Genomic DNA, 56,080 nt, shown 5'->3' on the forward strand with positions numbered 1-56,080 from the left:
CGACGGCCGTTGTACGGGCCGTCGCGCCGCGAGGGGAGAACACCGTGACACCGCCGGCCGCAGCCGCCGCCGCCATCCGTACCGACGAGCCGACCACCGACCCCGCCGCGGCCACCGCCGCGGCCGCCGATAGCCAGGCACCCGCCCCCACGGGGCTGCCGGGCAACGGCGACGACGACCCCGACGAACGCACCGCGGCGGACGACCCCGCCGCTCCTGGCCGCAGCCACGCGGCCGCATCCCCGACCGGTGCCACCTTCACGCGGCCCCGGGGGATGTTCTCCTCACTGCGCGTTCGCAACTACCGCTACTACTTCGCCGGCCAGGTGGTGTCCAACACCGGTACCTGGATGCAGCGGATCGCCCAGGACTGGCTGGTGCTCAGCCTCACCGGCAGCCCGCTCGCCGTCGGCATCACCACCGCGATGCAGTTCCTGCCGATGCTGCTGCTGGGCCTGTTCGGCGGCGTCCTCGCCGACCGGATGCCCAAGCGCCGGCTGCTGATCTACACCCAGGGCGCGATGGGCCTGCTCGCCGCGGGCCTCGCCGTGATGACCGTCGGCGGCATCGTGACGCCGTACTACGTGTACGCGTTCGCCCTGCTCCTCGGCCTGGTCACCGTGGTGGACAACCCCACCCGGCAGGCCTTCGTGTCCGAGATGGTCGGCCCGAAGGACCTCGCCAACGCGGTCAGCCTCAACGCCGCCAACTTCCAGACCGCGCGCCTGGTCGGCCCCGCCGTCGCGGGCCTGCTGATCGCCGCGGTCGGCAGCGGCTGGGCGTTCGCCGTCAACGCGCTGTCCTTCGCCGCCGTGATCGGCGGACTGCTCGCGATGCGGGAGAGCGAGCTGCGCCCGACCGAGCCGATCGCCCGCGAGAAGGGGCAGCTGCGCGAGGGACTGCGGTACGTGAAGGAGCGGCCCGAGCTGCTCTGGCCGATGGTGCTCGCCGGGTTCATCGGCACCTTCGGCTTCAACTTCCCGACGCTGCTGGCCGGTTTCGCGCACGACACCTTCAAGGTGGGCGCCGGGCAGTACGGCCTGCTGAACACCGCGATGGCGGTCGGCTCGCTGGCCGGAGCGCTGCTCGCGGCCCGCCGGGGCGCGCCGCGCCTGCGCCGGCTGGTGGCGGCGGCGCTGGGCTTCGGCGCGCTGGAGGTCGTGGCCGCGTTCGCGCCCGACTACTGGACCTTCGCGGCGCTGCTGACGCTGATCGGGGTGTTCGGGCTGAGCTTCAACACCTCGGTCAACTCGATGCTGCAGCTGGCCACCGACCCCGAGATGCGGGGCCGGGTGATGGGCCTGCTGGTGCTGGTCTTCACCGGCGGCACGCCGATCGGCGCGCCGATCGTGGGCTGGGTCACCGCCTCGTACGGGCCCCGGCTCGGGTTGCTGGCCTGCGGGCTGGTGTCCGCGCTGGCGGCCGGTGCGGTGGGCCTGGTGCTCGCCCGCAGCGCGGACCTGAAGGTGCGCTTCGACCTGCACCCGGGCCGCGGCGGCCGGGTGGTGGCCGTCGTGCCGCGGACCCGTGCCACGTCCAAGTCCCAGCTGGCTCCGGCCTGCTGACGAATCGTCAGGCCTCGGGTGCGGCGACGCCCCCGAGGCCTGAGGTGTACCCGGACGCTGTCCCTAGAGCCGGATCTCCAGGACCTGGCCGACCCACACGCCGTTCGGCTGCTCGACCTCGAAGGACTCGGTCTCGGTGAAGCCGAGGGCCCGGTACTGGCCGACGAGCTTGCGGTCGTTGCCGCCGTAGCAGTCCACCCGGAGCAGGCCGATGCCGCGCCGGCGGGCCTCGTCGAGCGCGTCGGCGATCAGCGCGGCGCCGATGCCCGAGCCCTTGCGCGTGCGGTCGGTCACCAGGTTGCGGACGTACAGCTCGCGCTCGTCCACCGCGGGGATGTACTGCCCCCGCTCCTCGGACAGGACGCACGCGCCGACGGTGCGGCCCTCGTCGTCCACGGCCAGGCGCATCAGGAACGGCTCGCGGCCGTACTTCTCGACGTGCTCCACCCGGGCCGGGAGGGTGGAGAAGGGCTGGTCGCCCCACTGGCCGGTGCGGCCCTGGCCGGCCAGCCAGGCCACGGCGCCGTCGAGCAGGGCGAGCAGGTCGGGCACGTCTTCGGGGCCCCCGTTGCGGATCTTCATGGAGAAAGTTCTAGTGCAGACGACGGCTCGGCGGAAGGGCGGAAGATAAGACCATGAGATTGTTTGTGGCGGTGCTCCCGCCGGTCGAGGCGTTGCAGGGGCTCTCCGACGCGGTGGCGCCGGTGCGCGGGCTGCCCGGGGCGGACCGGCTGCGCTGGACCACGGTCGACGGCTGGCACCTGACGCTGGCCTTCCTCGGGCAGGTGCCGGAGGACCGGTTGCCGGAGCTGGAGACGGCCCTGGCCGCCGTCGCCGAGGCCCACCCGGCGCACCGGCTGCGGCTCGCGGGTGCGGGCCGGTTCGGCGACCGGGTGCTCTGGGCGGGGGTCGAGGGGCAGGCCTGGGCGCTGCGCAGGCTCGCCGAGGCCGTGAACGAGGCCACCGCGGACGTCACCGGCGAGGTGGACGCGTTCGCCTTCCATCCGCACCTCACGCTCGCCCGGGCCGGTTCGTCGCGCGGGCACCGGAGGGCCGTCCAGCGGGTCGCGGCGGCCGAGCTGGAGGGACTGGCCGCCGCGCTGGCCGACTACCGGGGGCCGGAGTGGGAGGCCGCCGACCTGCGCCTGATGAAGAGCGACCTGGACGGCGGCTTCGCGCACTACGAGACCGTCCGCGCGTGGCCGTTGGCGCGCTGGGCGGTCGACTGATCACGGCCAGGCGCGCATCGCGACGGCCGCGACCTGCTCCAGCTCCGCCCGGCTCGCGCCGTCGCGGGCGCGCAGCGTCATGCCGTGGACGACGGTCGCGATGAACTGCGCCAGCGCGGCCGGGTCGGTGCCGGCCGGCTCCAGGCCGGCGGCGACGTCGGCGCGGATCCGGGACTCCAGGTCGCGCACGTTGGCCTCGCGCTGCTCGCGGACGGCCTGCACGACGTCGGGCGAGGTGCAGTTGACCGTCGAGCCGACCAGCAGGCAGCCCCAGGGGTGGGCCGGGTCGGTGAGCACGGCCGCGGCTTCGCGCAGCATCCGGTCGACGCCGGCCCTGGTGGTCGGCTCCTCCGCGAAGGCGCGCGTCGTGTGGATGCCGTACGTCTCCTGGTAGCGGGCCACGACCTCGGCGAAGAGCGTCCGCTTGTCGCCGAAGGCCGCGTACAGGCTCGGCGGGCGGATGCCCATGGCGGCGGTGAGGTCGGCGACCGAGGTGGCCTCGTAGCCGCGCTCCCAGAAGAGCCGCAGGGCCTGTTCGAGGGCGGCCTCGCGGTCGAAGGAGCGGGGGCGCCCGCGCGTCGTGCTGGTCATGGCCAGATTTTATATCGAGCGCTACAGAAGCCGTGCTACGGTTCCATTCATTAGCGATCACTACAGAAACAGATCGCTGCAGGAGTCGACCGGAGTGAGGGGGCGTGGCCATGGGCGCGCTGGCAGGGAAGACGGCACTGGTGACGGGTGGCAGCCGGGGCATCGGGCGGGGCATCGCCGAGCGGCTCGGCCGGGACGGCGCGCTGGTCGCCGTGCACTACGGCCGCAACGGGAAGGCCGCCGAGGAGGTCGTGCGGACGATCGAGGCGGCGGGCGGACGGGCCTTCGCGATCGGCGCCGAGCTGGGCGTGCCCGGCGACGCCGACGCGCTGTGGGCGGCCTTCGACCAGGGGCTGGCGGCGTACGGCGCCGAGCACGGGGCCGGCCACGGCGGGGGAGCCGAGGGGCTGGACGTCCTGGTCAACAATGCGGGCATGGGCCTGTTCGGGAGGGTCCACGAGCTGGCCGAGGCGGGCTACGACGAGGTGTTCGCGGTGAACGCCAAGGCGCCGTTCTTCGTCGTCCAGCGAGGCCTGGAGCGCCTGCGGGACGGCGGGCGGATCGTCAACGTCTCGTCCGCCGTGACCCGGGTGGCCTTCCCGTCGGCCATCGCCTACGCGATGACCAAGGGCGCGCTGGAGACCTTCACCCTGGCCCTGGCCGAGGAGCTCGGGCCGCGCGGGATCACCGTGAACGCGGTGCGGCCCGGCGTCGTCCCGACCGACGTCAACCCGTGGCTGGAGGACCCGGCGGCGCGGGAGCGGACGGCCGGGCAGTCGGTGCTCAAGCGGGTCGCCGAGGTGTCGGACATCGCCGACATCGTGGCCTTCCTGGCCTCCGCCGACTCCCGGTGGGTCACCGGCCAGAACATCGACGCCACCGGCGGGGCCGGACTCGGCGTCTAGCCGGGGGTGAGCCGGAGGTACGCTCGTTGACCGTGGATCCCAAGACTCGCATGCGCATCGTGACCGGCACCCTGGTGCTCCTGCTGGTCGTCGTCCTGGTCGGCTCGCTGGTCAACCGGTAGCGGTGGCACCCCGGCGGGCCTCCCGCCGGGGGCAGTCCGGCGGCACTCCGGCGGCACCCTTGCAACACTCCGGCAGCAGCCACGCGGCAATGACGAGAGGGGGGGCCCCCCCCGGGGGGGGGGCGCGGGCGGGGGGGGGGGGGGGGGGGGGTGGGCCGCGTCGACCGGGTGGAGTTGCTGGGGGGGGGGGGGCGGGCGGGGGGCCGGGCGGCGCCACCTTCGAAACCCCGCGCCCCCCCCGCGGGCCTATGGCCCCGCGGCCCCCCCCCGGGGGGGGGGCCCCCACTCGTCGTCGGTGTGCCGGGTGCTAGAGCGCCTCGACCACGTAGTCGATGCACTGCGTGAGCGCCTCGACGTCCGCCGGGTCGATCGCCGGGAACATCGCGATGCGCAGCTGGTTGCGGCCGAGCTTGCGGTACGGCTCGGTGTCCACGATGCCGTTGGCACGCAGTGCCTTGGCGACCGCGGCGGCGTCCACCGACTCGTCGAAGTCGATCGTGCCGACCACCTGCGAGCGCTCGGCCGGGTTGGCGACGAACGGGGTCGCGTAGGACGACTTCTCGGCCCAGCCGTACAGCCGGGACGAGGAATCAGCCGTACGGGCGACGGCCCAGTCGAGCCCGCCGTTGCCGTTCAGCCACTCCAGCTGGTCGGCCAGCAGGAACAGGGTGGAGAGCGACGGGGTGTTGTACGTCTGGTCCTTCGACGAGTTGTCGATGGCCGTCGGCAGCGAGAAGAACGGCGGGATGTAGCGGCCGGAGGCGGCGATCTCGGCGGCGCGCTCCAGGGCGGCCGGGGAGAAGGTGGCCAGCCACAGGCCGCCCTCGGAGGCGAAGGACTTCTGCGGGGCGAAGTAGTAGACGTCGGTCTCGGTGATGTCCACCGGCAGGCCGCCGGCGCCCGAGGTGGCGTCCACCAGTACCAGCGAGCCCTCGTCCGCGCCCGCCGGGCGCGCGATCGGCATCGCGACACCGGTCGAGGTCTCGTTGTGGGTGAGGCCGTAGACGTCCACGCCGGCCTCGGCGACCGGCAGCGGGTGGGTGCCCGGGGCGGTCTTGATCACGCTCGGCTCGCCCAGCCACGGCGCGGCCTTGACCGAGGAGGCGAACTTCGAGGAGAACTCGCCGAAGTCCAGGTGCTGGGACTTCTCCCGCACCAGGCCGAAGGCGGCGATGTCCCAGAAGGCGGTGGAGCCGCCGTTGCCGAGCACCACCTCGTAGCCCTCGGGCAGCGAGAACAGGCTGCTCACGCCCTCGCGCACGCGCTTGACCAGGTTCTTCACCGGGGCCTGGCGGTGGGAGGTGCCGAGCAGGGAGGTCTGGGTGGCGGCGAGGGCACTCAGGGCCTCGGGGCGCACCTTGGACGGTCCGCAGCCGAAACGGCCGTCTGCGGGCTTGATGTCAGCGGGGATCTGGATCTGAGCCACGCGCCGCAGCCTACCGGCCGGGGCACGGGCGGGGATACGGTCGTCCGCGTCCTGAGACTGTGATCTCGACTGCTCCCGGACAAGCCGAAGCGGGTCCGGCCGGGGCCGGACCCGCTGGTCAGGGACGGTGCGTCAGGGGGACGCCGGGGGCGTCCGCCTGACGTCAGTGGACGATGGCGTCCCAGCCCTCGATCTCCTCGGGGCGACGCGCGCCGGGGCCGATGTAGCGCGCGGAGGGGCGCACGAGCCGGCCCGTGCGCTTCTGCTCCAGGATGTGCGCCGACCAGCCGGCCGTGCGCGCGCACGTGAACATCGAGGTGAACATGTGCGCCGGGACCTCGGCGAAGTCCAGCATGATGGCGGCCCAGAACTCGACGTTGGTGGCGAGGACGCGGTCCGGGCGGCGGTTGTGCAGCTCCTCCAGCGCGGCCTTCTCCAGCGCCTCGGCGACCTCGAAGCGCGGCGCGCCGAGCTCCTTGGCGGTGCGGCGCAGCACGCGGGCGCGCGGGTCCTCGGCGCGGTAGACGCGGTGGCCGAAGCCCATCAGGCGCTCGCCCTTGTCCAGCGCGTTCTTGACCCACGTGACCGCGTCGCCGGTGCGCTCGATCTCCTCGATCATGCCGAGCACGCGGGAGGGCGCACCGCCGTGCAGCGGGCCGGACATCGCGCCGACCGCGCCGGACAGCGCGGCGGCGACGTCGGCGCCGGTGGAGGCGATGACGCGGGCGGTGAAGGTGGAGGCGTTCATGCCGTGCTCGGCGGCCGAGGTCCAGTACGCGTCGACGGCCTTGACGTGCTTCGGGTCCGGCTCGCCGCGCCAGCGGATCATGAACCGCTCGACGACCGTCTCGGCCTTGTCGATCTCGCTCTGCGGGACCATCGGCAGGCCCTGGCCGCGGGCCGACTGGGCGACGTAGGACAGGGCCATGACGGCGGCGCGGGCGAGGTCGTCGCGGGCCTGCTCGGCGGAGATGTCGAGCAGCGGCTTGAGGCCCCAGACCGGGGCGAGCATGGCGAGCGCGGACTGGACGTCGACCCGGATGTCGCCGGAGTGCACCGGGATCGGGAAGGGCTCGGCGGCCGGCAGGCCGGGGTTGAACTTGCCGTCCACCAGCAGGCCCCACACGTGGCCGAAGGAGACCTTGCCGACCAGGTCGTCGATGTCCACACCGCGGTATCGGAGGGCGCCGCCCTCGCGGTCGGGCTCCGCGATCTCGCTCTCGAACGCGACGACTCCCTCAAGCCCGGGTACGAAGTCGGACATGCGACGGCTCCTTCAGTTCTGCGATCGGCGCTCCGCCGTGGTGGGGCGGGCACGCCAGTGACCGAATGGTGGTTGGCACTCGGTGCCAGAGTGGCAGGCACGGGGTGCATTGCGCCATACACCACCGTGGTGATGTTTCCCGCGGGCCCGCTTGACTTTTCCGCCGAGGGTCGGTCGTGCCCGGGAAATCTCCGGAACCGAAAGCCGTGTTCCGGACAATTCACCGTACGACGGGCGGCCAAGCGGTGGCGAGTCACCTTATCTCCCACCGGGGTTTGTCTCGAGGTAGCGGTGCCGGTTGCTTGTCGTACGGGATGATGTTGGCGTGCAGACCCCGGAACGCGCCCAGTCGACGCCCCTGAGCCCCGCCACCCGGAACCTGGCCGACGAGGCCCGGCCCGGTCCGGACCTCACGGTGATGCGCAAGCACTACACCCACGAGGGCCTGGTCGAGGAGCAGCTCGCGCCCGACCCGCTCGGCCAGTTCACCCGCTGGTTCCACGAGGCGGACGACGCCGGCGTGATCGAGCCCAACGCCATGGTGCTCTCCACCGCCGACGCCCAGGGGCGGCCCAACTCGCGCACCGTCCTGCTCAAGGGCTACGACGCGCGCGGCTTCGTTTTCTATACCAACTACGGCTCCACCAAGGGCTCGGAGCTCTCGGCGAACCCGCACGCGGCCCTGCTCTTCCCGTGGATCGCGCTGGCCCGCCAGGTCATCGTCCAGGGCCGGGTCGAGAAGGTCGGCCGGGACGAGACCGCCGCCTACTTCCGCACCCGCCCGCACGGCTCCCAGCTCGGCGCCTGGGCCAGCGAGCAGTCCAGTCCGGTCGCCGGCCGCGAGGTCCTCGAACGGCGCTACGCCGAACTGGAACGCCGCTACCCCGAGGGCGAGGGCGTGCCCGTCCCGCCGTTCTGGGGCGGCTACCGGGTGGTCCCGGAGAGCGTCGAGTTCTGGCAGGGCCGCGAGAACCGCCTCCACGACCGCCTCCGCTACCTCGCCGACCCCGCTGCCCCCACCGGCTGGCGCGTCGAACGCCTCTGCCCCTGACGGCGGGGCGGGGGCGCGGCGGGCGCGGCGGCACAGTTGACCTGACGGTCCGTCATGATCAAGGTGCGGCGTAGTAGCATTCTGCCCGCGCGGACCTGGGTCGGATCCCACCGGGGCACCAGCCCGCCGTGCCGACACGATCGAGTGAGGGACTGATGGGCGTCACCGGTGCGGAAACCGCCGCTGGACTCGGCTCTGACCTGGTCGACGTCGCCGCCCTGCCGCTCGACGAACTCGACGCGCTGCCCGACACCGTCCTCGGCGACCTGCTGCGCCGGGTGGTCGCGGACGCGCTGACCCCCGGCGCGGAACCGCTCGCGGCGTTCCAGTCGGCGCTCGGCCGGTAGCGAGGGCGGTAGCGGGGCCGGCCGGGGCGTGCGCCCCACCACCGGTTAAACCCCCCGGAGCCTCCGAGTTCGCCAACTTCCCCGCGCGGCCGGTGGAGTTCACGACATGCTGGGTATGAAACCAGCGCCGTCGCGACACCGTCGGGCCTCGGGGGACAGAGTGCTGCAGCCTTACTTCTTCTTCAGCTACGCCCGTGTGGACTTCGAGGCGGAGGACGCCTTCGTCGACCAGTTCTTCAACGACCTGAGAGACGAGCTCGGGCGCATCGAACCCGCCGCGCGGGCCGAGGAGCTGGCGTACCGCGACACCGAGCAGCTGCGCGTCGGCGACGACTGGGCCGAGCAGCTCGCCACCATGCTGGGCCGCAGCCGCACGATGGTCGCGCTCTACTCGCCCGCCTACTTCGCCAGCCTCTACTGCGGCAAGGAGTGGACCGCCTTCCGCGGCCGCGTCCGGCGCCACCACGAGGACACCGGCGAGCTCATCCCGGCGCTGGTCCCGGTGCTCTGGGAACCGGTCGTCCCGGGCGAGTTGGCCGCCGAGGTCACCAAGATCCAGTGGGCCCAGCCGGACATGGGCGAGGCCTACGCGCGGTACGGCCTGCGCGCGCTGCTGCGCACCGGGCCGCAGGGCGACGCCTACCGGCAGGTCGTCAAGGTCGTCGCCGAGCGCGTCCGCGACGCGGCCGCGCGCCGCCTCACCGAGCTCGCCGACTTCGACCTCAACGCGGTGCGCGGCTACTTCCCCGGCCCGCAGCCGGTGGAGCCCACGGCCGCCGCGGGCATGGTCCGGCTGTTCATCGCGGCCGGCCGGGCCTCGGAGGCCGCCGCCGAGGGCGGTTCCCACGCCGGCGGCTGGTACGGGGCCAAGCCCTGGCACTGGGCGCCGTACCACCCGCCCACGACGCCGTCCCTCGCGGTGCGCGCCCAGCGGGTGATCACCGCCGCCGGACACACCACCACCCTGGAGGAGGTCGGCACGGGCCTCGGCGAGAAGCTCGACCAGGCCCGCGAGGACAGCCAGGTCAGCGTCCTGCTGGTGGACCCCTGGGTGGCCGGGCACGACCGCTACCGCACCGCACTGCGCGAGTACGACGACCAGAACCACCCCGTCACCGGCGTGATGGTCCCGATGGGCAGCGCCGACCCGGAGGGGGAGCGCGACGCGCTCTGGGCCGGCGTGCGCGGCGTGTTCCGCCGCAACTGGCTGCGCCGGAGCGACCCGGAGCACCTCTTCCGCGTCAAGGTGAACCGGGAGAACTTCGACTCCGACCTCACCATCATGGTGACGGTCGCTCAGAACAAGCTCATGGACGACAACCTGGACTGGGGGGACGATGACGGTGGCGCATTCGGCTTCGGACCCGGCGGCACCGGCGAACGGGCGATCCCCGGGCTGGCCATCCCGTTCGGTCCGCAGCCGGCCCCGGAGACCCCGCCACGGGAACCGGGGCGGTGGCCCAACCCGCCCGACGTGCCGAACCCGCGCGACCACCACGACGACGCAGCGCCCCTGAGGGGAGACCAGGACGATGATCACTGAGCCCGGAACAGAGCCGGCCCGCGGCGGACCGGGATCGGTCGTCACGTTCTACTCCTTCAAGGGCGGCACCGGCCGCACCATGGCCCTCGCCAACGTCGGCTGGATCCTCGCCAGCCGCGGCCTGCGCGTCCTCGTCGTCGACTGGGACCTGGAGGCGCCCGGCCTCCACCGCTACTACCACCCGCTGCTGGTCGACCCCGAACTCCACTCCACCGAGGGCCTGATCGACCTGCTGCGCTCCTACGTCAAACAGGCGCTGCCCTCCGCCGTCGGACCGACCGGCCTGCCCCCGGCCGCCTGGCTCGACGAACCGGGCCGGCTGGACGCCTACGTCTGCGGCCTCGCCCTCGACCTGCCGGCCGGCGGACGGCTCGACTTCCTCCCGGCCGGCCGGCAGAACGCCGCCTACGCCGCCGCCGTCACCAGCTTCAACTGGCGCAGCTTCTACCACGGGCGGGACATCCGCGGCGGCGAGTTCCTGCGCGAGCTGCGCGAACGCTGGTCCCGTACGTACGACTACGTGCTCATCGACAGCCGCACCGGCGTCAGCGACACCTCCGGCATCTGCACCGTCCTGATGCCCGACTCCGTCGTCGACTGCTTCACCTTCAGCGCCCAGAACATCCGCGGCGGCGTCGACGCCGCCCGGGCCATCGCCGAGGCCGAGGAACGGGCCATCCGCGTCCTGCCGGTGCCGATGCGGGTCGAGGACGCCGAGCAGGAGCGCCTCGAAGCCGGCCGCGACTTCGCCCGCGAGGCCTTCGCGCCCTACCTGGGCCGCTGGCTGCCCGCCGAACGCCGGGCCGGCTACTGGGCCGACGTCGAGGTCCCGTACAAGCCGTTCTACGCCTACGAGGAGGTGCCCGCCACCGTCGCCGACCGGCCGCAGGAGGCCCGCAGCCTGCTCAACGCCTTCGAACGGCTGGCCGGCTGGATCACCGACGGCAGGGTCCGCACCCTGCGCCCGCTCGGCTCCGAGACCCGCCGCCGCCTCTACGGCGCCTACCTGCGCTCCGCCCGCGCCGTGCCCCGGCAGGTCTTCGTCAGCTACGCGCCCGAGGACCGGATGTGGGCCGAGTGGGCGGCCGGCACCCTCACCCGCTTCGGCTACCAGTCCTCCCTGCACAACGCCGCCGAGCCGTACACCGGCGGCCGCCCGCCCGAGGTCGCCGGGCCGCTCGACGGCCAGGGCCGGCTGCTCGCGCTGCTCTCGCCCGAGTACACCGCGCTGCCCCGCGCCGCCGAGGTCTGGCAACTGCTCCAGGGCCGCGAACTCGCCTCCGGCTCCCCGGCCCTCGTCGCCCTGCGGCTGCAGGACTCCGACGAGCCGGTGCCCCGCCCGTTCATCGGCCAGGCCGCGCCCGACCTCGTCCGCTCCTCCGCCGTCGCCGCCGAGTCCCAGCTCTACGGCGAGCTCGGCCCGCCGCCCGGCAGCGCCCGCCAGTCCGACTCCGACAGCGGCGAGTTCCTCGCCCCCGCGCGCTTCCCAGGCACCGCCCCGCAGGTCCAGGAGGCGCCCTCGCGCAACGCCTCCTTCATCGGCCGCGGCAAGCTCCTCGAACTGCTCCGCAACCGCTTCACCGGCGGCCCCGGCGCCGTGCTCAGCCAGGTCCTGTACGGCTTCGGCGGCGCCGGGAAGTCACAGATCGCCGCCGAGTACGCCCACCGCTTCAAGGCCGCCTACGACGTCGTCTGGTGGGTGCCCGCGGAGGAACCCGCCAACATCCCGCAGAAGCTCGCCGAACTCGCCCCGCGGCTCGGCGTGCCCACCAGCGACGACGTCGCGCACACCGCCGCCGCCGTCCTCGACGCGCTGCGCCGCGGCCAGCCCTACCGCCGCTGGCTGCTCGTCTTCGACAACGCCGGCACCCCCGAGGAACTCGCCCCCTGGCAGCCGGTCGGCTCCTCCGGCGGGCACGTCCTGATCACCTCCCGCAACCAGGGCTGGGCCCGGCACGCCGGCCTCGTCGAGGTCGACGTCTTCCTCCGCGAGGAGAGCATCCGGCTGCTGCGCCGCTTCAACAGCGGCCTCTCCCTGGAGGACGCCGACCAGGTCGCCCACCGCCTCGGCGACCTGCCGCTCGCCGTCGGCCAGGCCGCCGTCTGGCTGCAGGAGACGTCCATGCCGATCGCCACCTACCTCGAACTGCTCGACGAAGAGCTCACCGAGATGCTGGAGCGCACCGCCCTGCGCACCGCCGACTACCCGCACTCCGCCGCGGCCACCTGGCGCATCTCGGTCGAGGAACTGCGCCGGATGAACGCCCCGGCCGCCCAGATCCTGGAGATCTGCGCCTTCTTCGGCCCCGACGCCATCCCGATGCGGCTGCTCTACAGCCGCGCGGTCACCCGCGCCCTGCGGCTGCCCCCGCGCGCGCCCCGCGACAAGCTCGCGATCGGCGAATTCCTGCGCGCCATCAACCGGTTCGGGCTCGCCCGCACCGACCAGGGCAGCGAGACCATCACCGTGCACCGGCTCGTCCAGGCCGTGCTCCGGGACCAGGTCGAGGAGGAACGGCGGGCCGAACTGCGCGGCGTCGTCCACGCGGCGCTCGCCACCGCCAACCCCGGCGACCCCGACGTCCCCGCCAACTGGGCCGAGTACGCCGAACTCCTGCCGCACCTGTGGCCCTCCGGCGCCGTCGACAGCGCCGACGAGGACGTCCGGCAGTGGATCATCGACTCCGTCCGCTACCAGTGGAAGCGCAGCCTGCACGAGTCCGGCCGGGAACTCGCCGAGCGGACGCTCGAACACTGGAGCCGGGACGGCTACGGCGGGCCCGGCTTCGACGTCGACAACGACGCCCAGACGCTCATGCTGCGCACCCAGCTCAGCAACATCCGGCGGTCCCAGGGCGCCCTCCAGGAGGCGTACGAGATGGACCGCGACATCCTGGACCGGTTCACCGCGACCCTCGGCCCCGAGCACTCGCACACCCTCGCCGTCGCCAACAGCCTCGGCGCCGACCTGCGCTTCCTCGGCCGCTACGACGAGGCCCGCACCCTCGACCGCCGCACCCTGGACGCGGCCCGGCGCACCCTCGGGCCCGACCACCCGCGCACGCTCATGATCACCAACAACCTCGCCGTCTCCGACTACCTGGCCGGCGACCGGCGGGCGGCGTTGGAGCGCCACCGCAGCAACTACCTCCAGCAGCGCGACGCCCTCGGCGCGCACAGCCTCTACGCGCTCTCGTCCGCCTCCAACTACGCGCGCGACCTGCGCGAGACCGGACGCCTGCGGGAGGCCCTCGACCTGCTGGAGGAGACCGTCCGGATCTACCAGCAGACCATCGGCGACGGCCACACCGACACCCTCCGCGCCCGCAAGAACCTCGCCGTGGCCCTGCGGCGGGCCGGCCGCTACAACGAGGCCCTGGAGATAGACGAGGACATCTACCAGCGCTACCTGGACATCAACGGCCCCGAGCACCCCGACACCCTCGCCGCCGCCACCAACCTGGCCAGCGACCTCAACGCCCTCGGCCTCACCGAGCGGGCCATCCCGCTCGCCGAACGGGCCCTCGCGCGGTACCGCGACTACCTGGGCGAGAACCACCCGGTGACCCTGGCGGGCGCCAACAACCTGTCCGTCTACCTGCGGCTGGCCGGCCGCCTGGAGGAGGCGAAGGCGTTGTCCGGGCGGACCCTGGCGCAGTTCCGGACGGTCCTCGGGGACCACCACCTCTACATCCCGATCGCGATGATGAACCACGCGAACGACCTGGCGCTGGCCGGGGAGACGCAGGAGGCGCTGGCCCTGGAGCTGGAGGCCGCGCCCCTCATGACCGCGACGCTCGGCCAGGACCACTACGACTCGATCGGCATCAACTCCAACCTCTCGCTGTCGCTCGCGACCGCGGGGCAGACCGAGCGGGCGGCCGAGCTGCGGGCGGACTGCATCCGCCGGGCCCGGGCGACGCTGGGGGAGGAGCACCCGACGACCGTGGCGGTGAAGGCGGGGCTGCGGCTCGACTCGGACGTGGAGCCGCCGCACGTGTGACGTGTCGTCAATGAATCGGCGCCCACCGCTGTCAAGGGGCTCGGCCGGGCGGGGTTAGGCTCGCCGTATGGTGGCGTTCCGGCAGTTCCTGCTGAAGATCCACAGTCGGTGCAACCTGGCCTGCGACTACTGCTACGTCTACGAGGCCGCGGACCAGAGCTGGCGGGACCGGCCCCGGCGGATGGAGCTGCCGGTGGTCCGGCGCACCGCGCGCCGGATCGCCGAGCACGCGGCCGAGCACGGGCTCGACGAGGTCGTCGTGGTGCTGCACGGCGGGGAGCCGCTGCTCGTCGGCGCCGGTCATCTCGACGACCTGTTGGGGGAGTTGGCGGGAGCCGGGCCGCGGGTCCGGTTCAGCCTGCAGACCAACGGGCTCCGGCTGCTCGACGAGCCCGCGCTCCTGGACGTCCTGCACCGGTACGGCGTCGGCGTCGGGGTGTCACTGGACGGCACGCGCGCCGACCACGACCGGCACCGGCTGCTGCCCTCCGGCGCGGGCAGCTGGGAGCGGACCGCCGAAGCGGTGCGGCTGCTCGGCTCGCCCGAACACCGCTCGCTGTTCGCCGGATTGCTGTGCGTCGTCGACCTGGCGGCGGACCCGGTGGCCACCTACGAGGCCCTGCTGGAGTTCGCCCCGCCCCGGCTCGACCTGCTCCTGCCGCACGCGACCTGGCAGTCCCAGCCGGCGGGCGTGCGGCGCGTCCTGCCGTCCGCGCCCCCGGCCGGCGGGGAGGCGGCGCCGTACGGGGAGTGGCTGATCGCCGCCTTCGACCGGTGGTTCGACGCCCCCCGGCGGGAGACCGGCGTGCGGCTGTTCGAGGAGCTGGCCGTGCTGCTGCTCGGAGGGCGCGCGGCCAGCGAGGCCGTCGGGCTCGCGCCGGTGGACCTCGTGGTGATCGAGGCGGACGGCACGATCGAGCAGGCGGACAGCCTCAAGGCCGCGTACGACGGCGCCGCGGCGACGGGACTGGACGTGTGGCGGCACGGCTTCGCCGACGCTGCGGCGCATCCGGCCTTCTTGGCTCGCCAGCGTGGGGTGGACGGGCTCGGGCCGGTGTGTGCGGGGTGCCCGTTGGTCCGGGTGTGTGGGGGTGGGCTCTATGCGCATCGGTATGCGGGGGACGGGTTCGGGCATCCGTCTGTGTATTGCGCGGATTTGGATCGGTTGATTCGGCATGTGGTGGGGCGGTTGCGGGTGGAGGTGGGGGCCGCTGCGCGGGGCTTGGGGCGCGGGGTGGGCTTTCGGGTGGGTGGGTGACGCCGGGGGTGGCTCCGGGGGTGGCCGCTCCGGGGGCTGGATGATTTTCCGACTGCCGACTCTGTGGGGTGGGTGGTTAAGACCGTTGGCAGTCTGAAAATCACCCGTCACGCCCCTCTCCGCGGCCACCCCCTCCGCCACCCCCTCCCGCAGCCCGACCCTCTCGCCTTGGGTGGGGTCGGGGGGAAAGGGGGGTTAGGTGGGTGCGGTGGTGCTGGGTGGGGTGTCGCTCGGACGGCGCAGTGGGTGTCCGGGCGGGCACGTATGCTCGACGGCGGAGCGCAGCCGTACGGAGCTTGGGAGCAGCAGTGGCCGTCTGGGACGACCTGGTGGGCCAGGAGCGGGTGGTCGAGCAGCTGACCGCCGCCGCCAAGGCGGCCGGGGCGATGGTGACGGCCGGCCGTGGCGCCGGGCCGGCGGAGGGGGCCAACGCCTCCCTGATGACGCACGCCTGGCTGTTCACCGGGCCGCCCGGGGCCGGGCAGGTCACGGCCGCGCGGTCGTTCGCCGCGGCGCTCCAGTGCACCAGTCCGGACCTCGCGCTCGGCGGCACGCCCGGGTGCGGGTTCTGCGATGGCTGCCACACCGTGCTGGCCGGCAGCCACGCGGACGTGAAGTACGTCCGGACCGACGGGCTGTCGATCGGTGTCGGCGACATGCGCGACCTCGTGCTGCGCGCCTGCAGCTACCCGACCGGCGGGCGCTGGTCGGTGATCCTCGTGGACGCCGCGCACCGGCTCACCGAGGCCGCCGCGAACGCGCTGCTCAAGGGCGTCGAGGAGCCCTCCCCCCGTACGGTCTGGCTGCTCTGCGCGCCCTCCGTCCAGGACGTGCTGCCGACCATCCGCTCGCGCTGCCGCCTGCTCGTCCTGCGCACCCCGGCCGCCGAGGCGGTCGCCGACATGCTGGTCCGCCGCGACGGCGTCGACCCGGACACGGCGCGCCTGGCCGCGCTCGCCGGGCAGGGCGACGTCGAGCGCTCGCGCCGCCTGGCCGTCGACGACCAGGCCAGGACCCGGCGCACCGAGGTACTGCGGATCCCCCTGGAGGTCTCCGACATCGGCGGCTGCCTCGCCGCGGCCCAGCGCCTGGTGGACACGGCCAAGGCCGACGCCGAGGCGCTCGCCGAGACGCAGGACGCCAAGGAGACCGACGACCTGAAGGCCGTCTACGGCGCCGCCGAGGGCGGCAAGGCGCCGCGCGGCATGGCCGGTGCGGTCAAGGAACTGGAGAAGCGGCAGAAGAGCCGGGCCACCCGCACCCGCCGCGAGACTCTCGGCGTCGCGCTGCTCGACCTGCTCGGCTTCTACCGCGACGTGCTCGCGCTGCAGCTCGGCTCCACCGGCGCGCTGGCCAACGAGGACCAGCGGCAGGCGCTGAACCGGGTCGCCCAGGCGGGCCCCGCGGAGGGCACGCTGCGCCGCATCGAGGCGGTGCTCGCCTGCCGGCGGGCGCTGGACCGCAACGTCGACCCGCTGCTCGCGGTCGAGGCGATGACGGTGGCGCTGCGCGCGGGCTGAGGCGCGCGGGGCGGTCCAGGGGCGGGCGCGTTCCGCTTCCCGCCCTACCCCGGTGTCCCACCTTCGAGTGAACGGTCGGTACGCGCCGGGCACACCCGCGTGTGACCGCCGGGTCGTCCCGCACGCTGGGGGCCGACTGCGCCCCGGTGCCGGGGCCGTCGCGTCCCGTACGGCGCCGGGTCCGTCCCGGTCGTCCGGTCCTCCGCCCTAGGTGGTGCGTTCCGTGGTCCGTTCGCTCCTCGTCATCCCCCTGTTGGCGGCCGCTCTCGGCGGCCTCTGGCTGGCCCGCGGGGCCCACCTGCGCTGGCGCGACCTGCGGGCCGCCCAGGCGTACGAGCTGGCCGGCGACCGGTGGCCGATGCTGCTGCGGGCGGCCGGGGCGATGGTCTGCGGGGTGTGCGTCACGGCGCTGACGCTGCTCACCGCCTTCGGCGCGTTCGGCGGCATGACCCGGACCGCTGAGGAGCCGGCGGAGCGCGCGGAGCCCGCCGTGGACGCGGCCGCCGCGGGCGATGCGCAGAGCGCTGGCCCCCGGCAGCAGGCGGTGCCGCCCACGGCCGAGGCCGCCGTGGCCCAGGCCGCGGCGGCGACGTCGCCGGCCGCCGTGCCGAGCCGGTTCGACAGCGTCGGCCACCCGGGCGGCGGGGAACTGCTGCAGTCCGCCGTGCTCGGTCCCGACGGCAAGCCGCGCAACGTCCGGGTCTGGCTGCCGCCGCAGTACGCCAAGGAGCCGAACGCCCGCTTCCCGGTCGTCGTGATGCAGGCCGCGACCCCGCGCAAGACCGCCGACGCCGAGGTCCCGGACGTCTTCGAGGGCATCGGCTCGGCCCTGCAGACCGGCAAGGCGCGGCCGTTCATCCTGGTCGCCCCCGAGGCGCCGAACGGCACCGCGCACCCTTGCGACCTCGTCGCCGCCGCCCCGCAGGCCGTCGCCGACGACGCGGCGCTGCGCACCACCATCGCCGTCACCTTCCGCGCCCTGCCGCCCGGCCCGGCCTCCTGGGGCACCCTCGGCGTCGAGGGCGGCGCGCCGTGCGCCGCGGCGGCGGGGCTGGCCCGCCCGGACCTCTACGGCGCCGCGGCGGCCGTCTCCGGGCGGTACGACGCCGCCGCGCTCACCCAGGCCGGCGCGGAGGCGCCCACGGGGACGGCGGCGAAGCTGATGCTCGCCGCCGCGAAGGCGGACGCCGCCGGGCTGGACGCGGCGCGCAAGCTCCAGGCCGCGCTGCACGGCGGGGCCGGTCCCGCGGCCAAGGCGGACGTGCGGATCTCGGACAACGTGCAGGACTTCACGCCCGACCGGGAGCGGCTGCGGCTCGTGCGGCAGGCGGCGCAGTACCTGGCCGACACGCTGGGGAAGGCCTCCTGAGCTGCGCCTTCGGCGGGCAGTCGCCGGTGGTCGGACGGTCCCAGCGAAGTCGAGCGGATCGAATCGAATCGAAGGGATCCGGATGAAGGCCACCGGGCGGGTACTGGCCGCAGCGCTCGCCGCGGCCGGGCTCCTGGCGGGCGGGTGCAGTGCGGGCGTGCCCGCTTCGGGCGGTGGGGCGGAGGCCGCGTCTTCGCCGGGTTCGCCGCCCGCCGAGGTCACGGCGCTGGAGCCGCTGCCCGCCGAGGTGCCCGCCGAGCTCGGTGCGTACTACGCGCAGCGGCTAGCGTGGCAGCCGTGCGACGACGGGTTCGAGTGCACCACCTTCAAGGTGCCGGTCGACTACGGTCGGCCCGCTGACGGCGACCTTTCCCTGACGGCCGTCCGCGCCCCTGCGCTCCCCGGCGCGGCGGCCTCGCAGGCCGGGGGCCGGATCGGCTCGTTGCTGCTCAACCCGGGCGGTCCCGGCGGGTCGGCGGTCGAGTACGTGGAGGCCGCCGCCCGGACGTACGACGGCGGGGTCCGCGCCCGGTACGACCTCGTCGGGCTCGACCCGCGCGGCGTCGGCCGCAGCAGCCCCGTCACCTGTCTGAGCGGTGACCGGATGGACGCCTTCACGTCCGTCGGCTTCACCCCCGCCGACCAGCGCGAGGTCGACGCCCTGGTGGCCGCCGACAAGGAGTTCGCCGAGGGCTGCCGGGAGCGCGCCGGCGCGGCGCTCGGCCACGTGAGCACCGTCGAGGCCGCCCGCGACATGGACGTGCTGCGCGCGCTCCTCGGCGACGAGCGGCTCAGCTACGTCGGCAAGTCCTACGGCACGTTCCTGGGTGCCACGTACGCCGGGCTCTTCCCCGGGCGGGTCGGGCGGCTCGTCCTGGACGGCGCGATGGACCCGTCCCTCGACTCCGTGGCCGGCAACCGGACCCAGGCCGGCGGTTTCGAGACCGCCTGGGCGGCCTTCGCCAAGGACTGCGCCCGGCGCGACGACTGCCCGCTCGGCCGCACCGAGCAGGAGGCCGGCGACCGGCTCGCCGCCCTGCTGGCGGCCGTCCGCGCCCAGCCGCTGGCCACCACCGACGGCGGCCGCCGCCTCAGCCACGCCCAGGCCACCACGGGCGTCCTCGAAGCGATGTACGCCGACTTCCTGTGGCCCAAGCTGCGCGGCGCGCTCACCGACGCCGCGGCCGGGGACGGCACCGGCCTGCTGAAGCTCTCGGACTCGTACTACGGGCGCGAGCCGGACGGCTCCTACCCCAACCTGATGTTCGCCAACACGGCCGTGAACTGCCTCGACCTGCCCGCGCCCTTCGCCGGCCCGGAGGACGTCCGGCGGGCGGTGCCGGACTTCGAGCACGCCTCGCCGCACTTCGGTCGCGACATGGCGTGGATGGCGCTGACCTGCGCCTACTGGCCGGTCAAGGCCACCGGCTCGGCACACACCGTCGGGGCCGCGGGCGCCGCCCCGATCGTCGTCGTGGGCACCACCCGCGACCCCGCCACGCCGTACGCGTGGGCCCAGGCGCTGGCGGGCCAGCTGGAGTCCGGGCGGCTGCTCACCTACGACGGGGACGGCCACACCGCGTACGGGCGGCACAACGCGTGCGTGGACGGCGCGGTCAACCGTTACCTGCTGACCGGTGAACCGCCGGAGCAGGGCAAGCGCTGCGGCCGGTAGACGATCAAGGGCCGTCCCACCAGGTAGTTTCAGCTTCAATCGATCACCGGTACGACGTTACGATGAGCGCCTCCCCGCCCCCTCCTCTCCCCGGAGCGCACCGTGCTCGGTGTCAACAACCTGGCGACGTACGTCATCGGCGCCCTCGTCATCGTCCTGCTGCCCGGCCCCAACTCCCTGTACGTGCTGTCCGTCGCCGCCCGCAAGGGCGTCCGGACCGGCTACCGGGCCGCCGCCGGCGTCTTCGTCGGCGACTTCACCCTCATCAGCCTCACCTCGCTGGGCGCCGCCTCGCTGCTGAAGGCCAACCCGGCCGTCTTCGCGGTGGTCAAGTTCGGTGGCGCGGCCTACCTGCTCTGGATCGGCTTCGGCATGCTCCGCGCGGCCCGCCAGCTGTGGCGCGAACACCGCGCCGCCGCCGACGCCGGCACGACGGCGGACGAGCAGACGACCGGGACCGTCGAGCGGCCGTTCCGGCGCGCGCTCGTGATCAGCCTGCTGAACCCGAAGGCGATCCTGTTCCTCTTGTCATTTTTCACGCAGTTCGTCGACCCGTCCTACGGCCAGCCGGCGTTCTCCTTCGCCCTGCTCGGCGGGATCCTGCAGACCTTCAGCTTCCTCTACCTCACCCTGCTGATCTTCGCCGGCACCACCCTCGCCACCGCCTTCCGCCGCCGCAAGCGGCTCTCCGCCACCCTCACCAGCGGGGTCGCCGTCCTCTTCGCCGGCTTCGCCGCCAAGCTCGCCGTCTCCTCCGCCTGACGCCCGCCGCGATATCCCGTTACGGATCACCCGCGAACCTGTGTAGACTGGCCCGCGTTGCCAGCGCGTAGGGCAGCGACGCCGCCTTAGCTCAGTTGGCCAGAGCAACGCACTCGTAATGCGTAGGTCGCGGGTTCGAATCCCGCAGGCGGCTCCAACGGAAGGCCTGGTCAGAATCACCCTGACCAGGCCTTTTTTGAGTCCGGCCACAGGAGAGGCGGCTGGGTCGCCTGCTGCTGGTCTCAGTCCTGGTCTCACTTGCGACGGAGGCGCGCCCCCTATGGGCAATGTCCTTGGAGCGTGTCACGATGTGGTCATGTCCGACGGTGAGAGCAGTGAGCAGATCGCGGTGCCGCTCGTCTGGGTGGGCGTGGACGACCTCCCGGTCCCGGTAGCGAACCAAGTCATGGCCCAAATGGATCAAGATCAGATCTTCCTCACTTTTGGTGTTGCAACGCCGCCGATCATCCTCGGTCAAGATGCAGACCAGATGCGGGAGAGCGTGCGCCAGATCGACTATGTCCCGGTAAGGCCGCTCAGTCGATTTGCGGTATCGAGGCGACACCTCAGTCAGCTAATCCAAGTATTGGAACAGGCTGCACTGAACTTCGATAAGCAGGGGGAGGGAAAGTGACTGCCACGTATGAGATTCTCCCGCAGTCGACAGTGACCACAACTGATCAGCCTGCACGAGTGTCCACTCAGACGAATCAGGCTGGATCCTTTGGCACTCTGGTTGCGGTTCTGCCGGCTGTGGTTGAAGCGGATCATTCGGCGGGAATGGCGGCGCTTGACCGCGCAGCCCGGCGAAAGCTTGGAATTTCTGCGGAGGAGTTCCTTGCGAAGTGGGATGCCGGTGATTACGTGGGTGCGGACGAGAACGTCCGCGCGCAGGAAGTTGCAATGCTCCTTCCATTGGTAAGGGCGACGCTGGCCAATGCCAGGTAGGACGCCCGCCGCGGCGATCGACGACTTCATGGAGCCGTTGCAGGCCTCTTCGTCGTGCATAACTCGCTCTGTGTGGCTTCGCTCTAACACGGGCAACCCCGTTGGTGGCCTTGGCGTGGCCTCGCTAAATAGGGGCGATCCAGTGAAAGTGAAGCTAAATACTGGCGGATTCCTCTACCTGGAGGCATCCATCCAATTTACAGTAGTCGAGCGGAGCGTAGATAAATTCGGCTCCGCGGTTTCATCTAATGGGCGATATAAGGTTTCTACTCGCGGCTACATGTATAGCATTTTGCGGGCTGACGAGTCTGAGCTCATCGCCTACCATTGGCACCCGGAAGCCAAGGGTGATGTTGATTACCCTCATCAGCACCTGGGGACGGCCCTGCTGTGCAATGAGGGCCCGGTGAGCAGAAAAAACCACATGCGAACAGGCAGAATGTCGTTTGAGGATGTCGTCTATAATTTGATCGAGCTGGGTGCAGTGACAATGCATCTGTTGCATGATCAAATCCTCAAAGCCAATCGCCTCAGATTTGAGCACTGGAAGAGCTGGGGCTGACCCAGGCTGTATTTGTGTGGCCTGCCCGTTAGTCCGGGCAGGCCACACGCGGCTATTGGACCCGTCGGCGACGTAGTGCTCGGCGTGTTGCCCGAGTCACATCGCCCCCGTCGAGAGCCGATGGTTGCGGCCACAGCGCGTTGCCCATGCGTCGGGCTGCCTCGCGGGTCGTCGGGGTGGTCGTCTTGACGTAGCGGCGGGTCATGCTGATCTGGGAATGGCCGAGGATTTCCATGATCGTGAACGGGTCGACCCCCAGCTCGTTCAGGATCGTCCCGGCGGAGTGCCGGCTGCCGTCGTGCTGGCGTCGGTCCTCGATCCCGGCCTCGGCCAACAGCTCCTTGAACTCCTCCCAGTCGGCGTGAGGGTCGATCGGCTGCCCGTCGGGGCGGCAGGTCACGAGGCCATAGTCCTGCCACTCGTCGCCAGCCGCCTCCCTCCACTCCTCCTGCTGCTGGCGCTGCTCGCGAAGGAGCGGGATCAGCGGCGGGAGCAAGGGGGTCGTACGACGGCTGCCCTTGGTCTTCGGCCGGGTGAAGGCGAGGCCGCCGCCGTGCCGCTTCGGGCAGGTGCTGGCGTGCCGGTCGCACTTCGGCGGGCAGGGCTTCGGGCACCCGCGCTTGTAGCGGCGGTGCTTGGCGCACCCCGGCTCGCACGCGTCCCGGTGCAGCCGTTCGCCGCACGCGTGCGGGTCGTCGCACCCGTGACGCCACTTCAGCCGCTGTAGCTGCCACGACGTGTCCATCTGCCCGGCATCCTCGTCCACGTACTTCCAGCGCAGGCCCAACGCCTCGCCCTGGCGCAGACCCTGGCCGACGCCGATCACCCAGCGGACGCGGGTCGGGCGCTTCATCGCGGCGACCAGGAAGCGCCGGGCCTCCTCCTGGGTGAACGGGTTTGCGTCCGTCTCCTCCACCGTGGGCGAGTCCACCAGCGTGGCGACGTTGCGGGCCACCTTGCCCCGACGGTGGGCGATCTTCAGCGCGCGGGAGATGATCCGGTGCACCTTGAGGACGTGCGATCCGGCCCGCCCCTCGGCGCGGAGCTGTCCGTACAGCTCGTCCAGGTGCTCCGGCAGCAACCGGTCCAGTCGGTGCTTGCCGATGCCGGGGATGATGTGGTTCCGGGTCTTCGACCAGTAGTCGTCCAGGCTGCGCGGCTTCAACCGCTGGTTCGCAATCGTGGTCAGGTAGGTGGTCATCCACTGCTCGACCGTCGGTGCCCGGCCGGCCGCCGCCACCTGCCCGGCATCGCGGTCGGCCTCCAACTTCTTGACCTTGCGCCGCACCTCGGGCTCGGTCTTGGCGCTTCGGTGGCGCCGGTCGGGACTGCCGTCCGCCTTCACGCCCATGGTCACGCGGCCGTGCCAACGGCCGTCCGCGCCTTGGTAGATGGTCGATTCCATGTTGGGCAGGCGGGTCTTGCGCTCGCTCACGTGGTGCTCCTGAAGTGGCGAGGGCGCCGGGCGTGGTGCTGCCCGGCGCCCTCGAAGGACTGGTTGGTGGGGATGGTCAGGCGGCGTTGGCGACCTGGCGTTCGATGTATGCCTCGACATCGGCGGGCCGGATGCGGCGAGAGCGTCCGATCTTGATGGACACCAACTCCTTGTTCGCCAGGAGCTGGTAGACCGTCGAGCGGCCGATGCGCAGCATCTCTGCGGCCTCCTCGGCAGTCAGGAGAACCGGGCGAGTCGCGGCGGCGGGCACGGTCACGGTGGTTCCTTCCTGGGGCTCGATCGCCCGGGCAGGTGGGGTGTCTGGTGGCGCCAATGGTGATCAGGGCGGTGGCGGGGGCTTCTCGTGCGTGCGTGTCCTAGGTGCGGATTTCTGCGTCATTGCGTCATCAGCGTCATTCAGGTCTCTGACCTGGTCGTTTGTGTGACGCAGTGGTCGGGGGCTGCGTCATCGCTGCGTCGTGGGCTGCGTCATGGCATGACGCAGATGACGCAGGATGACGCAGGCGCCGCCGTCTGCGTCATGGCTTTCGGTGCAGGCCAGAGGCCGTCTTCCGGGCCGCGTGACGCAGATGACGCAGCGTCTTCCTACTTAGGACAAAAGAGGGGTGTCTGTTGGTGGTTGGTGCGCCTCAGAGCGTGAAGAAGGAGCCGCTGCGCGACACGACCTTTGGGCGGCTCCGCCGAACAGCAAGAAGAGCACCCGCTCGGCACGCCGGTGCTCTTCTTGCTTGTCCGGGCGGCACCCGGGGTCAGTGCATCTGTTGCTGTTCGTGCGGGGGCACGGGGGCGGGGCGGGCCATTTCGAGGTAGCGGCCTTCGCTGGTGCGGCCGGTGTCGATGAGGACGCCCCGGGCGGCGAGGGTCGGTTGGAGGCGCTTGAGGCGGTCGGAGAGGACTTTGCCGGTGGTCGGCCAGCCCTTGGGCAGGGGCCGCAGTTCGTCGCCGCTGTAGAGGCGGCCGAGACACTGCAGCCACTCGGTGGAGGTCATGCGCTGTGCCTGGCCCTTGGCAATGGTCTCGGCGTGCTTGAGGACGGTCTGCGCGAGAAGGTCGCCCTCGATGACGTCGTCGTTCAGGTCGTCCAGGCTGGCCCGGTAGGCGGCCAGCGACCCGAAGCCGGTCGCAGCGTCGAGCTGCGCGCACAGGTGGGCGAAGTCCGCCATGCGCAGATCAGTCGGGGTCTCCGCCTCGGCCGCGCGGACCTTGACCGTGAGGTCGAGCAGGGACCCGAGGACGACGGGCAGGACCTCGGCGTACTCCGCCCACAGCTCCGCCTCGGTGCGCCTCACACGGGGCCGCTCCAGCCGCAGGGGCAGGAGCCGTTCGGCGAGGTCAGGCCGGATGACGCCGACATCGATGCCGGTCAGGAGCAGGGGCCGGCGGTAGGCGGAGCGGTGCACGTCGCCGTCGGTGAACAGGGCGCGCTTGACGCTTTCGGCGCCGGTGACGATGCAGCACATGGCGTCGGACAGGTCCGGGGTCATGTGGGAGAGGTTGTCCAGGGCGGTGATCCATCCGGCCGCGACGGCGGCGATCAGGTTCTCCTCGTCCTTCGGCGCCCGGCGGAGGTCGCCGCTCATGCCCTCGATGATCCTGGTCAGCATCCGGCCGCCGGTGGACTTGCCGGCGCCCTGCGGTCCGGTGAGGAACGGGGCGGGGACGGGCACGGACGGTCCGAGGCAGCCGATGAGCCAGGCGATGGCCAGGCACTCGGCCTGGGCGTTGGCGAAGTTGCACAGCCTGAGCAGCAGATCGATGCCCTTGCCGTCGGTGTCCTTGGCGGGCAGGGGCAGTTCGCCGGTGAGCTGGGTGCGCCGCCAGCAGACCTCACGCGGGTCCGGGGTGAGGATGTCCCAGCTGGTGGGGTGGATGCGCACGGACTTTCCGTCGGCCCGGCCGAGGTCGAGCCAGGTGGCCCCTTCGAACCCGGGGGCCACGCGGATGTGGACGCTCTGCACGTCCTCGGACAGGGCGAGCGCTTCGATCAAGTCCAACGCCTCCTTGAGTGCGGTCCCGTTGAACACGCCGACCCCGTCCCGGTACAGGCCGACCATGAGTTCCTGGCGGTGGCTGCCGGTCGTGCCCTGGGAGCGGATCGGACGGGCCACGGGGTGGCCGGTGCGCTGGGCGTACACGGTCCCGTCGGCGGTGCGGAAGTACCGGAAGTGCCGCTGGGCGTAGTCGGCGATGATCTCGCGCGCGGGGGTCTTCTCGTCCTCGGCCACCGCTACATCCCCAGCCGGGTCAGGGCGTTGGTCCACGCGTCGGCGCAGTGCCTCGGCGATTCGCCCTTGGCCTGTGCGGCGGCGAACAGGCGCGCGGTGTGCGCCTCGGTCAGGCAGCCGCACCGGCCGTGCGTCGAGAGCACCGCGAGGAACGTCGCGAACACGGTGGTGTGCACCGCGCTGGCAGCGTCGGCGATGCGCTGCTCGGCCATGGCGATGCCGCGCTCCAGGAAGGCAGGGGTGCGATGGGGGCACGTTCCGCCCCTGGCCGGCGCGGGCACGGTGACGGCGGCCGGCCGGACCGGGGCGGGCTCCTTCACGACCAGGGCGCGGACGACGTCCGGCAGGGCGGTGAGGGGGCCGGCGCCGGGACCGAGCCAACGTGCGTATTGCATAGCCGACTTGATGTCCACGTCCGGCCGCACCGCGTTGGAGGAGGGCATGACGCCCTGGTAGAGCCAGTGCTCGCCCCTGGTGGTGCGCACGGTCCGGGTGGCGGGCAGGGTCTCGCGGGCCCAGGCGATGGCTTCGGCGTTGTCGAGGTCGACGACGGTCAGGCCCGCGCCGCCGGGGTGGTAGGCCACCGCCGCCGCCTCGCGCCACGCCCACGCCCAGGCGGGCGAGTCGATGACGTCGGGGTCGGTGGTGGCGGCAGCCCAGCCGTGGCACGGCTTCGGGCACTGGCAGGGGCCCGGGGTCTTCATGTTCGGCCGGCCGCCGCACGCGTTGCCGGTGCAGCGTCGGCAGTTGCCGAACGTCTTCTTCCCGGCCCGCAGCGGCAGTACGGGCACGCCGCCGGCCGCCAGGAACAGGGCGGTGGTCAGGTGCTCTCCCCGAACGTCGGTCAGTTGGGTCATGCTGGATGCCTCCAGTTCTCTGCTGGATCGACGGCGGCCCTGCTTCTTGGCGGGAGGGGGCCGCCGTCGTCGTTGATCGCGTTCTCGGCGCAGACCTTGTGCGAGGGTCTGCGCTGCTCGTCCCTCAGCGGGGTGAGACGGCCGCACCAGCGACACGGCCGGTCGCCGGTGCGGTCGAAGTGGCGGGCGTCGCGCCAGTCCAGGTGAGGGGACACGGTCGCCGGCCAGAGCTGTTAGCGGTTGCGGTTGGTGACGTTGACGCTCACGTTCACGGCGCCCTGCCCGCCCCGACCGCCGCCTCCGCCGTTCTTGAGCAGGTAGAGGACGCCGAGCGCGGCGACGAGCAGGCCGAGGCCGGTGGTCGCGGCGGCAAGGGTCTGGAGCAGGAAGCCGAGACCGAAACCCGCGCCGCCGATGCCGAGTCCGCCGGCGAGCAGGCGGGCGGGCCACGGGTCCCGCACCGGAACCGACACCGGCACCGGGAGCGGCGCGGGGCTGTACGGGGCGGGCAGGTATGCGAGGGCCGGGCCGGGGTGCTGGACCGGGAGCGGGGCCTGAGTCGGCGGCCGGTAGAGGGCGACCGGCGCCGGGGCGGGCGGTGCCTGGTGGGCGTAGTAGGGGGTGCCGTCCGGGCTGTAGAGCACCTGGGCGGCGTAGGGCTGGGGGTTGGTGTGGTCCACGGTGCTTCTCCCGTCAGGGGCGCGGCGCGGGGGTGTCAGGGCGGGGTGTCAGACGGTGTCAGGGGCCGTCTGACACCCCGTCTGCCAAGGGGAATGGGTGTCAGCGGGTGTCAGGTGTCAGGGGTGTCAGACGAGGGCCGGGGCGGGCACGATCCGGTACCGCCCCTTCTGCGCGGCGGGCACCAGACGGCCCTCCTCGATGAGGCGGCGGAACTCCCCGGAGACCCACGGGCGGGTGCGGCCGAAGCGCGTGGCGTGCTCCATGACGTCCTTCGGGCCGATCACCATCACGCCGCCCTGTTCGAACTCGGCGACGATGGCGTCCATGGCGGCGCGGGCTTCCTCGGGAGTGAAGGTCGGGGCGGTCGACTCCGGGCCGAAGGTGATGTCGGCCAGGGTGTCGGGGACCGGGGGGAGTTCGGCCTGCGGGTCCAGGCCCTCGTCCTCCGGGTCCACGCGCCGCTCCGCCCCGCTGTCGGCGTCGGTGTCGTCCGCGTACACGCTGTCCCCGTCCTCGTCGTCGGCGGTGCCCTGGTTGTGGCGGTCGGTGTAGGCCCGGCCGGCGGTGGCGGCGGCGGCCTTCGCGGTGACGGGGTCGACCTTGGCGCCGTTGCGCACCGCCCACGCGGCGAGCTGTTCCATGACGCGGGCGGCCCGGCCGGTGAAGCGGAAGGTGCGGCCGGGGGAGCTGTAGCGCTGTTCGCCGACGCCGGGGGTGACGAGGTAGCAGTAGCCGGGGCGGCGGTTGGCCCACGTGCCCGGGTGGGCGCCGGCGTCCAGGACCGGGCCGGGCAGGGCCATGCCCTCGTCCCGGGCGTCCAGGCCGAAGACCAGCACGGACGGCAGCGAGGCCCGGGTGCTGGTGCTGATCTGGTCGTGGCTGGGGCGCTGGAGCGAGATGACGAGGGCGGCGCCGGCCGCGCGGGCGAGCTGGGCGATCTCGGTGAAGCCCTCGTCGCCCATGAACCGGATGGTGGCGGCGGCCTCCTCGAACCAGCCGACCAGGAACGGCATGCCCTCGCAGCCGCAGGCGCGGCCCTTGTGGCACGAGTGCGCCGGGTTGGTCTGCTGCTCGGCGGCGGCGGGGACCCACTGGCGGTAGCCGTGGGCGCCGAGCCAACGGGTTCGGGCGGGGATGACGGCCTGGAAGGCACTGACCATGGTCTCGGTCTCGGCCCCGCCCTCCACAGCCCAGTCCAGACCGGGCCGCAGCGGGCCGAAGTCCTGGAACGACTTGGGGTCGGACAGCCACACGATGACGTCCCGGCGGCCCATGATCTCGGTGAGGACGTTCAGCGCGCCGTCGCCCTTGCCGGAGCCGGTCATGCCGAAGATGCCCAGGTGGGTGCCGTTGCGGCCGGTCTCCGGGTCGCCGGGCAGCCACAGCAGGAGCGGGGAGCCGTCGTCGTAGCGGCCGATGACCAGCGGATCGGCGATCGAGCCGCCGACGTTGGTCGGCATCTCCCACTCGACCACTTCGGCGAGCATGTCCCGGGGCACCACGACCAGGTCGCCCCGGCGGGCGGAGTCGGGGTCGGGCAGGTAGCGCACGGCGGTGGGGGCGACGTCCAGGGCGGAGGCGATGTTGCCCAGCGCCCGCGTGACGTCGTCGTTGGTCATCTCCCCTGCGGGCAGGGTGAGCTCGGCGGTGACGCGGTTCGGCTCGACCTCCGCGCGGCGGATCTTCGCCCCGGCGAGCTTCACCTTCTCCAGCAGTGTGGCGTCCGCGTCGGCGGCGACCTGGACGGCGTCGGGGTTGCGACGCATCACCTGGCGGATGTTCCAGGACAGGGCCGCGACCGGCGCGCCCATCAGGAAGGTGTCCGGCAGCGGTCCGGCCGTCGGGCCGGCGAGGGCGGCGCCGGTGACCCACGCGCAGGCGGCGGCGACCGTGACGGCCGAGTGCAGGCGCCGCTGCGGGCCGGTGGAGCGGCCGGCCCACCAGGTGATCCCGGTCAGGGCGACGGAGCTGAGGGTGAGGCCGACGCCGGCCGCCGCCGATCCCTCCCACTCCAGGGAGGCGGCGGACCCGGCGATCCCGACGGCGCCGGCCAGGATCCACGGCGGGGTGTAGGGCTTGGCGCGGTGCGCGATCCAGGCGACGATCCCGCGCCCGGTGCTGGCGCCTTCCAGGTTCTCCCGGTGCTGCACCTCCGGGTCGGTGTCCTTCTTCGGCACGGCGGTGCTCCCTTTCAGAACTGGAACGGGCGCTGCTGGGGCGCCGGTCGGGGGGTCATGACATCGGCGTACTCGCGCTGGAAGGCCGCCCACGTGGCGGCGGCGTCCTTCGCGGCGTCGGTCAGGGCGTCGGCGGCCTTGGCGAGCTTCTTGGCGACCGCGCGGGCGCGCATCTTCTTCTGGAACGCGTGGTCCCCGGGGATGCTGGGGGCCTGCTCCAGCGCGGCCTTGAGGATCTCGGCCGCCACCTGCACCTCGATCGCGGAGTAGGACGCGAACGCGCGCAGGGCCTCGCAGTAGGACCGGACGTCGGCGGCGGAGTAGAACGCGGGCTCCGGCAGGGCCAGGGCCGAGGTGCGGTCCACGCCGGTGCCGGGGTTCGCCGCGGCGCCCGGCTTCGGCGCGCCGGCCCCGCCGGCGGTGGTGTTCTTGCTGACGTTGATGCTGATCCCGGGGGCGAACGTCGCCCCGGAGCCGAAGCCGTTGCGGGTGTTGCCGTTGTTCGGGCCGCCGTTCGGCGACGTCGTGTTCACGCTCATCGCGGTGTCTCCCCTGCGGGCCGGGACTGTCCCGACTCCCCACCCCCGCCCGACCCACAAGGGCCGGGCGAGGACAGGCAACCGTCAGCCGGTTAGGCGGAGGCGATCAGCGCGGCGCAGGTCTCGAAGGCGTGGTGCCACGCCTGGTCCAGGCAGTACGCCCCGTTCATGCCGTGGTCGGCGAGACGTACGAAGGCGCTCTTGCCGGTGGCGTCTGCGAGACGCCGCAGCGGCTCGCGCCGGTCGGCGACGTAGTGCGTCACCGCGCTGAGCACGAGCGCGGCGGCCACCGGGCCGGGCCGCAGCCGGACGCCGAGCAGGCGGGCGCCGCCGAGCACGAGGGCGGTCTGCGTGGCGGTGTAAGAGGCGACGTGTGCGGCGCAGGCCCGACGGCCGGCCGCCCCGCTCTCGCCCTTGGTCGTGGCCTGGTGGTCACTCTGGATCCAGTGGTCCGCGACGTCCGCCGCCGACCGGAGCAGCGCGTAGACGGCGGTGAAGCGGGCCGCTCGACTGGTGGTCATGCTCGGCTCCTTCAGCGCTCGACGACCGGCTTGGGCAGGTCGCGGTGGGTGAGGTGGACCGGCACGCCGGTCTTGCCGACGCGCTTGGCGAGGACACGGGCCACCGTCGCAGCCCGGTGACGACCGCCGGCGCATCCGACGGCGATCGTGAGCGGACCGTCCTCGGGGCCGGAGTCGTACGCGTCAACGGTGGCGGCGGTGGCGGCGATGAGCTCCTGAATGCCGGGCGTGGCGAGGACGGCGGCGCGGACCGGCAGGTCCTCGGCGGTCATGTAGCGCAGGTCGGGGTTGACGTCGGGGTCGTTGAAGTGCAGGCGCAGGTCCAGCGTCAGGTGGGCGGGCGGCGGGGCGTCGTGCAGGTAGCCGAAGCTGACGATGTTGATGTCGGTCACGGACATGACAGGGATCTCCTTGCTCAGGTGGCGGCAGAGCAGGTCAGGGGGTGGGTGGATTCAGGCCGCGAGGGCGGTGCTGTCGGCGCAGAGCAGGCAGGTGCCGAGGTGCGCGGGGAGCACGTAGCCGGCGTCCCGCCCGCAGGCGGGGCAGGTGCGGCGCGCCTGATTGGCCTTGGCGAGCGCGGCGGCCCGCGCCGGGGTCATCGGCCCCACGGGCTTGGCCAGGGCGAGCCGGTAGAGGTAGGCGGGGCGGGTCCCGCCGAAGCGGGAGCGCCACATGACCTGCGCGGCCACGTCCTGCCCGCCGGGCCGCAGGCCCCGGGCGCGGAGCTGTCGGCGGGTGAGCAGACCGGCCGGGGCCATCCTCCACGGGTAGGTGGGGATGCCCCCGAACCGGCGGCCCTCCGGATCCCAGAACCGGGGCCGACTCATCGCTCGTCGTCCGGGTCGAAGGTGTAGAAGCCGAACAGGCCAACCGGTGCGCCGCTGTGCGTGCCGGTGACCGTCAGCCACGCGCTCGTGGCGTGGTGCTTGTGCTCCACTCGGGCGAGGTCGAGGCCGAGAGCCTGGCGCCACTGCTCGAACCCGCCCAGGTCGTCATGCAGCGCGATGTACAGGCCCCACGCCCACTCGTACGTGCCGGGCACCGGCATGGGCTGCAGATGGACCCTCGCGGCGGGCAGGCGCGGGTGGGCGGTGAGGATGGCCAGCAGGGCGCCGGCGGCCTTGACCTGGTCGGCGTTGGTGTCGGGGGTTTCGGCGGTGGTGGTCACGATGCCTGCTCCTCAGCGGCCGGGGCGGTGGCCTCTTCGTCGGTGGTGTACACGGCGTGCAGAGCGGGGCGCTCCGAGCCGGCCGCGCTGAACTCGCGGTAGCGGTTGGCGACCCATCCGACGGACCAGCCGGTCAGCTCGACCGCCCGGCGCTGCGGGACGCGGGCCACGATGCAGTCCTGGACCTTCAGACGGGCCTGGTCCTCGGGCAGGCGGGCGTCCACGGCGGGCGCGGACATCAGCTCCTGCCGGAAGCGCTCAGCGTCCTGCTCGGCGCTCTGCTCACTGTCGCGCTCACGGCGCTCACGCTCGCTCACCTCGCGCTCACGACGCTCACGCTCGACCCGCGCGGCATCCTCCCGGCGCTGCCGTTCGGCGCGCTCAGCAGCCTCACGGAGGGCCCTCTCCTCACGCTCCTCACGGGCCATGCGCTCGGCGTGCTCACGCTCCTCGCGGACCATCCGCGCGTCGTGCTCACGACGCTCACGCTCGCGCTGCTCGGCCCGCTCGTAGTCGGCCAACCGGTCCTCGCGGTCCTGCCGGCGGCGCTCGTCGGCGCGGCGTTCGCGCTCGGCCCGCTCATCGCGCTCACGGTCCTCACGAGCGGCCAGCGCGGCGGCGATCGCCCGCCGGTAGGCCAGCGAAGTTTCCGCCGTGACGATCAGCAGCAGTGGCGCCACCGCGTGGACCGACACCCCGACCGCGTCCCGGTTCAGGGCGGACAGACCCACGTTGAGCAGCACCGTCATCAGCCCGGTCATCCAGCGCAGGACCACCGGCCACCGGCCGCCGTCGCCGCCGAGGCGGGCGAGCGTGCTGTCCATGCGGATCACGATCACCACCGCCGCGTCCACGACCAGCGGCAGGATCGGGGCCGTCCACTGCCAGCCCTTCGGGGTGTGACCGGACATCAGCGGGGTCACCGTGAGCACGCTGTAGAGGACCGCGCCCAGCGTGATCGTCCACGTCCCCACGGCCAACGCCTTCTCGGCCGACCGGATCTGATCGGGGCTCATCGGCGCCTTCACCGCGACCACCACCCGGTGCGCGGTGAGCGCGTCGTGAGCGCGGTGAGCATCGAGGCGTTCATCACTGAGCACCCCCGGCGGCGCGCCGCTCACGGGCGGCGACCTTCAAGCGGCGCTCGTGCAGCGAGGCGCGTTCCCGGGCGGTCATCCCGCCGAAGATCCCGTGCTTCTCGTGGCGCTCCAGCGCCAGCTCCCGGCACATCGTGAGCACCGGGCACCCGGCGCAGATCATCTTGGCGCGGCGCCCGGCCCACTCGGCGGCCTCGGCCCCGATCTCCTCGGGGTCCGGGTAGAACAGGTCGGTGTCGACGCCGGCGCAGGCGGCGCCGCGCAGGTCTCCGCCGCCGTCCGGGCGCACCTCGATGAGCACGGCGGCGGCCGTGCGGGCGGTCCGGTGCGGGGCGCGGGTCGCCGCGCCGCTGAGGAGGCTGTGGAGCTGTGCCATCACGCCGCCGCCTTCCAGGTCAGCACCCGGCGGCGCTCGGCCTTGCGCATCAGCGCGGACGCGAACCGCGCCGCCGGGCCCTCCAGGTCCCGCAGCACCTCCTGCGCGACGTCGAGACGGGCCCGCTGCTGCTCGGCGGACTCGCCCTCGACGCCGGCGAACAACTCGGCGTCGACACCGAAGCCGAAGGCGAGTTCCGCGAACTCGTCCGGCGTCGCGGCGTCCTGGCCTGCGACAATCAGTTTCATGGGTTCACCTCGTCCAATCAGGGGGTGAGCCCGCAGGGCCGCCGCGCGTACCTTGGCCGGGAGCGCGGCGGCCCGACCCATGCGGGCCCAGCTTGTCGTGGTGCACGAGCAGCCATGGCCACGGCCCAACCGCGAGCGGAGGGCCGGACCAAAGTCACTCGTTCACAGCTCGGGCCTCACCCCGCCGAAGCGGAGCAGGGGCCGTGATGCCGCCCTTTCGGGATGTACTCCCAGGCATGGGCGGCGTTGACCTTTCGGTCTCTAGCCATCCGGACTGCCAAGGCGCCGGTTGCCTCGGCCCGATTTGTCCCGGGCCCCTTCACCCTGGGCACGGCGGTAGCCGGCCATTCACGGGCGCGTTTGTGCAGCTCAGAGCAGCCCAAAGAAGGGCTGTCAGTTCGTCCGCCTCGCCATGCGAGACATGTTGAACATGTCTCTTACGATGCCGAGAAGCCGACGCTTCGTCAAGTCCTTCGCTTGGTTCGGTCGGAGATTCCCGACCGCGCATCACTAGATTCGGCTCTCCGGCCCTGTCGGAACACGGCGTGCCTGGACGGCTGCGGTTCGACTTCGCTACCGTCAAAGTCGTCCCAGAACGTCCAAGCGCCGCAACTTCGTCCAGGGGAGGACGAGATGGCCAACGAGAGGCTGCGAGGGGCGATCCTCGCCAGCGAGTTGACGATCGAGCAGATCGCGGAGCGGCTAGGAACGAGCCCCCGGACGGTGGAGCGCTGGGTGGAGGCCAAGGACGGCCGACGCCCGTACCGGCGCTTCCAGTACGCGCTCGCGAACCTCCTGCAGCGCGATCTGTCGGAGCTCTGGTCGGACGAACAGACCAGCAGCGCGACGGCGGAGGCCGGCCGCGCGGAATTGGTGAAGCTCTACCCGCACCGCGCTGTGGTACCGAAGGGGCTGTGGACCTGCCTCTATGCGAAGGCCACGCACCACTTCGACTTGGTGGTGTACGCCGGCTTCTGGCTCTCGGAGGACCCGCTGTTCTTCCGGCTGATCCGGGAGAAGGCACAGGCTGGCGTGCCCGTGCGGCTCATGTTGGGCGATCCGGACTGCCCCGGAGTGGCCCAGCGAGGTGAAGACGAGGGGATCGGGCCCGCCATGGCAGGCAAGATCCGAAATGCGCTGGCCAACTATGGGCCGCTGTTCAGCGTTCCCGGGGTCGAGTTCCGTCTCCACTCGACCACGCTCTACAACTCGCTCTATCGGGCCGATGACGACCTGCTCGTCAATGGGCACGTCTACGGTGTCGGGGCCTATCTGGCCCCGGTCCTGCATCTTTCCCAGGTGCCTGGTGGTGAGCTGTTCAGCACGTACGCGGCGAGCATCGAACGGATCTGGGAGAACGCCCGGACCATCACCTCGCCCCAGCTCGAAAGTGAGGCCGCAGCATGAGCCGGATCGACTACTTCCACGACCCGGCCGCTCCGCCGGCGAACTCCGTCGTTCCGTCCGTCACTGCCGTGGTGACCGACGCCGCGGGGCGGCTGCTGTTGATCCACAAGACGGATAACGACCTGTGGGCGCTTCCCGGAGGCGGGCACGACATCGGGGAGTCCGTGGCGGACACGGTTGTTCGCGAGGTGCGCGAGGAAACCGGGATCGACGTAGAGGTCGCCTCGGTCGTCGGCCTGTACACCGACCCGGCGCACGTCATGGCGTACGACGACGGAGAGGTCCGGCAGCAGTTCTCCATCTGCTTCAAGGCCCTGCCGGTCGGCGGCGCGCTGCGGACGAGTTCGGAGTCGAAAGAGGTCCGCTGGGTGGACCCAGCGGACCTCGATGACCTGGACATTCACCCGTCCATGCGGCTGCGGATCAAGCATGGTCTGGAGCCTGACCGAGTGCAGCCGTACATCGGTTAGGCCGTGGTGTCGACCTGGACCAAACGACCTTCGACGCGGCGCGCGGCAGCGTCGATCTCCGGCTCGGCGCGGCGAATGAATCGCCCGACGATGCTGTCCGGTCCGTACCGACCCACGATCTCCGCGATCCGGTCCGGCGTCGTCGTCGGCGTGCCGTCCGGCGTGGTGGTCATGTCGCAGTAGATCAGCGCGTCGACCAGGTGCGGCTCCTCCAGCGGGAACTCCTCTTCCAGCTCTCGCCGCAGACCGCGTTCCTCCGCTTCGAGCAGCGCACACGAGTGGTGGGCGACCAGCCGCACGATGCGCTCGTCCACGTTCTCCGCGCGGAGGAACCGAGCGCCGTCGAGCGGGTGGAACCCGGTGTCGACGATCTGCGGCGAGTACCCGACGTCATGCAGAACGGCTGCGGACTCCAGCAGCTCGGCGTCCGGGCCGAGGATTCCGGCCAGGGCGCGCGCCCTGCCCGCTACCCCCTTGGAGTGGGCCCAGCGGCGGGGCAGATCGGTGGACAGCAGGGACTCGGCAAGGTCGTAGGCCCACACGGGCATCTGCTCCTAGATGTGATTGGCGGGCAGGGCACGGATGGTTCGGCCCTTCCCGTGGCGCACTTCGAGGACCCCGGCGCCCTCCAACTGTGCAAGGGCGCGTCGGACGGTACCTCTCGCTGCACCGGTGGTCTCGGTGAGTTCCTTCTCTGATGGGAAGTCGGCCCCGACGTCGAGCTTTCGAGCAAGAGCGATGAGCTGGTCGAGCACCGGGATCTTGGGCTTGGCGCGTCCGACAACCCATCCGACGCCGGGCTGTGACCGAATCAGGCCTTCGGCCGCGAGGACATCGAGAGCGCGCTTCACCGTGGTGCGGGCGACGCCGTGTTCCTCCATCAGCTCCGCCTCGGAGGGAAGCGACGTCACTGTGGAATCTCCACTGATCTTGGTTCGCAGCGCATCGGCGATCCGCAGGTAGGTACCGCGCGGGCTCCGCTCGGGCACTGGCCGCTCCCTTCTCTAGGTCGATACCTAGACAGGATGAACGATTCCGGGGGAGGGCTGCCAGCTTCCGGGCTGTCCGCCCTCGCGGTGGTCCTGCGGGAGACGCGGCCGGTCAGGCGTCCGGTCTCAGTCCTGGTCTCAGTCCACCGCGTCTGTGACGGTCCGCGACCGTGCTACGTAGTCCACTGACCAGCGGTGCGGACGAGCGCGGACGGTCGCGGACAGTGATTGGGCAAACTCGTAATGCGTAGGTCGCGGGTTCGAATCCCGCAGGCGGCTCCACGGAAGGCCCAGGGCAGACATCGTCTGACCTGGGCCTTCGTGGTTTTCAGTGCTGGCTGGTCCTGCGGTCCACGCCCACGATCCGGTACGCCTCGGTGTAGCTCACGCCCTGCTGCACGAGCCGCGAGTACGCCTCCCGCTCCCGCACCGGCTTCACCCGGCCCTTCGGCCGTCGATCCACCCGAATCCCGAAGTCCATCGCACTCCCCGAACAGGAGTGTTGCGACAACCACTAGAAAAATCCACGTGGCCTGCGACGCCCAGGGCCTGCCCCTGGTGGTCGCCGCCTCCGGGGCGAACGTGCACGCGGCCGGGCGTGGAGTCCAAGGAGCGCCTGGGCAGGCACCGCCTGGCTGTTCGGCTACCGCCGTCCGACCGTCCGCTACGAACAGCAGGGCGGACACTTCCTGGCCTTCCTCGGACCCGGCCCCTCGTCCTCCTCGGCCTCGCGTGATCACAAAACGGACGTCACGCGACTGCGCCGAAGCCCTGAGTACCAGAGGGGGAACGTTTCGGGAACCAGCGCTGAGACCCTCGCCACGTCATGGTGACGAAGCGCTAAGGAAGTCCATGTTCAGTTTGCAGCGTGCCCACGCTAACGGGGACCGGTACCTTCTGCTGCTCGGTGCCGATCTGATGTTGCGTGAGCGAGCCATCGTTTCCGCCCTGCGTGCCTATCCCGGCCCGGTGATTGGTATGACGGAGGATCCCGTTTCCGGTGCGAACCGGTATTTCGACCACGTCCTCCCGGCCAGTCCCTACCACGCCAAGTCCGCGCTGAAGGCAGTGGAGGAATTCGAGCGGCAGACCGGCCTGAAGCCGGACGCGGTGGTTCCCATCTACGAGATGACCCTGCAGGCCTCGGTGACGATCGCCCACCACTACGGGTTGCCGGCGCTCTCCGACGAAGCGCTCCGGCTCTCGCGGGACAAGCACACGATGAAGGTGGCGTTTGAGGAAGCCGGTGTTCCCTGCGCCCGGCACCGGTTGTTCTCCACCGCCGAGGAGCTGCGAGCAATAGCCGCGGAGCTGGAGTTCCCCCTGGTGCTGAAGCCGAGGGACTTCGCCGGGAGCGTCGGGATCATCAGGGTCAACGCGGCTGACGAACTCGACGACGCCTATGAGCACTGCCGTTCCTCGCTCATGGAGGTCGCCGGGACCTTCGACCTCACTGACGGACGTTTCCAGGTGGAGGAGTACTTCGTCTCGACGCACGAGGTCTCCGTCGAGGTCATCAACTACGAGGGCAGCCGCGCGGTGCTGGCCGTCACCGACAAGAGCAAGAGCGCACCCCCGTACTTCGCCGAGACCGGCCAGCTGGTGCCGAGCCGGGAGACCGGCAACGCCGCACTGCGCGAGCTCGCGCTCAAGGCCTGCGAGGCGCTCCACATCGACCGCGGCATCGCCCACGTCGAGATCCTGGTCAACGGGGACGAGTTGAGCGTGGTCGAGGTCGGGGCCCGCCCCGGCGGCGACGGCATCATGGACCTCATCGACCGGGTCTACGGCTTCAGCCCGTACGACCTGCACATCGCGGCGTACCGCCGGACGATCGAAGAGCTGCCGCAGATCCCCGACACGCCGCAAGGGATCGCGGCGATCAGCTTCCTCAAGGCCGCCGGCGGCACGATCACCGGTGTACACCGGCCGCGGGGGTTCGATCCGGTCGAGCGCGCGCTCTATGTGACGGCGAAGCCCGGCGACCACTCCCGCCCGCCGACCGACTACCTGGGGCGCGAGGGCCTCATCGAGTGCTTCGAGCACGGGCGCGGTCCTGGTGACTCCCAGGAATTCCAGGCGCGGGTGGCGGAGCTGGCGGCGGCACACAGCGAGAACCTCTTCAGCGTCGAACCGTGACAGCGGAAAGCAGAGCGGAACGGCTCATCGAGATTGCGCGCGACGCGCTCCACTTCGCATTCGTCGCCCCTCTCGACCAGGGCATCAAGCAGTCAAACCCGGCTCCTGAGTGGGGCGAAAGGAATTCGTCGTGAGTGCGTCCGTTGTCACCAGTCTCCCGGGGCCCGCTTCGCGGCGGTTGCTGGAGCAGCAGGAGCGGGATGAGTCCTCGGCCCGTACCTATCCGCGACACACGCCGATCGCGGTCGCCGGCGGACAGGGTTCCTATCTGCACGACGTCGACGGAAACCGGTTCCTCGACTTTCTGAGCGGGGCCGGCGTGCTGGCTCTCGGCCACGGCAATCCCGAACTGATCGCCGCAGCACAGGCTCAGCTGAATGTCGCCACCCACATGCTCGACTTCCCCACCGAAGCGAAGTCGGAATTCTCCACCCGGCTCCTCGGGATGCTGCCCGAGGCAATGCGGGACCGAATGAAGATCCACTTCTGCGGGCCGACCGGTGCGGACGGAATCGATGCCGCGCTGAAGCTCTGCAAGACCGCGACCGGGCGGGCGGATGTGATCTCGTTCCACGGCGGCTTTCACGGCAGCACGCAGAGCACGCTTGCGATCACCGGGCTGCGTGGCTCGAAGGAGCACCTGCACAACCTGCTGCCCGGTACGACGTTCTTCCCGTACTCGTACTGCTTCAAGTGCCCGCTGTCTCTGAACCCGGACAGCTGCCAGGTCAACTGCGTGCGCTACCTGGAGAATCTGCTGGCTGATCCGAACGGCGGCGTGCGTCTCCCGGCCGTTGTGGTGCTCGAGATGGTCCAGGGCGAAGGCGGGGTGGTCCCGGCCCGGGCCGAGTTCGTCACCGAGCTCCGCCGGATCACGCGCGAGCGGAACATCCCGCTGGTGGTCGACGAAGTGCAGACCGGCTGCGGGCGGACGGGTACGTGGTACGCCTTCGAGCAGTACGGGATCGAACCCGACGTCATCGTCTCGTCCAAGGCCCTGGGCGGCGGCCACCCGGCCTCGGTCATCATCTACGACGAGCGGCTGGACGGTTGGGCGCCCGGCGCGCACACCGGAACCTTCCGCGGCAACCAGCTCGCCTTCGCCGCGGGTGCCGCCCTCATGCGGATCGTCGAGCGCGATGACGTGCTGGCGCATGTGCGCGAGATCGGGGAGTTCCTCCGGGCGGGACTGGACGCGCTGCAGCTGAACCACGCCATCGGCCCCATGATCGGCGAGGTCCGGGGGCGCGGGCTGATGCTCGGTGTCGAGCTGAACCCGCTCGGCAGCTGGACCGCGAGCGAGGTCGCCGGCCGGGTCCGGATGGCTGCGCTCCGCCGGGGGCTGCTCTTCGAGCTCGCAGGACGGGACGACTGTGTCGCCCGGTTCCTGCCGCCCCTGAACCTCAGCCGCGGGGAAGCCCAGGAGGCCCTGGACATCCTGGGCGCGGCCTTCGCCGAAGTGAGCGCCGAAGCGCTCGGTGCCCCCGTCGGCCGCCAAGACGGTAGTCACGAGAAGGAAGGGATCCACGTATGACGGCGACATCCGCAGCACGTTCGGAAGAGATCAGGGCTTCCTATCAGCGCTTCCCCCGGTGGACGCAACACGGCTGGACCTGGATCACCGGTAAGGCGCTCCCCGGCCAGCAGCCACTGGTTCGCCTGAACCCCGTCACGTACCTGATCTGCGACCTCGTCGCACTCGCGGCCGGTATCGGCAGTGCCTGGTGGATCGTCGCACGGGGTCCGCTCTGGACGCTCGCACTGCTGCCCTTGGCCTGGTGCCTCACCGCGTCCGCGGCGCGAGTGTGCTCGACGGTGATCGCGCACCACGCCATCCACACCCGTTTCACCGGTCGGATACGGCAGGACCGACTGATCCACCAAGTGCTGTCCACGCTCGTCTGCACCGACGACGCGGATCAGTACTACGAGGACCACGTCAATCTCCACCATCGCAAGGAAACCTTCGCGACCCTCGCCGATCCCACCATCCAGCACCTGCTCATGCTCGGTTTCCGGCCCGGGATGACCACCCGGGCGTTGCGGCGCCGGCTGGCTCTGATGATCGTGTCCCCGCGGTTCCACGCCGAGTTCCTGTACACCCGGCTGGCCCAGAACCTCGTCCGCTGTGCGCCGTACCGACGGGTCATGGGGTTCGCCTACCTGGCCGTCATTCTCGGCCTGGTGACCTGGCAGGGGGTGTGGTGGGAGTTCACCGTCGCCGTGCTGGTCCCGATGCTCCCGATCTACCACGTCGTCGCGCTGTTGGAGTTCCTCAGCGAGCACGCCTGGTTCAAGGCCAAGGACGGCAGCCTGAGCGGCCGGGCCTTCCACGTGTCGCATTCCTGGGGACGGTTCTGCGGTGACCCGCTGCCGCCGGTGGGCCTCGGCGGGGCCGCCGCGTTCCGCGCCTGGTTCCGATGGGGCGCCCGCCTCGTCTGCTACCACATCCCGGCTCGAGTCCTCGTCGTACCCGGCGATCTCGCTCAGCACGACTTCCACCACCGGCGGCCCTCGACCAAGGAGTGGGTCCGCGCGGCGTACGCCCGTCAGCACGACATCGACGCCGGACACCCCAAGTGGCCCGCGTACACCGACGTCTGGGGGATGGGCGATGCCATCGGCCGGGTGTTCACGATTCTGAGCCAGGAGAAGCCCACCGAATGGGGGCTCGGCGGCGAGAAGAGGCGCACGTCCGAGGGCGCGCAGGCAGCGAACTCGTCGTCGAGGATGGTGAACGATGCCGCGTGACCCCCAGCACCTGCGTGTCGTCAAGTTCGGTGGATCATCCTTCGTGGAGCTGGCGGACTACGCCCGGGTCGCTGCTCATCTGATCGAGCTGACCGGCGATGGCCGCACCGGGGTGATCGCCGTGGTGAGCGGGATGTCCGGCTCCACCGGACGTCTGCTCGAGGCGGCGTTGGCGGTTGATCCGGACCTGAAGCCGGAGGTGCAGGACCAGGCGCTGGCCACCGCCGAAATGCTGAGCGCCACTCTGCTCCGGGCCGCCCTGCACGCACAGGGGAGTACGGCGATCGACCTCTGGGCGCACCAGCTGGGCATCGTCGGTGATGACACCGCCACCCGATCGAGGATCGTCACGATCGACCCCGCGCCCGTGCTCAAGGCGCTGACCGAGCATCAGGTCGTCGTGCTGGCCGGTGGCCAGGCGGTACGGCCCGATGGCCGCATCACCATGCTCGGCCGCAACAGCTCGGACCTCACCGCGGTCGCCATCGCCGGGGCACTCGGCGTCACCGAGTGTGAGATCTACTCCGATGTCCCCGGTGTGTACACCACCGACCCCTACACCGAACCCGCGGCTCGGCTGATGCCGGAGCTGTCCTACGCGCAGTGCGAAGCGATGTCGGACAGCGGGGCCAAGGTCCTGTTCGGTGGCTCGGTGGCGGCGGCCAGGCGGTACGGCGTCGCCATCGCGTGCCGGTCCCTGGGCGACGACCGAGGAACCGTCGTGGGTCCGGGGGCGGGCACGACCGCGGTGGTCGGTGACCGGAAGGCCCAGGTCTTCCGGCTCGCGACCGGTGTCGATCCCGACCGGGTCGCCACGCTGATGCGGGAGACGGGACTCGTCGCCGTGGCAGTGCCCTCCGCCGAGCCCGTCCTGGCGTTCACAGGTGACCAGCGTGGCGTGGCCGAAGCCCTGGCCGGCGCCGGGGTCATGGCCGAGGCCGTGCACGGAACCGGGTTGATGTCGGTCGTCGAACCGGACGGCACCGCCCGGCGGTGGTTGGCCCCACTGGACGAGGTGGACGCCCAGGTCCGGCGCGAACACGCCCGGCTGTATCAGCAGCCCGGTTCCACGGATCCGGCGCGCCTCGCCCCGAAGGCCCGCTCGGCCAACAGCGGGCTGCTCATCGGCTCCGCCGGACACCGACCCGTAAACCTTCCGGAGTGAGGAGAACAACAGTGGAACCGCTGCGCATTCATTGGGACGTACCGACGGACGGGGGCGGCCAGGCCAAGCCCACGGAGAAGTACAAGCTGGGCGCCCTGGACATGGGCGAGATCACCGACTTCGTCAAGGAGGCCGAGGAACTCGGCGTCGACAGCCTCCTGTTCGGGATCGGGCACTACCTGCCGGATCCCGTGCCGATCATCGCGGCCCTCACCCAGCAGACGGAGCGGGTGAAGTTCATGCTCGCGTACCGCCCGGGGCTCCTTTCGCCGACGCTCTTCACGCAGATCGTCAACACCCTTTCCTGGATGTCCGACGACCGCCTCTCCCTCAACGTGGTCGCCGGGATCTCGGTGGCCGAGCAGGCCGGCTACGGTGATTTCCTGGACCACGACCAGCGGTACGCCAGGGCGGGTGAGTTCCTCCACATCCTCCGGGAATTCTGGGAGGGTGAGGTCCCGCAGACCTTCGACGGGCAGCACTACTCGATCAAGGACGCGGAACTGCACCTCGGCTACAAGGGTGGCAAGCGTCCCCAGATCTACATCAGCGGTGCCTCGGAGGTGGCGCAGCAGACCGCCCTCAGCTACGGCGACTGCTGGATGCGCTACGCCGACACCCCGGAAGGGATGCGGCAGGCGAGCCTGCCGTTGATCGAGGGGGGCTGCCGGGTCGGCACCCGGATGCATGTGCTCGCCCGGGAGACCCGCGAGGAGGCGCTGGCCGAACTCGCCGAGCTGATGGGCGATCCCGACCTCGAACACGAGGCGTGGATCCGCGAATTCGTCAAGAACGTCGACTCCGAGGCGGTGAAGTCCTCCTTCCGGCTCGCCGATCAGGCGAACGGAAACTGGCTCTCGCCCTACATCTACACCGGCGCCGTCCCCTACCGCGGAGGCCCGGCGCTGTGCTTGGTCGGCAGCTACCAGGAGGTGGCCGACTACCTCTTCCAGTACAAGCTCGCCGGCATCAGCGAGTTCATCTTCTCCGGCTGGCCGACCCGGCCTGAGATGAGGACCTTCTTCACCCACGTGGTGCCCCTCATCCGTGAGCTGGAGCGTGACGCGCAGCCGCAGTCATGACTGCTCGCTCGAGCCCGCTGAAATCAACTCACTGAAAGAGGGATCCCCATGCACATCGTGGTTCTCAACCGCTGGCCCAGGTTCTCCGACGAACGGCGCTGGGACAACGAACTTGAGCGATTCGAGGATCTCGACCATGACCGGCACCGGATCAGCTATGTGGTCGACGCGGAAGGGGCTACCGGAGTCCTTGCCGATCGTTCGCACATCGCGGATTTCGTCATGCTCGAAGATCTGACGGATCTCGCCGCGGTGTGTGCCGCCGTACGGGCAATAGCCGATCGCGTCGGACCCGTCGATCAGCTGGTGGCGTTGTCGGAGTATCTGCTGGACGTGGCCGCCCAGGTCCGCGAGGAACTGGAGATCCCCGGTCCGCGCCCGGCGGAGGTCAGTACCTATCGGAACAAGCTGACCATGAAGCAGCTCCTCGCCGACGCGGGTGTACGGGTGCCTCGGTTCGCCCCTTGCTCGGATGTGGAGACGACCACCCGGATCGCCCGGGACATCGGCTATCCCCTGATCCTCAAGCCGGTCGCCGGGGCGGCCAGCAAGGGCGTAAACCGCGTGGCGGACGAAGCGTCGCTCCGGTCGTGGCTGGCGAGCGTCGACAGTGCCGACTACCAGATCGAGGAATTGATCGACGGGACCGTCTACCACGTGGACGGATTCGCCGACCACGAGGCGCGGGTGCCCTTCCAGGTGGTGTCCCGCTACATCAACGACTGCCTTGCTTTCGAGACGTCGGGAGCACCACTCGGTTCCGTGGTCGTGCAGGAATCCGCGCTGAGGGAAAGGGTCGAAGAGTTCGTCCGGGCCTGTGTCGCCGCGCTCGACATGAGGTCGATGGCGATTCACCTGGAACTCTTCGTGACCAAGGACGAGGAGATCGTCTTCCTGGAGATCGCCGGGCGGGTCGGCGGTGCCGAGGTGCCGCATCTCATCAACCGGCTCTTCGGCGTCAACTTGAGCTGGGTCTGGCTGAAGGCGATCTGCGGAGAGCCCGTTTCCCTCCCGGCCAAGACGTCGGACCCGTCCGGTGGCTGGCTGATCATTCCCAAGCGTGACCAGCTCCCTGTCAAGGTGCTCCATCGGACCTCGATGCGGTCCTCGGTCCCGACGGTCTGGCGCGAACTCGTGCCCAGCCCGGGGGAGGTGCTGGACCCGGACGGCAGTTATGACGCCATCCACAGCGGGCGGTACATCCTCGTCGGGGACGAAGCACAGGTCGAAGCGGACATTCAGTACATCATTGAGAACTTCCGTATCGAGACCAGTCTGCTTCCGGCGTGAAGGGGGGAGAGAGATGTCGTCGCCAGTAAAGACCGTCACGCCGATTCCGGCAGTGGCGAAGCGCGCCGGCCGGCAACGCCCCCTCTTCCTGACCGGGGTCCTGCTGGTCGCCGTGGCAGAACAGGTCGTGGCCTTCGCCATTCCCCTGCTCGTCTTCCAGAAGACGAACGATGTCGGCTTCCTGGGCCTCGCCTATGCCATCGAATGGCTTCCGGCGTTGCTGGCCTATCCGTTCGCGGGGTTGATAGCCGACCGGGACGGGGGTCCCCGGCTGTTCTCCGTCGTCACCGCCGGCCGGTCGGTCGTTCTCGTCCTCGCCCTGGCCGGCTGCCTGCTGCTGTCGGACTGGCAGACCCCGATCCTGATGTCCTGCGGAGCGCTCCTCACCCTGCTCATGGCGCCGGTTCAGATGGCGATCGAGAAGGTCGTGCCACAAGTGGCCACGGGCGAGGACCTGCCGAAAACGCAGGGGCTGGTCCAGAGCATGGAGGTTTCGGCGATGGCCGTCGGCCCCGCGCTCGCGCTGCTGGGCGTGATGTTCTTCGACAAGACCATGCTCCTCGGCGTCGCCGGAGCGGTGTTCATGGCCGCTGCCTGCTGCTGGCTGCCGATACCCCGCGGACCGCGGGCCGCAAAGCCCGGCACCGCGAGGGAAACCATGGCCGAGCTCGGCCTGGGCTGGAAGCTTCTGGCCAGGAGCAGGCCGTTGGTCCTGCTGGCCGGTCTGAACTTCTCGATCAACCTGGTCTTCGGCACGGCACTCAGCGCCAATGCGGCGTTGGTGACCGACGTGTTCGCCGGTCCGGAATCGGCATTCGCCCTCCTGAACGTCTGCATCGGCGTGGTCGGGTTGGTCAACCTGTTGGCCATCCCGTTCCTGCTGCGCTTGTTCAGCGTCAGGGTGGTCGGGGTGGTCGGACTCGCCGTCCTGTGTGCCTGTCTGGTGGTGCTCGGCTTCGCGCCGTCGCTGCTGATCTACGGTCCGGCTCTCGTCATGGCGATGGTCGGGGTGACCTACTTCAACGTCTACAACCGCACCCAGCGGATCAGGGTGATCGCGCCGGAGCACCTGGGCAAGGTCATGGGGCCGTTCTACATGATCAATCTCCTGGCGGCACCGCTCGGTGGACTGCTGCTGGCCGGCCTCGGCTCCAGTCTCGGGCCGCAGTCGCTGATCGCGGTTTCCGCGATCGCGCTGAGTGGAGTCGCCGCTGTCCTGTTCCCGCTGACGATGCGTTCCTTCCATCGCGCATTGAACAGCTAGGCGACGTCCAGCCGCCGGCTGCAGCCATCGATCGGGATCTCCGCGGTCGCGCTTGATGGGGTCGGCTCATTTCATTCGTTGCTGACGGTATGTTCGCTTAGTTTCGCACTTTCCACATAGGAGAAAGCCCGTACCATGAGCATTGGGGAAGGCGGAGTATTTCGCTGCCTGCTGACCACTGTCGAATCCGACTCGCATTTCTGGAACCTCATCTTTCTGGAGAAGTTCATTGCCGAGAACGGCGGGGAGGTTCGCAATCTGGGCGGCTGCACGCCCGCGGACCTGGTCGTCAAGGAGGTCAACGACTTTCAGCCGGATCTGCTCGTGGTTTCCAGCGTCAACGGTCATGGCTACTACGGCACCAGCGTCGTGCTGGCGGAGCTCAAGCGCGCCGGCGTCAACGTTCCTTGCGTTGCGGGCGGCAAACTCACCACGGCACCGTCGGACAATGACCGGGTGCGCCGGGAATTGCTCTCCCAGGGCTGCGCCGACGTCTTCCTGGGCGAGAATGCCGTCGATCGCTTCCGGGAATTCCTGGCTTTCGGCGCCCGTTACGGGTTCGCTGCCTGGCAGCCCGGCGTTCCGGTGGTCGCGCCGTGGGACGGGTACGCCGCCAGCCTGTCCGTGGCCCAGTAGCATGTCCGGCTACATGGATCGGTTCATCGCCGACGCTCGCCGACGTGAAACCCTGGTGGTACAGCCCCGGATGGGGTTCGGCAATATCGCCACGATGCGCGCGGGCCTGCGCGACGTACATGACCTCGATATCCCGGTCGTCGGGACCATCACCGTCGACAGCTATACCCGCGTCGGCGACCATGTGAGCTCGATCGAGCGGCTGCGGGCGGGGGAGGAACTCAACGGGTACCCCATCGTCTCCCACCCGGTGGAAGAAACCCGAGAAATGCTCGCCGGACTGTACGGGCCCGGGTTCCCCATTCAAGTCCGGCACGGCACTGCCCTGCCGTTGCGGGTGATCGAGAGCTTGGTGCTCGCCGGCCTGGACACGACGGAGGGCGGGCCGGTCTCCTACTGCATGCCGTACAGCCGTCTCCCGCTCGAGCATGCGGTGTCGGCGTGGGCCGAGAGTTGCCGCTACCTCGTCGGCGAGGTGGAGCACGGGCACATCGAGAGCTTCGGAGGGTGCCTGCTGGGGCAGTTGTGCCCGCCGTCGCTGCTGATCGCCATGACGGTGCTCGAAGGACTGTTCTTCGCACAGCACGGCGTGCGGTCCATGTCGCTGAGCTACGCCCAGGGGACGCACGACGATCAGGACCGAGCGGCTGTGCGCGTGCTGCGGGCATTGGCGCAGGAATATCTTCCTTCGGTCACGTGGCATGTCGTCCTCTACACCTACATGGGGCTGTTCCCGAGTACTCCTGACGGTGCCACGGAGCTGATTCGCAGCAGCGCGCGGCTGGCCCGTGATACGCGCTGTGAACGCCTCATTGTGAAAACGGTTTCCGAGGCGTGGCAGATACCGAGCGTGGCGGAGAACCTGGACGCGCTGCGGGTGGCATCCGCTGCCGCCGGTGGGCCGCCGGCAGCTGCCGTCCCGCAGGAAAAGGAATACTTCGATGAAATAATGGAAGAAGCCCGATGCTTGATCGAAGGAGTCCTCAATCTGGACGCCGACGTTGGCGCGGCGCTGACCCGCGCCTTCGCGTTGGGATTGCTCGACATTCCCTTTTGTCTGCACGCCGATAACCAGAACAGGACAACGTGTGTGCTGGACGATCAGGGTGCTCTCAAGTGGGGCGACATTGGGAATCTACCATTCCGGGGATCGGTGCGGCAGAATGCGAGGGGGCAGCTCCAGTCGAGCGAGCTCTATCGCATGTTGAATCATGTCGCCCATCGCTATGACCACGGTCAGCCAAACAGAGAGAAGGGCGATGATGGAAAGTTCTGACCGCTTCAGGGAACTCTTCGGTTCCTTTCCCTCCCCGGTCGCAATCGTGACTGCGATGGGTGCGGGCAACACCCCGTTCGGTTTCACCAGCAATGCGGTGTGCGCGGTGTCGGCAGCGACGCCATCGCTACTGATTTCGGTGGGTGCGGGCTCGCGGACGCTGCCGGCGATCGTCGCCTCGCAGGCGTTCGCGGTGAACTTCCTTTCGGTGGAAGGCCAGGCGGCATCGGAGCTGTTCGCGAGCAAGGCAACCGACAAGTTCGCGCACGTGGATTGGGAGCCCTCCGCCCTCGCGGCAGGGGCACCGCTCCTGACGGACATCGCCCTGGGCTACGCCGAGTGCCGGATCGTCAGCACCACCCGTGCTGACGACCACTGGCTCTTCATCGCCCGGGTGGAAGGCACCGCTGTCTTCCCCCGCGTCCCGCTGATGTATCGCCGCGGCGAATACAGCGCCTGGTCGTCTCACCATGACGCGTCGCTGCCCGTGTTGGAGGGAGCCCTGTGAAGAAGCTCCTTCTCATCGGGGTCGGCCAGATGGGTCGGCCGTACGTCGCCGCCGCAGGTCGACTCGGGGTGAGCGTCCATGCTGTCGAGGCGGCCTCCCGTGCCGATCGGGTGACGGGTACGGCGAGTGTGGCGCAGGCCCGGGGCGAGCTCGACGAGCACTGGATGGAGGGTGCCTGCCTCGCCCTTCAGGACGGCCCGTTCGACGGCGTCATCGCCTTCAACGAGCCCCAGGTCATCGCCGCGGCCATGATCCAGGATCGGTTCGGTCTCCCCGGGCCGTCCTTGCACGCCGCGACGGCTTCTCGGAACAAGGCGCTGCAACGAGCGCTGTTCACCGCGGCCGGGATCACTCAGCCGGCGTACACCGTGACCGACTCCCTCGCCGAGGAGATGGCCTGGGCCGCCGAGCGCTGGCCGGTGATCGTCAAGCCGCTGTCCTCCGCCGGCAGCGCCGGTGTGGAACTGGTGACCGATGCCGAGAGCTTCCGTGCCGTGGCGCAGGCCCGCGCCGGTGAGCGGGTCATCGTGGAGGAGGCGATCGACGGCCCGGAGTACAGCTGGGAGGCACTGGTCCGCGACGGCGAGGTGTGGTTTGCCAACGTCACCGCCAAGGAGACCACCGGGCCGCCCCAGTTCGTCGAGGTGGGTCATCGCACCGGCGTACACCTGCCGGAACCGAGTGCCAGGCAGGTAGCCGATACCGGTGCCCGGGTGCTGCGCGCCATGGGGATACGGACCGGCTTGGTGCACATGGAGTTCCGCCTCTCCGCCGCTGGGCCGGTTCCCATCGAGGTTGCGGTCCGGACTCCAGGCGACTATCTGATGGATCTCCTCGGTGCCACGTACGGCATCGACTGGTACGAGATGGTGGTCCGGATGGCGGTGGGGATGCCGCTGCCCCAGCCGCCGGTCGGCCCGTTCCGGCATGCCGCCAGCATCTTCACGATCTCGGAACCGGGTGTGGTGCAGGACATCCGCGGTCTGGACGCAGTGCGAAGTCACCCGTCGGTGCTCCAGGCGGGCGTGGAGGTCGAGCCCGGGGACACGGTCCTGGCGGTGCGGAGTTCGGGTCATCGGACGGGCGAGGTCGTGCTGGCCGCTCCGTCCTCCCCCGAGCTCGAGAGTGCCATCGCGTTCGTCCAGCAGACACTGGTCGTTACCACCGTTTCGCCGCATTCCGCGCAGACCAACACCGCTGTAAACGACGTGTAACCCTGAATAGCCGAAAGGCTTTCCAGTGCTGCCATCAAGCCGTAGTTGTAACAGACGGTGCGGCTTGATGGCATGCTCCGTCGCGAATCATGACCCACAGGACATTGACCGCCGCTGTTCTTACGAGTGACCAGTTCGAACCCAAGACAAGAAAGTAGGGAAGTCATGACCACCCACGGTCTCCGAGTCGGCGTAGTGGGCGCGACCGGGCAAGTCGGAGTAGTGATCCGCAGCATCCTTCGACAGCGTGCTTTCCCGATCGGACAGCTGCGCTTCTTTGCCTCCGCGAAATCGGCGGGTGTGCGGCTTCCATGGGGCGACGACAGCATCGTGGTGGAAAACGCCGAAACGGCAGACCCATCCGGCCTGGACGTCGTCATCTTCTCCGCCGGAGGAGCGACAGCACTGCAACTGGCACCCCGGTTCGCGGCGGCCGGAGCCGTCGTCATCGACAACTCCTCGGCGTTCCGGATGGATCCCGATGTGCCGCTGGTGGTCAGTGAGGTCAACCCGGAAGCCGTGTCCGAGGCGCGACGCGGCATCATAGCCAATCCCAACTGCACGACGATGGCCGCGATGCCAGTGATCAAGCCGTTGCATGACGAGGCTGGTCTGGTGCGGCTCACCGTGAGCACCTACCAAGCGGTGTCCGGCGGCGGGGTCGCCGGAGTGGAAGAGCTCAGGTCTCAGGTGAGCGGAGTGATCGACCGAGCAGCCGGCTTGGCGATCGACGGGGCGGCGGTGGACTTCCCGCCTCCGGTGAAATTCGCCAGGACCATCGCCTTCAACGCCGTGCCGATGGCCGGTTCGATTGTGACCGACGGATCCGCCGAGACCGACGAGGAGCAGAAGCTGCGCAATGAGAGCAGGAAGATTCTCGGCCTGCCGTCTCTGCGTGTCGCCGGGACCTGTGTCCGGGTCCCGGTCTTTACCGGCCATTCCCTCGCGGTGCATGCGGAGTTCGCCCGTCCTATCTCCGCTGAACGCGCATCCGTGTTGCTTGAGCACGCCCCTGGTGTCCAGCTGTCCGACATTCCGACCCCGCTCCAAGCCTGCGGCCAGGACGCTAGTTTCGTGGGCAGGATTCGCCAGGATCAGAGCGTCGAGGAGGGGCGTGGCCTCATACTCTTCATCAGCAACGACAACCTGCGAAAGGGTGCGGCCCTCAACGCGGTCCAACTCGCCGAGCTGGTCGCGGCGAACTTGCTCAACGCGTAGTAGGGCGTAGAGCGCCACACCGCGCAGGGTCTGGCTCAGGGCTTCGGCGTAGTTCTGTGCCGTCCGGTTCGTGACGGTCTGCCGGCTTGAGGGGGCCGGGAGCGCAACAGGCACGGGCTTCCAAGATCATGGAGTTCTCGACGCCCCGTGATCCGACTGGAAGCCGTGCCTGCCGAGGCATCGTCTCCGATCCCTCCCTGATCCACTGCTGCCCCGGCGTCTCCCGCCGGCCGAGACCCACTCGTGAGCGGCCCCTCCGCATCCCGGGGAAGCCTCAACCAGGTGCTTCCCTCCAAGGTATGCAGGCGGGAACGTTCCGGGATCGGCCTGCGACACCATCACGGATGTCGAACACGGACACGGATACAATGCCACGCGGCGCCTTATCCGCCCGTATGCTCACAGGGGGACGGACCATGCACACCAAGCTGATCAGACTGACTGGAATCCTGGCGGCTGCCATCCTGGCGCTCGGGCTCGGCGCGACCGTGCAGGTCGCCGCAACCGGCCAGTCAGCCGGGCAGCAGATCCTCGCGGACAACAAGGGGCCGGCAACCTCCACGCCATGAGGTCCGCGCCACCTTCCTCAATGACTGCGGCCGGCCTCCGGAATCTCCATGAGGTCGAACAACTCGGCTGCTGCCAGATGGTTCTTCCCAGCCGTCGCGCCGTCGCCAAGTCCCGCGGCCGCTTGGGCCAGACCCAGGTACGCGGATGCCTGCTCAGAGCGGAATTGGATGGCCGAGGCGACCTCAAGCGCGTGGGCGTGCAGCGCCGTCGCCGATGTGTACCGCCCTTGTGCGGTATGCAGCCGACCGAGGATGTTCTCGGCCTTCGCCTGGCGGACCGGCGTACCACCGGACCGTGCGAGGATCTGGGCACGTTCCGCGAGCTCGGACACCGCGTCACTGTCGCCGAGACGGTGCGCTACCTCGGCGGACAGAGCCAGCACCAGGGCGACATCGCCCTGGGGCGCGCTCTCGTCGCACAACTCGCGGGCCCGTCGCAGACTCGCCTCGGCATCCACGTACTGACCCATGCCCAGCTGGGCGAAAGCCAGATCGGCCAGAGCCATGGTCTCGTTGACCGGGTTCGCGGTGTCCCGCTCCAGCTCAAGGGCCCGGAGGGCGGACGCCGCGGCCTCCGGATAGCGGCCCCATCGTGCGTACAGCGAGCTGAGATTCGTCTGAGTCTCCGCTTCAGCGCGGGCGGTGCCAAGTTCCCTGGCCAGTTCGACCGCGTGCTCCAACAGGGGAAGGGCCTTGTTGTACCGCCCCAGCATCGACATGAGCAGCCCGAGAGTGGACTCACTGTTCGCCTCGGCGTCACGGTCGCCGAGGCGTACCGCGATCTCGCGTCCCTCGCGGGCGACGTTGATGCCCTCCTCGAAGTAGCCGAGCTTCCAGCAAGCGGCGCCAAGACTGGACAGGCTGATACTCAACAGGACCGGATCGTCGAGCCGGCGCGCGGCTTGGACCGCGAGGCGGCCGAGTGCTCGGAACTCTTCGAAATGACCACCCGCGTTCAGATGGAAGACCAGGTCGCGGACCAGCCAGCCGGTGTGCCGGTCGTAGCCGAGCCGATCGGCCAGGTCCACGACCGCCAGCAGCCGCTGATGTTCGCGACGGAACCAGAGGCTGACGATCTTCTCTTCCGTCAGTTCCGGGAGCTCTCCCTGATACGGGGGGATCCCGGTTGAGCGGGCGGTACGGCCTGGGAACAGTACGTCGCAGGCCACGTTGGTGGCTGTCAGGTAGTAGCTGAGCAACCGCTGGACGGCGTCCGCGTCGGTCTGTTCCGTCATCGGTCCGTGCTGGCCCTGGGCGAAGCTGCGGACGAGGTCGTGGAAGGTGTACTCGCCCAATCCGGGCTGTTGGAGCAGATGTACGTCGAGCAGAAGCTCCAGAATGTCCTCGGCGTCCCGGACATCGGTGTCGAGCAGCGCGGCCGCCGAGTGTGCGTCGATGCCATCACCGGGGTGCAACCCGAGGACGCGGAACGCGGCGCGGTGCCTGTTGTCCATGGCCAGATATGACAACTGAAGCGTCACTGCGACGCTGCGTTCGCCCGAGCTCAGCTCGTCCATCCGGCGGCTCTCGTCCTGCAGTCGCTCGACGAGATGCCGCACGGTCCACCGGGGCCGGTTGCGCAGCCGTGCGGTGGCGATACGCAGCGCCAGGGGGAGATGGCCGCACAGCTCGGCGAGCTCGGCGGCCGCCTCCGGTTCGGCTTGCACACGGGCCGGGCCCAGCGTCCGTGCCACCAGCGTGGCACTGTCCTCGGGGGGCATCAGCCCCAGGGAGATCCACTCGATGCCGTCGAGGTCGAGCAACCGCACCCGGCTGGTGATGAGCACGAGGCAGCCGGGGGGAGCCGCCAACAGCGGCTGGATTTGAGCGGCGTCGGAGGCGTTGTCGAGGAGTAGTAGCATCCGGCGCCCCGCCAGTGCGGACCCCCATGTGGCGGTGCGGCCAGGCAGGTCCTCGGGTATCTGCTCGCTCGGCGTACCGATCGCGCGCAGCAGGATGTCCAGTGCTGTCGATGCCGGTATGGGGAGCTGCTCACCAGGGGTGAACCCGCGCAGGTCCACATAGAGTTGCCCGTCGGGGAACTCCTCGGTCAGCTGGTGAGCGGCGCGTACGGCCAATGAGGTCTTGCCCGCGCCGCCCATCCCGTCGATGGCTACGACCCGGGCGCCGTGCTCATCCGGCAATCTCTCGGCCCGGACCCGGCTGAGCAGGATTGCCAGCTCCTTGGCCCGGCCCGTGAAATCCGGCAGCGCATACGGCAGTGTGGAGACCGGACCGCGTTGCTCGGCCGGCATTCCGGAGGCGGCGGCGGGCGGCCCACCCTGCGGGGCTGTCAGCTCCGGACCCTCCCGCAGGATCCCCTCGTGCAGCTTGACCAGTCGAGACCCCGGATCGATGCCGAGCTCGTCGGCGAGCAACTCGCGTACCTTCCCGTACTCCTCCAGGGCGTCCGCCTGTCGTCCCGAGCGGTACAGGGCGAGCATGAGTTGGCCGCGCAGCGTCTCACGCAAGGGGTGTGCATCGACGAGTGCCCGCAGACTCGCGACAAGCTCGCTGCTTGCGCCGAGCTCGAGGCGCAGTTCGTGGAGCTGTTCGGCTGCGGTGAGACGGCGCTCCTCCAGCGCAGTTGCCGCGCGGCAGATCACCGGGCCGCCCTCACCCGCGAGGACGGGTCCCCGCCACAGATCGAGAGCACCCTGCAGCTCTGCGCAGGCATCGGTCAGCCTCCCGACGCCCATGGCTTGTGCCGCTGTCTGGATCCGTGCGTTGAAGTCGAGAAGATCGAGTTGGCTGACCGACGTGATCACCCGGTAGCCCGGGCCGTCCGTGCTGATCATCTCTCGACCGGACGGCAGGCGTCGGCGGAGATCGGCGACGGCCTTGCGCACCTGGTGCGACGCAGTCGCAGGAGGGTCCTCCGCCCAGACGGCCTCGACCAGTCTGGCAATCGGTACTACCCGCCCGGGTTCGAGGAGCAGGGTGGCCAGCACTCGCTCTTGGATGGTTCCGCCGAGACGCACTCGTATGCCGCCGGCCCATACCTCAAGCGAGCCGAGTACATGGAACCGGAGTTCCTGTACGGACGGAAACCCATCCTTTCCCGAGTCTGCGACTGTCATCGATCCTCTATCGCCCATCAGAATACCCAAGGTCAAAGGCTTGGTTTGGGGATCATAAGCCATCTGCCGCGCTGGTCAACAGCACCTTAGGCCCAGGTGAGAGCGTCCGCCTTGGGACGGACAACGGCGGGCAGGAGGGTGGCGGAGGTGCTCACGGTTGGACGGATCCCTTCGTTGAGCTGCGGTCTTCCCGACATGCGTACTTTGGCATGTGACATGCCGAAGTGCGTAGTCGATTTTCGGCAAGGACGTCTGCCGTGGGCGACATCGCGGTGGTGGCCGACGGCCAGTGGGGAGTCGGCGCACAGCCCGACCAGTGGCCGGACGAGGAGACGGTGGAGCGCCGGGTCGCCGAAGGCCGGCGCGTGGAGCTGACGATGGAGGAGCCGGCCCGCGCGGTGGGCCCCCGCGCCGAAGAGGGCCACCGCGACGAGAATCAGAGCTGACCGCTCAACGTCGGGCCCCGTTGTGGGCGCCGAGGTCGAGGGTGTGCAGCAGGCATCAGCCCGAAAGCTGACTGGAGCCCAGCCCGCTGCATTCCTCGAGCTACGTGATCTTGTCACGGAAGCGCCGAGTGAGGACCTGAGTGAGGGTGGTTGGCGTCGCGTCTGGCCGGCCTGTCTCGCCAGGGCCGCGGGTCTCCGAGGTACTACGCCTGAAACGGCCGAACCGGAACTCACTGGCCTCGCACGGAGCCGGCGGGCGATTTTTGTCATCGATGGCCTTGAGGACCCGTTTCAACAGTTCAGTAACGATGCTGTTCAGCAGCGTGCTCTGAGGGCGCTCTTGACCGGTTGCCCCGAATGGCTTCGCTCGATTCGAGGGCGCCCGCTGGGCCTGGTGGCGTTCATCCGGCGCGACCTTCTGCTCAACTCCGTTCAGCAGAACGCCCAGCAGTTCCTGGAACGTCATCGCGCGTACGAGCTGCAGATTCAGGCTCGCGGCATCGTCGTCTTCCCAGGTGAGGCGGCCGAGGACTCTGTGGGCGACCCGAAGCGCTGGTCGGATCGACTGCTGACGCCGCCGGCGATGCGCTGAGCCCTTCCGACCTGCAGCGCGCACAAGATCGCCGCCATGGAGCTGGAGAACGCTCCGGTCGGCAAGCTGTTCCGCGATCGGCGAGACCTGCTGGATGAAGTTCGCAAAGTCCCCTTCGCGCTGGAGTCCGTTCAGCTGGAGCCGGCGGATACTCGACTGCTCGAAGCCAGTGGCGCGCTCTTCCGCGAGAACGATCGCTATTGGATTCCCGAGATCTATTGCCACGGGCTCAAATTCGGGGTCAGCGGTGGGGGCCGGCCAAGAGTGGTGCCGATTACCAAGCTTATTCGCGATCGCGATGGCGCCTGAACGCTTCTGGGCTGTAAGAGAGAGGGCACCCGGCGTTTCGTGGGGCCCTCTCTCGGGTGGCCTTTCCGGCGGTTGGCTTCCATCGGCCGATTGGCGCATTGTGGGAATCGGACAAGACGTTCCGCCAATCGGGGCCCCTTTCGGTTGGTTGAGTGATCGTGAGGGCTTCGGGGTGAAAGCGGGGAGGGGA

At 70.4% G+C, this 56,080-nt stretch carries 55 protein-coding genes and 1 tRNA gene; 34 read left to right on the forward strand and 22 right to left on the reverse strand.

The window, feature by feature from the left end; all coding sequences use genetic code 11:
• The coding region (locus ACFV4G_RS02150; protein ID WP_380435543.1) for an MFS transporter at positions 1–1,565 on the forward strand (1,565 nt) is incomplete at its 5' end.
• Positions 1,566–1,628: 63 nt separating this feature from the next.
• Here ACFV4G_RS02150 and ACFV4G_RS02155 read toward each other — a convergent pair.
• Positions 1,629–2,147, reverse strand: coding sequence for a GNAT family N-acetyltransferase (locus ACFV4G_RS02155; RefSeq protein WP_380435545.1), 519 nt, complete (start codon positions 2,145–2,147; stop codon positions 1,629–1,631).
• Positions 2,148–2,200: 53 nt separating this feature from the next.
• On the opposite strand from ACFV4G_RS02155, the gene thpR reads away from it, so the two are divergent.
• On the forward strand, positions 2,201–2,794 hold the full coding sequence (gene thpR, locus ACFV4G_RS02160; protein ID WP_380435547.1) for an RNA 2',3'-cyclic phosphodiesterase: 594 nt from the start codon (positions 2,201–2,203) through the stop codon (positions 2,792–2,794).
• Here the strand turns inward: thpR and ACFV4G_RS02165 are convergent, their stop codons facing one another.
• Positions 2,795–3,385, reverse strand: a complete 591-nt coding sequence (locus ACFV4G_RS02165) for a TetR/AcrR family transcriptional regulator (RefSeq protein ID WP_380435549.1) — start codon at positions 3,383–3,385, stop codon at positions 2,795–2,797.
• A gap of 110 nt (positions 3,386–3,495) precedes the next feature.
• Between ACFV4G_RS02165 and ACFV4G_RS02170 the strand changes: the two genes are divergently transcribed.
• On the forward strand, positions 3,496–4,290 hold the full coding sequence (locus ACFV4G_RS02170) for an SDR family oxidoreductase (protein ID WP_380435551.1): 795 nt from the start codon (positions 3,496–3,498) through the stop codon (positions 4,288–4,290).
• A 429-nt stretch (positions 4,291–4,719) separates the two neighbouring features.
• Here the strand turns inward: ACFV4G_RS02170 and serC are convergent, their stop codons facing one another.
• Both serC and ACFV4G_RS02180 read right to left on the reverse strand, forming a co-directional pair.
• On the reverse strand, positions 4,720–5,838 hold the full coding sequence (gene serC / locus ACFV4G_RS02175) for a phosphoserine transaminase (protein WP_380435553.1): 1,119 nt from the start codon (positions 5,836–5,838) through the stop codon (positions 4,720–4,722).
• A 163-nt stretch (positions 5,839–6,001) separates the two neighbouring features.
• Positions 6,002–7,102 (reverse strand): citrate synthase 2, encoded by a 1,101-nt coding sequence (locus ACFV4G_RS02180; RefSeq protein WP_380435555.1) that lies wholly within the window; start codon positions 7,100–7,102, stop codon positions 6,002–6,004.
• A gap of 418 nt (positions 7,103–7,520) precedes the next feature.
• Here ACFV4G_RS02180 and pdxH point away from each other — a divergent pair, with 418 nt between their 5' ends.
• The 13 genes from pdxH (at position 7,521) to ACFV4G_RS02245 (ending at position 22,140) form a co-directional block, all read left to right on the forward strand.
• Complete coding sequence (pdxH, locus tag ACFV4G_RS02185) at positions 7,521–8,153, forward strand: pyridoxamine 5'-phosphate oxidase (protein ID WP_380435760.1); 633 nt, start codon at positions 7,521–7,523, stop codon at positions 8,151–8,153.
• A 155-nt stretch (positions 8,154–8,308) separates the two neighbouring features.
• A complete protein-coding gene (fxsA, locus tag ACFV4G_RS02190) occupies positions 8,309–8,500 on the forward strand; it encodes an FxSxx-COOH cyclophane-containing RiPP peptide (protein ID WP_359967709.1) in 192 nt (63 codons plus the stop codon).
• Between the two features lie 160 nt (positions 8,501–8,660).
• Positions 8,661–10,043, forward strand: coding sequence for a TIR-like protein FxsC (locus ACFV4G_RS02195; protein WP_380435558.1), 1,383 nt, complete (start codon positions 8,661–8,663; stop codon positions 10,041–10,043).
• A complete protein-coding gene (gene fxsT / locus ACFV4G_RS02200; RefSeq protein WP_380435560.1) occupies positions 10,033–14,046 on the forward strand; it encodes an FxSxx-COOH system tetratricopeptide repeat protein in 4,014 nt (1,337 codons plus the stop codon). The genes ACFV4G_RS02195 and fxsT overlap by 11 nt, the downstream gene beginning before the upstream one ends.
• A gap of 67 nt (positions 14,047–14,113) precedes the next feature.
• On the forward strand, positions 14,114–15,304 hold the full coding sequence (locus tag ACFV4G_RS02205) for an FxsB family cyclophane-forming radical SAM/SPASM peptide maturase (protein WP_380435562.1): 1,191 nt from the start codon (positions 14,114–14,116) through the stop codon (positions 15,302–15,304).
• A 308-nt stretch (positions 15,305–15,612) separates the two neighbouring features.
• Complete coding sequence (locus tag ACFV4G_RS02210) at positions 15,613–16,824, forward strand: DNA polymerase III subunit delta' (RefSeq protein WP_380435564.1); 1,212 nt, start codon at positions 15,613–15,615, stop codon at positions 16,822–16,824.
• Positions 16,825–17,047: 223 nt separating this feature from the next.
• Positions 17,048–18,193, forward strand: coding sequence for a hypothetical protein (locus ACFV4G_RS02215; RefSeq protein WP_380435566.1), 1,146 nt, complete (start codon positions 17,048–17,050; stop codon positions 18,191–18,193).
• A gap of 82 nt (positions 18,194–18,275) precedes the next feature.
• Positions 18,276–19,868, forward strand: a complete 1,593-nt coding sequence (locus ACFV4G_RS02220) for an alpha/beta hydrolase (protein WP_380435568.1) — start codon at positions 18,276–18,278, stop codon at positions 19,866–19,868.
• Between the two features lie 102 nt (positions 19,869–19,970).
• On the forward strand, positions 19,971–20,630 hold the full coding sequence (gene leuE, locus ACFV4G_RS02225; protein ID WP_380435570.1) for a leucine efflux protein LeuE: 660 nt from the start codon (positions 19,971–19,973) through the stop codon (positions 20,628–20,630).
• A gap of 80 nt (positions 20,631–20,710) precedes the next feature.
• Positions 20,711–20,787: transfer RNA gene (locus ACFV4G_RS02230), tRNA-Thr, on the forward strand.
• Between the two features lie 159 nt (positions 20,788–20,946).
• The gene (locus ACFV4G_RS02235; RefSeq protein ID WP_380435572.1) at positions 20,947–21,264 is read left to right on the forward strand and encodes a hypothetical protein; all 318 of its coding nucleotides are present in this window, start codon (positions 20,947–20,949) and stop codon (positions 21,262–21,264) included.
• 59 nt (positions 21,265–21,323) lie between these two features.
• Entirely contained in the window at positions 21,324–21,578 is a 255-nt protein-coding gene (locus tag ACFV4G_RS02240; protein ID WP_380435574.1) for a hypothetical protein, read from the forward strand.
• 142 nt (positions 21,579–21,720) lie between these two features.
• Positions 21,721–22,140, forward strand: a complete 420-nt coding sequence (locus tag ACFV4G_RS02245) for a hypothetical protein (RefSeq protein ID WP_380435576.1) — start codon at positions 21,721–21,723, stop codon at positions 22,138–22,140.
• A gap of 52 nt (positions 22,141–22,192) precedes the next feature.
• Here the strand turns inward: ACFV4G_RS02245 and ACFV4G_RS02250 are convergent, their stop codons facing one another.
• From ACFV4G_RS02250 to ACFV4G_RS02315, 14 genes are all read right to left on the reverse strand, one after another.
• A complete protein-coding gene (locus tag ACFV4G_RS02250; RefSeq protein ID WP_380435762.1) occupies positions 22,193–23,545 on the reverse strand; it encodes a tyrosine-type recombinase/integrase in 1,353 nt (450 codons plus the stop codon).
• A 106-nt stretch (positions 23,546–23,651) separates the two neighbouring features.
• Positions 23,652–23,852: a helix-turn-helix domain-containing protein gene (locus ACFV4G_RS02255; RefSeq protein ID WP_380435578.1), complete on the reverse strand. Its 201-nt coding sequence runs from the start codon at positions 23,850–23,852 to the stop codon at positions 23,652–23,654.
• Between the two features lie 493 nt (positions 23,853–24,345).
• Entirely contained in the window at positions 24,346–25,821 is a 1,476-nt protein-coding gene (locus tag ACFV4G_RS02260; RefSeq protein ID WP_380435580.1) for an ATP-binding protein, read from the reverse strand.
• A gap of 2 nt (positions 25,822–25,823) precedes the next feature.
• Positions 25,824–26,678, reverse strand: coding sequence for a bifunctional DNA primase/polymerase (locus ACFV4G_RS02265; protein WP_380435582.1), 855 nt, complete (start codon positions 26,676–26,678; stop codon positions 25,824–25,826).
• Positions 26,679–26,911: 233 nt separating this feature from the next.
• Entirely contained in the window at positions 26,912–27,358 is a 447-nt protein-coding gene (locus tag ACFV4G_RS02270) for a hypothetical protein (protein ID WP_380435584.1), read from the reverse strand.
• 126 nt (positions 27,359–27,484) lie between these two features.
• Positions 27,485–29,536: a plasmid transfer protein TraB gene (traB, locus tag ACFV4G_RS02275; protein WP_380435586.1), complete on the reverse strand. Its 2,052-nt coding sequence runs from the start codon at positions 29,534–29,536 to the stop codon at positions 27,485–27,487.
• Positions 29,537–29,550: 14 nt separating this feature from the next.
• A complete protein-coding gene (gene traA / locus ACFV4G_RS02280; RefSeq protein WP_380435588.1) occupies positions 29,551–30,075 on the reverse strand; it encodes a plasmid transfer protein TraA in 525 nt (174 codons plus the stop codon).
• Positions 30,076–30,167: 92 nt separating this feature from the next.
• Positions 30,168–30,596, reverse strand: coding sequence for a hypothetical protein (locus ACFV4G_RS02285; RefSeq protein WP_380435590.1), 429 nt, complete (start codon positions 30,594–30,596; stop codon positions 30,168–30,170).
• Positions 30,597–30,607: 11 nt separating this feature from the next.
• The gene (locus ACFV4G_RS02290) at positions 30,608–30,994 is read right to left on the reverse strand and encodes an ATPase (RefSeq protein ID WP_380435592.1); all 387 of its coding nucleotides are present in this window, start codon (positions 30,992–30,994) and stop codon (positions 30,608–30,610) included.
• A gap of 54 nt (positions 30,995–31,048) precedes the next feature.
• Positions 31,049–31,423 (reverse strand): RRQRL motif-containing zinc-binding protein, encoded by a 375-nt coding sequence (locus tag ACFV4G_RS02295; protein WP_380435594.1) that lies wholly within the window; start codon positions 31,421–31,423, stop codon positions 31,049–31,051.
• Entirely contained in the window at positions 31,420–31,764 is a 345-nt protein-coding gene (locus ACFV4G_RS02300) for a hypothetical protein (protein ID WP_380435596.1), read from the reverse strand. Before ACFV4G_RS02300 ends, ACFV4G_RS02295 begins: the two co-directional genes overlap by 4 nt.
• Complete coding sequence (locus ACFV4G_RS02305; RefSeq protein WP_380435764.1) at positions 31,761–32,780, reverse strand: DUF2637 domain-containing protein; 1,020 nt, start codon at positions 32,778–32,780, stop codon at positions 31,761–31,763. The genes ACFV4G_RS02300 and ACFV4G_RS02305 overlap by 4 nt, the downstream gene beginning before the upstream one ends.
• 73 nt (positions 32,781–32,853) lie before the next feature.
• Entirely contained in the window at positions 32,854–33,237 is a 384-nt protein-coding gene (locus tag ACFV4G_RS02310; RefSeq protein ID WP_380435598.1) for a WhiB family transcriptional regulator, read from the reverse strand.
• Positions 33,237–33,485 carry a hypothetical protein gene (locus ACFV4G_RS02315; protein WP_380435600.1) on the reverse strand — a complete coding sequence of 83 codons (249 nt, stop codon included), beginning with the start codon at positions 33,483–33,485 and terminating at the stop codon, positions 33,237–33,239. Before ACFV4G_RS02315 ends, ACFV4G_RS02310 begins: the two co-directional genes overlap by 1 nt.
• Before the next feature lie 633 nt (positions 33,486–34,118).
• Between ACFV4G_RS02315 and ACFV4G_RS02320 the strand changes: the two genes are divergently transcribed.
• The gene (locus ACFV4G_RS02320) at positions 34,119–34,892 is read left to right on the forward strand and encodes a helix-turn-helix domain-containing protein (protein ID WP_380435602.1); all 774 of its coding nucleotides are present in this window, start codon (positions 34,119–34,121) and stop codon (positions 34,890–34,892) included.
• Positions 34,889–35,362: an NUDIX hydrolase gene (locus ACFV4G_RS02325; RefSeq protein WP_380435605.1), complete on the forward strand. Its 474-nt coding sequence runs from the start codon at positions 34,889–34,891 to the stop codon at positions 35,360–35,362. The genes ACFV4G_RS02320 and ACFV4G_RS02325 overlap by 4 nt, the downstream gene beginning before the upstream one ends.
• Here the strand turns inward: ACFV4G_RS02325 and ACFV4G_RS02330 are convergent.
• The 3 genes from ACFV4G_RS02330 to ACFV4G_RS02340 all read right to left on the reverse strand — a co-directional run bounded on the left by ACFV4G_RS02330 (position 35,359) and on the right by ACFV4G_RS02340 (position 36,832).
• Complete coding sequence (locus ACFV4G_RS02330) at positions 35,359–35,910, reverse strand: HD domain-containing protein (protein WP_380435607.1); 552 nt, start codon at positions 35,908–35,910, stop codon at positions 35,359–35,361. The genes ACFV4G_RS02325 and ACFV4G_RS02330 overlap by 4 nt on opposite strands.
• A gap of 6 nt (positions 35,911–35,916) precedes the next feature.
• Entirely contained in the window at positions 35,917–36,351 is a 435-nt protein-coding gene (locus ACFV4G_RS02335; protein ID WP_380435609.1) for a GntR family transcriptional regulator, read from the reverse strand.
• Between the two features lie 328 nt (positions 36,352–36,679).
• Positions 36,680–36,832 (reverse strand): hypothetical protein, encoded by a 153-nt coding sequence (locus ACFV4G_RS02340; protein ID WP_380435612.1) that lies wholly within the window; start codon positions 36,830–36,832, stop codon positions 36,680–36,682.
• Between the two features lie 497 nt (positions 36,833–37,329).
• On the opposite strand from ACFV4G_RS02340, the gene ACFV4G_RS02345 reads away from it, so the two are divergent.
• The 13 genes from ACFV4G_RS02345 to ACFV4G_RS02405 all read left to right on the forward strand — a co-directional run bounded on the left by ACFV4G_RS02345 (position 37,330) and on the right by ACFV4G_RS02405 (position 51,463).
• On the forward strand, positions 37,330–38,490 hold the full coding sequence (locus ACFV4G_RS02345) for an acetyl-CoA carboxylase biotin carboxylase subunit family protein (RefSeq protein WP_380435614.1): 1,161 nt from the start codon (positions 37,330–37,332) through the stop codon (positions 38,488–38,490).
• Positions 38,491–38,620: 130 nt separating this feature from the next.
• Positions 38,621–40,024 carry a diaminobutyrate--2-oxoglutarate transaminase family protein gene (locus tag ACFV4G_RS02350; RefSeq protein ID WP_380435616.1) on the forward strand — a complete coding sequence of 468 codons (1,404 nt, stop codon included), beginning with the start codon at positions 38,621–38,623 and terminating at the stop codon, positions 40,022–40,024.
• On the forward strand, positions 40,021–41,241 hold the full coding sequence (locus ACFV4G_RS02355) for a hypothetical protein (protein WP_380435618.1): 1,221 nt from the start codon (positions 40,021–40,023) through the stop codon (positions 41,239–41,241). The genes ACFV4G_RS02350 and ACFV4G_RS02355 overlap by 4 nt, the downstream gene beginning before the upstream one ends.
• Complete coding sequence (locus tag ACFV4G_RS02360; protein WP_380435620.1) at positions 41,231–42,406, forward strand: hypothetical protein; 1,176 nt, start codon at positions 41,231–41,233, stop codon at positions 42,404–42,406. The genes ACFV4G_RS02355 and ACFV4G_RS02360 overlap by 11 nt, the downstream gene beginning before the upstream one ends.
• 11 nt (positions 42,407–42,417) lie before the next feature.
• Positions 42,418–43,488 (forward strand): LLM class flavin-dependent oxidoreductase, encoded by a 1,071-nt coding sequence (locus ACFV4G_RS02365; RefSeq protein ID WP_380435622.1) that lies wholly within the window; start codon positions 42,418–42,420, stop codon positions 43,486–43,488.
• Between the two features lie 48 nt (positions 43,489–43,536).
• Positions 43,537–44,778 carry an acetyl-CoA carboxylase biotin carboxylase subunit family protein gene (locus ACFV4G_RS02370; RefSeq protein WP_380435624.1) on the forward strand — a complete coding sequence of 414 codons (1,242 nt, stop codon included), beginning with the start codon at positions 43,537–43,539 and terminating at the stop codon, positions 44,776–44,778.
• Positions 44,779–44,791: 13 nt separating this feature from the next.
• On the forward strand, positions 44,792–46,042 hold the full coding sequence (locus ACFV4G_RS02375; protein WP_380435626.1) for an MFS transporter: 1,251 nt from the start codon (positions 44,792–44,794) through the stop codon (positions 46,040–46,042).
• A 135-nt stretch (positions 46,043–46,177) separates the two neighbouring features.
• Entirely contained in the window at positions 46,178–46,678 is a 501-nt protein-coding gene (locus ACFV4G_RS02380; RefSeq protein ID WP_380435628.1) for a cobalamin-dependent protein, read from the forward strand.
• A gap of 13 nt (positions 46,679–46,691) precedes the next feature.
• The gene (locus ACFV4G_RS02385; RefSeq protein WP_380435630.1) at positions 46,692–47,954 is read left to right on the forward strand and encodes a methylaspartate mutase; all 1,263 of its coding nucleotides are present in this window, start codon (positions 46,692–46,694) and stop codon (positions 47,952–47,954) included.
• Entirely contained in the window at positions 47,905–48,462 is a 558-nt protein-coding gene (locus tag ACFV4G_RS02390; protein WP_380435632.1) for a flavin reductase family protein, read from the forward strand. The genes ACFV4G_RS02385 and ACFV4G_RS02390 overlap by 50 nt, the downstream gene beginning before the upstream one ends.
• Positions 48,459–49,676 (forward strand): ATP-grasp domain-containing protein, encoded by a 1,218-nt coding sequence (locus tag ACFV4G_RS02395; protein WP_380435634.1) that lies wholly within the window; start codon positions 48,459–48,461, stop codon positions 49,674–49,676. The genes ACFV4G_RS02390 and ACFV4G_RS02395 overlap by 4 nt, the downstream gene beginning before the upstream one ends.
• A gap of 165 nt (positions 49,677–49,841) precedes the next feature.
• On the forward strand, positions 49,842–50,894 hold the full coding sequence (locus tag ACFV4G_RS02400; protein WP_380435636.1) for an aspartate-semialdehyde dehydrogenase: 1,053 nt from the start codon (positions 49,842–49,844) through the stop codon (positions 50,892–50,894).
• Between the two features lie 416 nt (positions 50,895–51,310).
• A complete protein-coding gene (locus ACFV4G_RS02405; protein WP_380435638.1) occupies positions 51,311–51,463 on the forward strand; it encodes a hypothetical protein in 153 nt (50 codons plus the stop codon).
• 17 nt (positions 51,464–51,480) lie between these two features.
• On the opposite strand, the gene ACFV4G_RS02410 is transcribed toward ACFV4G_RS02405, so the two are convergent.
• Positions 51,481–54,414 carry a BTAD domain-containing putative transcriptional regulator gene (locus ACFV4G_RS02410; protein ID WP_380435640.1) on the reverse strand — a complete coding sequence of 978 codons (2,934 nt, stop codon included), beginning with the start codon at positions 54,412–54,414 and terminating at the stop codon, positions 51,481–51,483.
• 386 nt (positions 54,415–54,800) lie between these two features.
• Between ACFV4G_RS02410 and ACFV4G_RS02415 the strand changes: the two genes are divergently transcribed.
• The 3 genes from ACFV4G_RS02415 (at position 54,801) to ACFV4G_RS02425 (ending at position 55,890) form a co-directional block, all read left to right on the forward strand.
• Positions 54,801–54,989 carry a hypothetical protein gene (locus ACFV4G_RS02415; RefSeq protein WP_380435642.1) on the forward strand — a complete coding sequence of 63 codons (189 nt, stop codon included), beginning with the start codon at positions 54,801–54,803 and terminating at the stop codon, positions 54,987–54,989.
• Between the two features lie 394 nt (positions 54,990–55,383).
• Entirely contained in the window at positions 55,384–55,581 is a 198-nt protein-coding gene (locus tag ACFV4G_RS02420) for a hypothetical protein (protein ID WP_380435644.1), read from the forward strand.
• Positions 55,582–55,617: 36 nt separating this feature from the next.
• Positions 55,618–55,890, forward strand: coding sequence for a hypothetical protein (locus tag ACFV4G_RS02425; RefSeq protein ID WP_380435646.1), 273 nt, complete (start codon positions 55,618–55,620; stop codon positions 55,888–55,890).
• Positions 55,891–56,080 lie beyond the last annotated feature (190 nt).

It is taken from the genome of Kitasatospora sp. NPDC059747 (assembly GCF_042732955.1).
Lineage (GTDB): Bacteria > Actinomycetota > Actinomycetes > Streptomycetales > Streptomycetaceae > Kitasatospora.

Excerpts from the sequence above, each read along its gene's own strand:
- ACFV4G_RS02155 (WP_380435545.1), bottom strand. The coding sequence starts at position 2,147 with ATGAAGATCCGCAACGGGGGCCCCGAAGACGTGCCCGACCTGCTCGCC.
- thpR (WP_380435547.1), top strand. The coding sequence starts at position 2,201 with ATGAGATTGTTTGTGGCGGTGCTCCCGCCGGTCGAGGCGTTGCAGGGG.
- ACFV4G_RS02165 (WP_380435549.1), bottom strand. The coding sequence starts at position 3,385 with ATGACCAGCACGACGCGCGGGCGCCCCCGCTCCTTCGACCGCGAGGCC.
- ACFV4G_RS02170 (WP_380435551.1), top strand. The coding sequence starts at position 3,496 with ATGGGCGCGCTGGCAGGGAAGACGGCACTGGTGACGGGTGGCAGCCGG.
- ACFV4G_RS02180 (WP_380435555.1), bottom strand. The coding sequence starts at position 7,102 with ATGTCCGACTTCGTACCCGGGCTTGAGGGAGTCGTCGCGTTCGAGAGC.
- pdxH (WP_380435760.1), top strand. The coding sequence starts at position 7,521 with ATGCGCAAGCACTACACCCACGAGGGCCTGGTCGAGGAGCAGCTCGCG.
- fxsA (WP_359967709.1), top strand. The coding sequence starts at position 8,309 with ATGGGCGTCACCGGTGCGGAAACCGCCGCTGGACTCGGCTCTGACCTG.
- fxsT (WP_380435560.1), top strand. The coding sequence starts at position 10,033 with ATGATCACTGAGCCCGGAACAGAGCCGGCCCGCGGCGGACCGGGATCG.
- ACFV4G_RS02205 (WP_380435562.1), top strand. The coding sequence starts at position 14,114 with ATGGTGGCGTTCCGGCAGTTCCTGCTGAAGATCCACAGTCGGTGCAAC.
- ACFV4G_RS02220 (WP_380435568.1), top strand. The coding sequence starts at position 18,276 with ATGAAGGCCACCGGGCGGGTACTGGCCGCAGCGCTCGCCGCGGCCGGG.
- ACFV4G_RS02235 (WP_380435572.1), top strand. The coding sequence starts at position 20,947 with ATGTCCGACGGTGAGAGCAGTGAGCAGATCGCGGTGCCGCTCGTCTGG.
- ACFV4G_RS02250 (WP_380435762.1), bottom strand. The coding sequence starts at position 23,545 with ATGGAATCGACCATCTACCAAGGCGCGGACGGCCGTTGGCACGGCCGC.
- ACFV4G_RS02265 (WP_380435582.1), bottom strand. The coding sequence starts at position 26,678 with ATGACCCAACTGACCGACGTTCGGGGAGAGCACCTGACCACCGCCCTG.
- traA (WP_380435588.1), bottom strand. The coding sequence starts at position 30,075 with ATGAGCGTGAACACGACGTCGCCGAACGGCGGCCCGAACAACGGCAAC.
- ACFV4G_RS02285 (WP_380435590.1), bottom strand. The coding sequence starts at position 30,596 with ATGACCACCAGTCGAGCGGCCCGCTTCACCGCCGTCTACGCGCTGCTC.
- ACFV4G_RS02290 (WP_380435592.1), bottom strand. The coding sequence starts at position 30,994 with ATGTCCGTGACCGACATCAACATCGTCAGCTTCGGCTACCTGCACGAC.
- ACFV4G_RS02295 (WP_380435594.1), bottom strand. The coding sequence starts at position 31,423 with ATGAGTCGGCCCCGGTTCTGGGATCCGGAGGGCCGCCGGTTCGGGGGC.
- ACFV4G_RS02305 (WP_380435764.1), bottom strand. The coding sequence starts at position 32,780 with ATGAGCCCCGATCAGATCCGGTCGGCCGAGAAGGCGTTGGCCGTGGGG.
- ACFV4G_RS02310 (WP_380435598.1), bottom strand. The coding sequence starts at position 33,237 with ATGGCACAGCTCCACAGCCTCCTCAGCGGCGCGGCGACCCGCGCCCCG.
- ACFV4G_RS02315 (WP_380435600.1), bottom strand. The coding sequence starts at position 33,485 with ATGAAACTGATTGTCGCAGGCCAGGACGCCGCGACGCCGGACGAGTTC.
- ACFV4G_RS02320 (WP_380435602.1), top strand. The coding sequence starts at position 34,119 with ATGGCCAACGAGAGGCTGCGAGGGGCGATCCTCGCCAGCGAGTTGACG.
- ACFV4G_RS02325 (WP_380435605.1), top strand. The coding sequence starts at position 34,889 with ATGAGCCGGATCGACTACTTCCACGACCCGGCCGCTCCGCCGGCGAAC.
- ACFV4G_RS02330 (WP_380435607.1), bottom strand. The coding sequence starts at position 35,910 with ATGCCCGTGTGGGCCTACGACCTTGCCGAGTCCCTGCTGTCCACCGAT.
- ACFV4G_RS02340 (WP_380435612.1), bottom strand. The coding sequence starts at position 36,832 with ATGGACTTCGGGATTCGGGTGGATCGACGGCCGAAGGGCCGGGTGAAG.
- ACFV4G_RS02345 (WP_380435614.1), top strand. The coding sequence starts at position 37,330 with ATGACGGAGGATCCCGTTTCCGGTGCGAACCGGTATTTCGACCACGTC.
- ACFV4G_RS02355 (WP_380435618.1), top strand. The coding sequence starts at position 40,021 with ATGACGGCGACATCCGCAGCACGTTCGGAAGAGATCAGGGCTTCCTAT.
- ACFV4G_RS02360 (WP_380435620.1), top strand. The coding sequence starts at position 41,231 with ATGCCGCGTGACCCCCAGCACCTGCGTGTCGTCAAGTTCGGTGGATCA.
- ACFV4G_RS02370 (WP_380435624.1), top strand. The coding sequence starts at position 43,537 with ATGCACATCGTGGTTCTCAACCGCTGGCCCAGGTTCTCCGACGAACGG.
- ACFV4G_RS02375 (WP_380435626.1), top strand. The coding sequence starts at position 44,792 with ATGTCGTCGCCAGTAAAGACCGTCACGCCGATTCCGGCAGTGGCGAAG.
- ACFV4G_RS02380 (WP_380435628.1), top strand. The coding sequence starts at position 46,178 with ATGAGCATTGGGGAAGGCGGAGTATTTCGCTGCCTGCTGACCACTGTC.
- ACFV4G_RS02385 (WP_380435630.1), top strand. The coding sequence starts at position 46,692 with ATGGATCGGTTCATCGCCGACGCTCGCCGACGTGAAACCCTGGTGGTA.
- ACFV4G_RS02390 (WP_380435632.1), top strand. The coding sequence starts at position 47,905 with ATGACCACGGTCAGCCAAACAGAGAGAAGGGCGATGATGGAAAGTTCT.
- ACFV4G_RS02400 (WP_380435636.1), top strand. The coding sequence starts at position 49,842 with ATGACCACCCACGGTCTCCGAGTCGGCGTAGTGGGCGCGACCGGGCAA.
- ACFV4G_RS02405 (WP_380435638.1), top strand. The coding sequence starts at position 51,311 with ATGCACACCAAGCTGATCAGACTGACTGGAATCCTGGCGGCTGCCATC.
- ACFV4G_RS02425 (WP_380435646.1), top strand. The coding sequence starts at position 55,618 with ATGGAGCTGGAGAACGCTCCGGTCGGCAAGCTGTTCCGCGATCGGCGA.